Here is a 54,975-nt window from a genome sequence, read left to right as displayed (position 1 = left end):
GATGGTCTGGAAGCGCTGCCACAGCGTGTCACGGTGTTCGAGGCAGATGCGGACAAGGTGAAAGCCTATATCCGTCAGGCACTGGCCTGATCCTGTTTTCTCCCGGCAAACCCGCGCTCCGGAAACGAAAGCGCGGTTTTTTTGTCTCTGCCATTGCTACAGATGCGGGGTAAAATGGCCGGATGAAGCAGACAATCATTGCAGCTTTGTTGTTGCTGCCTTTGCCGTTGTGGGCGGCGGTACAGAACGGCCGGCAAATGGAGCAGGTTGCCAACCAGTTTCTGCAAGCACGGCAGGGTGAGGATGGCTATAACTACCAGCTGAAATTGCAGGCCCGCAAACCGGCGATGCCGGCATGCGGCCAACCGCTACAGGCTGCCTGGCCTGCCGGGAATGCCCGTCCTCAGCAAAGCGTGACCCTTAGTTGTGTCGACCAGGGCTGGAGCCTCAACCTTCCGGTCGTGGCCAGGGAGCTGCAGCTGGTGCTGGTGACCACCCGGCTGCTGCGTGCCGGCGACATCGTGCAAGCCGATGATGTCAGGTTGGCCGCAGTGAATAATCGTTCGCAGCTCAGCCAGGGTATCCGCGACCAGAAACTGGTGTTGGGGCAGATGGTCCGTACCTCGTTGCCGCCCGGTACCATGTTGACGGAATCGCAGGTGCGCTCACCGTATGTGGTCAAAATGAATCAGCCGGTCAAACTGCTGATACAGGGTGACGGCTTTGCGGTGAGCAGCGATGCCACCGCACTGGGCAATGCCGGCGCAGGAGAGCGGGTGAACGTGCGGGTCGGCAATGGCAAGGTGGTTTCTGCCACTGCCGAGCCTGATGGCAGTGTGACAGTGCAGATGCCATAAAAAAAGCATCAAGTTTCAGAAGTTTCGGGCGATAATAGGTATAACTGTAAAAAGATTTCAGGCGGGTGAATCATGAAAATCGACAACTCGGGCAAGGTTGCAAGCAGCTTTACCGCCCCAAGCCGTACGCAGAGCAAGGCGGAAAACGCTAGCGCACGTACCGACGGCGAAAGCGTTGCGATCAATCCGTTCGCCAGCCGCTTGCAGGGCATGGAGCAATCCGCAGCCAGCTCGCCGGCCTTCGATGCCGACAAAGTGGCTGCCATCAAGTCTGCTATCGCCTCCGGTGAGTTCACCATTCACCCGGAAGCCATTGCCGATAACCTGATCGCCTCTGCCAAGGAACTGCTGGCAGGCTAAGGCCGGGGTTGATCATGGATGTAGAAAGCCTGCTGGCTCTTTGCCAGACCGAAGTGGCCGCGCTGGACGCCCTGCAGCATACGCTGGAGGAGGAACAGCGGGCCATTTTACGTTTTGACGCCTTCAATCTTGAGGAAATGGCGCATGCCAAGCTGCGCCAGCTGGATGACCTGACCGCCGCGCGCGAGGCGCGCCTTGGCATGCAGGAGCGTGCCGGCTATACCGATGCGGCCCATTGGCAGGTATGGTTGCAGCAGGCGCCATCCGAGGTGCGTCAGTTGTGGCAGTCGCTGGAAAAAGGGCTGGTCAAACTGAAGGCGCTCAACGACGTAAATGCCGAGTTGGCCCAGGAGCGGATGAAGTTTGCTTCCGAGGTGCTCGATTCGCTAAAAGCATCAAACCAGGCTGTTGCCGGTTACGGCCGCCAGGGTAACCTGTCCTCGACTCTCAGCGGTTCGCGCCGCCTGGGGTCTGCCTAGCCACCGCCCCGCTGGCGGTTTTGTGGTATCTTCCTCCGCGGGTAACCAACAACCATCCGCGTATCCATGACCCTGATTTCGCTGATCGCCGCACTGGCTCTTGAGCAACTGCGTCCCCTCGGTAACCGCAACCGCGTCTGGCTGCTGTTCATCCGTTATGCCAATCACCTCGAGCGCACCCTGAATGCCGGTTACAACCGCCACGGGGTGCTTGCCTGGTTTGCCGCCATGGTGCCGGCTTTGCTGCTGGCGGTTGGTGGCTACTACCTGCTGAATGCCATCAGCCCGCTGCTGGCGTTTGTCTGGAACGTGCTGCTGCTGTATCTCACCATGGGCTTTCGCCATTTCTCCGGATATTTCTCCGAGATTTCGCTGGCGCTGAATGAGGGCCGCGAGTTCGAGGCGCGTCAGGCATTGTCGAGCTGGATCAACCAGCCGACCAGCGAGCTATCGGTCGGCGAGGTGTCGCGTCTGGCGATCGAGCAGGGCGTGGTGGATAGCTATCGCCATGTGTTCGGTACCATGTTCTGGTTTGTGCTGATGCCGGGGCCGAGTGGTGCGGTGTTGTACCGCTTTGCCCAACTGCTGGCGCAAAAGTGGGGTAATCGCGGTAGCGATGACCTGTTTGGCCGCTTTGCCGGTCGCGCCGGCGAGTGGCTGGACTGGATGCCGGTGCGTTTGACTGCCATCAGTTTTGCGGTGATGGGTGACTTCGAGGATGCCGTCTACTGCTGGCGTTCGCAGGCGCGGACGTGGGGCAATTACGCGACCGGTATTCTGCTGGCCTCTGCAGCCGGTGCGCTGGGCGTGAGACTGGGTGATCCGGTCCGCCAGAACTACACCCTCAACATCCGTCCGGAACTGGGCGTGGGCGACGAAGCCGATCCCAACTACCTGAAGAGCGCGGTAGGGCTGGTATGGCGCACGGTGCTGCTGTGGTTGTTTGTCGTACTGCTAGTGAGTGTCGCCAGCCTGTTCGGCTGAGCCGCCGCAAGTTTGCGCGCCGCCTTGTGCAAGGGCGGCGCTTCGCTTTTTAATGATTTACAGGTTTGCTGCTGCCACCGTGCGGCGGCGGACCGATTGGAGTTCCTGACATGTCGTTTGCCGAGCTAGGCCTGGCACCCGAGATCCTGCGTGCCATCGACGAGATGGGGTACTCGGAAGCTACCCCGATCCAGGCCAAGGCCATTCCGCTGGTACTGTCCGGCCGTGACCTGTTGGCCGCGGCGCAAACCGGTACCGGCAAGACTGCCGCCTTTTTGTTGCCGATTCTCGAGCGTCTGAAAAAATTCGCCAACCCCAGCGTATCGCCGGCCATGCACCCGGTGCGTGCGCTGATCCTGTCGCCCACCCGCGAGCTGGCCGACCAGATCGGCGTCAACGCCAAGGCCTACACCAAACACCTGCCGCTGCGCAGCACCACCATTTTTGGTGGCGTGAACATGGACCCGCAGGTGGCCGAACTACGTCGCGGTATCGAAATCGTGATCGCCACGCCGGGCCGTCTGCTGGACCACGTGCAGCAGAAAACCATCCAGCTGAACAAGGTGGACGTGCTGGTGCTGGACGAAGCCGACCGCATGCTGGACATGGGCTTTATCCAGGACATCCGCAAGATCATGTCCATGCTGCCCAAGGAGCGCCAGACGCTGCTGTTCTCGGCGACCTTCGCGCCGGAGATCAAGAAGTTGGCCGCCGATTTCATGCGCGACCCGCAGACGGTGGAGGTGGCGCGCCAGAACTCCACCAATGCCCAGGTGGAACAGCTGGTGTATGCGGTGGACGGTTACCGCAAGCGTGCCCTGCTGTCGCACCTGATCCGCGAGCGCGACATGAGCCAGGTGATCGTGTTCTGCCGCACCAAGATTTCTGCCGACCAGCTGTCGCGTGACCTGAAGCGTGACGGCCATGCCGCCGAGGCCATCCACGGCGACAAGGCACAGAGCGCCCGTCTGGAAACCCTGACCCGTTTCAAGGCCGGTGAAGTGAAAGTGCTGGTGGCCACCGATGTGGCGGCCCGCGGGCTGGATATTTCCGAGCTGCCGTTCGTGGTCAACTACGAGATGCCCAACTCGCCGGAAGACTACGTGCATCGTATCGGCCGTACCGGTCGTGCCGGCGCTTCCGGTGTCGCCATCTCGCTGATGTCGCCGGATGAGACCAAGCAGCACGAGGCGATCGAGAAGCTGACCAAGCAGACGCTGACCCCGCAGACGGTGCAGGGTTACAGCGGCCGCCGCGAGGAAGCTAATGGCGAGGCTGCGCCCCGTCGCGAGCGCGAAGACCGTGACCGTCGTGAATTGCGCGAGTCGCGTGACAGCCGCGAGCGTCGCGAGCCACGCGAAATGCGTGAACCACGCGAACGCGATCACAGCCGCAGCCTGCTGCAGACGGCGGACAAACCGCGCGAGCGAGATGACGGCGAAGGCCGCAAGGTAATGAAAAAGCTGGGCGGCCGCATGCTGCCGCAGCGGCAGCGCGAAGTACCGGCACTGTTGCTGCCGCCGCGCTACAAGGTGGAACGCAGCTGAGCGTTGCTCCGCCACCAATAAGCCACGATGCAGATCGTGGCTTTTTTCATGGCGGCGGCCAACGTTGGCCGCAAAAAAAAACGGTCCCGCAGGACCGTAGCAAGAAGCAACAACACAGTATTCAGACGAAGACCACCAGCGCCGCCATGGCGCCGTGGGCGCCCATCACCAGGCTTTGTTCGATGTCGGCAGTGCGCGAGCTGCCGGAAATGAAGCTGCCGAAGCCGTGTTCGCGGATCGCGATGCGGTCGTAGGCGTCGCGCATGGTATCGACGATGGCATCGCGCGGCACCACCAGTACCAGCTTCTGGGTGAGGAAGTACAGCGAGCGCCACTGGTTGTCGGCATGGCTTACCCATACCGCGGCGCTTTCCGCCACCGCTACCTCGCCGGGCACAATCGCCACGTCGACATCGTGCCAGTCGTGCGGCTGGGCGGTCTGTGGTTGTGTGGCGGCGGTCAGGTCTACCAGGCGGCCATGTTGCGGCCAACGTTGGCGTACTGCGTCCAGCACGCTTTCGCCCGGCTGCAGCTGTACCGCACTGCCACCGAGGTTGCCGATCAGGTTGCTGAAGGCGGCAAAGAGGTCATCAAAGCGGATGAACGGCACCGCGTGGATGTCCGGCAAGGCTGGGCCTTGCGGCCGCTTGTGGCGAATATTGGCCAGAATTTGCTCGCGGCTAGTCATGTTTTTTCTCCTGGCGGGCGCGCCACATTTCCTTGAAGCTCTGTGCCGGCATCTCCGGCAGTTCCCGCCCCGGGCGGCTCCACGCGCTGTGCTGCGTCAGCGTCTGCGGCAGGATCGGCACCACCTTGCGCATCACCTTGCCGCCGGCGTCCATCAGACTGGGGTGCCGGGTGAGGAAGCGCATCGCCAGCAGGCCCATTTTCTTGGCCGGCTTCAGCGTGCCGGCATCGAAGGCGCGTTTGCGCTGCAGGATCAGCTGCTCGTGCAGGTTGATTTTCACCGGACAGACATTGCTGCACGAGCCGCAGGTGGTGCAGGCAAACGCCATGCTGCCGTGCTTTTTGATGTCGCGGCTGGGGCCCAGGGTGGAACCGATGGGGCCGGGAATGATGTAGCTGTAGCTGTGGCCGGTACTGCGGCGGTACACCGGGCAGGTGTTCATGCAGGCGCCGCAGCGGATGCAGCGCAGGCTCTGGTAGAAGTCGTCGTTACCGAGGATGTCGCTGCGGCCGTTGTCGACGATCACGATGTGCATCTGGCCACCGGGCCGGGCGCGGTGGAAGTGCGAGGTGTAGGTAGTAATCGGCGAGCCGATGGCCGAACGTGCCAGCAGGCGGGTGAACACGCCCAGGTGTTCCAGCCGCGGAATGATTTTTTCCAGACCCATGCTGGCGATGTGTATCGGTGGCAGCGCGGTGCCGAGGTCGGCGTTGCCTTCGTTGGTACACACCACCACGCCACCGGTTTCGGCGATGGCGAAGTTGACGCCGGTGAGGCCGGCATCGGCGGTCAGGAAGTGCTCGCGCAGGTTGGCGCGCGCGGCATGGGTGAGGTAGGTCGGGTCGTTGTTGCCAGCCTCGGTGCCCAGCTCCTTATGGAATAACTCCGAAATCTGTTCCTTCTTGAGGTGGATCGCCGGCATCACGATGTGGCTCGGCGGCTCGTGGCGCAGCTGCACGATGCGCTCACCCAGATCGGTGTCGATCACCTCGATGCCACGCTGCTCCAGATACGGGTTCAGCCCGCATTCCTCGGTCAGCATTGACTTCGACTTCACCAGCTTCTTCACGTTGGCCGCAGCCAGGATGCCGTGCACGATGCGGTTGTGTTCGTCGGCATCGGCCGCCCAGTGCACGCTGACGCCGTTGTGCTCGGCGTTGCGCTGGAACTGCTCCAGGTATTCGTCCAGCCGCGACAGTGTGTGCGCCTTGATCTGTTGCGCCAGGCTGCGCAGCTGTTCCCATTCCGGTAACTGTTTGGCCTGCGCATCGCGCTTCTGCCGCACCCACCAGATGGCGGAATCGTGCCAGCGCGCCTGCTCGCGGTCTTGCAAAAAGGCGGCCGCGGCTTCGGCGTGGTTGATGTTGTCGTTCTTCATGCCGCACCTCCGCGACCGGTGAGGATCTCGACGATGTGCAGCGGGCGGATAGTCCGGCACTTGTGGCGGATGATGCCGCCCATGTGCATCAGGCAGGACGGGTCGGCGCCGACGATGAACTCGGCACCGGTGGCCTCGTGCTGCGCCACGCGGTCTTCGCCCATCGCCACCGACACCTCCGGCTCGTCGACGCTGAAGGTGCCGCCAAAGCCGCAGCATTCGTCGCGGCGTTCCGGCAGCCGTACTTCCACGCCATCCACCAGCTGCAGGATGCGTTCCAGCCGCGAGTGGTAGGGGATCATCAGCTCCGACGGCGCGGCATGGTGCAGCTCGCGCAGGCCGTGGCAGCTCTGGTGGATGGACACCGGGTGCGGGAAGTACACCGGCTTGGGCAGCTTGTCCACTTGCAGCACGTCCTGCAGGAACTCCACGATTTCGTACACCTTGGGCTGCAGGCGCTGGTAGTCGGCATCCTCGGCGATGTACCAGCCGTAGTGATGCTTGACGTGCGAGGTGCAGCTGCCGGACGGCGACACGATGTAGTCGTAGTCCTTGAACACGCCGGTGAAGCGGCGCGCGGCATCGCAGGCGCCCTGGCTGTCGCCGTTGTTGCTGGCAGGTTGGCCGCAACAGGACTGTTCCAGCGGATAGACGACTTCGATGCCGTAGCCTTCCAGCAGCTCGGCGGTGGCCATGGCTACGTGCGGGTACAGTTCGTTGACGAAACAGGGAATGAACAGGGCGACTTTCATGGCGGTGCGGGCTATCTCCAGAATGGCGTCCGGAACGGACGCGGGCCATGTTGTGGATTAAAGCTGCTGGATGGGTTACTGCCAATGCGGAATTACCCTCGCGTGCGCGGCGACGGGGCAGGGCAAGAAAAAACCGGGGCATGCCCCGGTTGTCTGCGGTGTGTTACGGCTTAGACCGGATCGACGTGGGTCATCACGTCCAGCACCGGAAATGCCGCCATCACCCGCTCGCGCGCCTGTACCGCGATATCGTGGCCCTCGCGCACACTCTGCTCGGCAGCCAGCTCCAGGTGGACGTCGACCAGGATCATGTCGCCCATGCGGCGGGTGCGCAGGTCGTGCAGGCCGAGCACGCCCGGAGTGTCGAGCAGGGTCTGGCGGATGGCGGCCACGCTTTGTTCGTCGGCAGCGCGGTCCATCAGGTCGCCCAGCGCGTCCCAGGCGAATTCCCAGCCGGTCTTGCCGACCATGAAGCCCACCAGCAGCGCGGCAACCGGGTCCAGCCAGGTGTAGCCCAGCAGGTTGCCGCCAATCCCCAGCGCCACCACCAGCGAGGAGGCCGCATCGGCGCGGGCATGCCAGGCGTTGGCCACCAGCATGCTGGAGCGAACTTTCTCGGCAATCGCCAGCATGTAGCGGAACAGGCCTTCCTTGCTGACCAGGGTGATGAGCGCGACAACCAGCGCCGCCGGATGCACGCTGCTCAAGGGGGTGCTGCCGGCAAACTTGCCCGCCGCGGTCCACAGCATGCCGGCGCCGGCGGCCAACAGTAGCAGGCCCAGCGCCAGCGAGGCCGCCGTTTCGTAACGATGGTGGCCGTAGTGGTGGTCGTCGTCGGCCTCCTTGCGGCTGTGATGGCCGGCCAGCATGGCGACAAAGTCGGCCAGCAGGTCGGACAGCGAGTGCATGGCATCGGCCACCAGGGCCTGTGAGCCAGCCAGCAGGCCGGTAACCGCCTGCAGCGCGGTCAGCACCAGGTTGAGGGCGACGCTGACCCACAGGCTGCGGCGGGCGGCCAGCTGCTCGCGGGCATCGACGTGTTCGTGATCTTGTATCGGTTGCAGGGTGGGCATGATGGTTTCCGGAAAAGGGAATGCGGCGGCAAGTCTAGCTGCCTAGCCTTAAGGCTGGATGAATGGCATATCAGTTGCCGGCCGGATCGTCATCGGCCGATTCGTCCAGTGGGGGCAGTGATGCCAGCAGATCTCCGAGCAGACTTTGTGTCAGCCAGGCCGGTACATCCTGCAGTTGCCAGCCGGCCTGGTTGCTGCACAGCGCGATGCCGCGCAGCAGGCGATGGAAGCCGGCACGGCTGAGTTTGAGGTTCAGCGTGGCATCGCCGATGACGAAACCGATGCTGGCATAGCTGCTGCCAGCCTTGGCATCCAGTCCGGTGCAAAGTGGCGTCTCGTCGGCACTGCGGCGCGGCGGTGCAGAGCTGCTGTACTGCATGGCCTTGCCGCCTTCTTCCTGCGGCAAATCCTCGCCATTCATCGCCATCTGGTGCTCCAGCGCGATGCGCTCCTCGGCGCTGCCGGCGCCGGGAATGCCGCCGCCCGGCACCTGGCTGGCAAAAATGCCTGCGATGTCATGCACGATGGCCTGTGCCAGCCGCCGTGTCAGCCATAACTTGTGCGTGCCCGGCTCGATCACCACCAGGATGCGGTCTTCGGCTTCGAAATAGGTAAATGATGTGCTCATGGCCAGATGGTAAGCCAGCCGGCGGCATGCGCAAAGGTTGGCCGCAGCGCATAATGGCGCGATGAGTACTTTACATCCTTATGCCGCACTGACACCGGACCTGATTCTGGATGCGGTGGAAAGCTTGGGCCTGCGTTGCGATGGCCATCTGTTGGCGCTGAACAGCTACGAAAATCGTGTCTACCAGATCGGCATCGACGACGGCCCGCCGCTGGTGGCCAAGTTTTACCGGCCGCAACGCTGGAGCGATGCGCAGATACTGGAAGAGCATGACTTTGCCGCCGAGTTGGCCGCCGCGGAAATTCCGGTGGTGGCGCCATTGGCGTTTGACGGCAATACCCTGGCGCACTGGCAGGGCTTCCGCTTCGCGCTGTTTCCGCGCCGTGGAGGTCGAGCGCCCGAGCTGGACGATCCGCAGGTGTTGCAGTGGCTGGGCCGCTTCCTCGGCCGTATCCATCTGGTTGGCGCCGCACAGCGCTATCGCGTGCGGCCAACGTTGGACAGCAATAGTTTCGGCCATCAGGCCCTGGCGCAGATTCTGGCCTGTCCGCAGCTGCCTGCCCACCTGGCGCCGCGGCTGGAGGCTGTCGCGCGCGAGGTGTTGCAGCGGGTGGATGCCGCCTTTGCCGCATTGCCGGATATCGGCTGGTTGCGCAGTCACGGCGATTGTCACGCCGGCAACGTCATGTGGACGCCGGACGGGCCGCACTTCGTCGATCTGGACGATAGCCGCATGGCGCCGGCGGTGCAGGATCTGTGGATGCTGTTGTCGGGTGACCGCCAGCAGCAGGCCGGGCAGTTGGCCGAGGTGCTGGCCGGCTACGAGGACTTTGCCGAATTCGATTACCGCGAGCTGCGCCTGATCGAACCGCTGCGCAGCCTGCGCTTGTTGCATTACTGTGCCTGGTTGGCCGCACGCTGGGATGATCCGGCTTTCCCGGCGGCCTTCCCGTGGTTCGGTAGCGAGCAGTACTGGCTGGAACGCATTGCCGAACTGCAAGCGCAGTGCGCGGCAATGGACGAGCCGCCGCTGTTTGCCATGCCTTAATGGTTACCGGATGCGTACAGTCGCTATCTGTTTTTAATATCGGACTGTACCTGCCGTGCTATGTGCCATTTACGGATGGTGCATAGCAAAAACCGCTATAAAAACCGGCGCCGGATACCTTGCCAGCCAGGGGCGTCTCGGGCCAGAATCGTTGTCCGACATCCAAACCCGATCTAAAGAAAACAAACATGGCACTTATCGTACAAAAGTACGGCGGTACCTCGATGGGCTCCCCTGAGCGCATCAAGAACGTGGCCCGCCGTGTCGCCAAATGGAAGGCCCAGGGACATCAAGTGGTGGTTGTCGTTTCCGCGATGAGCGGCGAGACCAACCGCCTGATTGCACTGGCCAAGGAAATCCAGGACTACCCGGATCCGCGCGAGCTGGACGTGATCATGTCCACCGGCGAGCAGGTCACCATCGGCCTGCTGTCGATGGCACTGAATGAAATCGGCGTACCGGCCAAGAGCTACTGCGGCTGGCAAGTACGTGTCACCACCGATAGCTCCCATACCAAGGCGCGTATCCAGTCCATCGACGATGCTGCCATGCGCGCCGATCTGGCTGATGGCCGGGTAGTGGTGGTCGCCGGTTTCCAGGGCATCGACGAGAACGGCAGCATCACCACGCTGGGCCGTGGCGGTTCCGATACCTCGGCCGTAGCGATGGCGGCCGCGCTGAATGCCGATGAGTGCCAGATCTATACCGACGTTGACGGTGTCTACACCACCGACCCGCGCGTAGTGCCGGAAGCCCGCCGCCTGAAGACCATCACTTTCGAAGAGATGATCGAAATGGCCAGCCTGGGTTCCAAGGTGCTGCAAATCCGCTCGGTGGAGTTTGCCGGCAAATACAAGGTACGCCTGCGCGTGCTCTCCAGTTTCGAGGACGAGGGCGAAGGCACACTGATTACGTTTGAGGAAGATGAGAATATGGAAAAGGCCGTTGTCGCCGGTATCGCGTTTGATCGTAACGAAGCCCGCATCAATGTGAAGGGCGTGCCAGACAAGCCGGGTATCGCCTACCAGATCCTGGGCCCGATCGCCGATGCCAACATCGAAGTAGACATGATCATCCAGAACGTGGGTGAGAACGGCACCACCGATTTTTCCTTCACCGTGCCACGTGGCGAGTTCCAGCGTGCGCTGGCTATCCTGCGCGACGTACAGACCCACATCGGCGCCGGCAAGATCGATGCCGACGACAAAGTCGCGAAGGTTTCCATCGTCGGCGTGGGCATGCGTTCGCACTGCGGTATCGCTTCCACCATGTTCCGTACCCTGGCGGAAGAGGGCATCAATATCCAGCTGATCTCCACTTCCGAGATCAAGGTATCGGTGCTGATCGACGAGAAATACCTGGAGCTGGCGGTGCGCGTGCTGCACAAGGTATTCGGTCTGGATCAGGTGCAGGCATAAATCCTGCAAGCAAAGCTTGACAGAGGGCGTCGCGTTGATTAATATGGCGCTCTCTTGACGGAGAAATGGCCGAGAGGTCGAAGGCACTTCCCTGCTAAGGAAGCATACGGGCTTAAACCTGTATCGAGGGTTCGAATCCCTCTTTCTCCGCCAGAACCGCGCACCCGTAGCTCAGTTGGATAGAGTATTTGGCTACGAACCAAAGGGTCGGGCGTTCGAATCGCTCCGGGTGCGCCACCCAGTCCCCATCGTCTAGAGGCCTAGGACACCGCCCTTTCACGGCGATAACCGGGGTTCGAATCCCCGTGGGGACGCCAGGATTCGACAAAAAAGCCACCGCAAGGTGGCTTTTTTGTTTTCTGCGTTGCGCTGCAAGTTGTTCCTCCCGCGTGCGACATGTTTTTCATGCCGCTTCGTCTATGGCCAGTGTCTGCCATTGGTCCGCTGCGTTTTGGCGCAGCTGGCTTTTCATTTGTCCTTGTCGTTTGATATTTGCGGTGCCACGGCCTGTTGTGGTTGCGGCTGGCGACTTGCCGGCATGAGTAGCTGGTTGACTGTCGGGTTTTGCTTGCGTGGGTGGCGCATTGGCCGCTGCTGATATTGCGGCTAATCACCTTGCGACCCAGTGCGGGGGGGCTGCTACGGCCAACCTTGCCGGACGACAGGCAAAAAAAAGCCGGCTCGAAAGCCGGCATAACAACGCTCGTAAAGGGATACAGCGGTAAAACCCCGTACACCATCCCCGGATGCACGAGGCACCAGTCAATCCTGTCCAGCATTCGCTGGTGCCTTGTCCGACTTGGCAGAACCTTGTCGGACGAACAACCTGTCGTAACGGGCAGTAACGGGAGGAGAGACCTATTACTGCAGCTGTTGTTACGGCGGGCTGCTGTTACGAGCCACAACACAACACAGAGAGTGATACGGAGTATATGCAGGTTCATTCCATTCTAAAAATGAATTAAAATTATAAATACAATTCGAAAATGGAATGATCCGCAATGGACGTCAAAGCACTACGTTATTTCACCGAACTGGTGCGTCGGCAGAACTTTACCCGCGCCGCAGAAGCGCTATTCGTTACCCAACCGACCATCAGCAAGATGGTGCGCCAGTTGGAAGACGAGCTGGGCATGCCGCTGCTTGTCAAGGAAGGCAAGTCGTTTCACCTGACGGATGCCGGCAAGGTGGTGTACTTGCGTGGCCAGGACGTGTTGGCCGCACACCAGCGGCTGAATAGTGCGCTGGCCGATCTGGTGTCGCTGTCGCGCGGCGAGCTAGTGGTGGGCTTGCCGCCGATGTCCGGTGGCGCCTTCTTTGCGCCGGTAGTGAGTACCTTCCGTGATCGCTATCCCGGGGTTGAGCTGAAAATGGTGGAGGACGGTGCGCGGGCGATCGAGAGCAGCGTGCGCTCCGGGCAGCTGGAAATCGGTGCCGCGGTGCTGCCGGTGGACGACAACGTGTTCGACAGTTTTAGCCTGGTACACGACCCGCTATGTCTAGTGGCGCCTGCCGGCAGCCCGTGGCATGGCCGCAGCTCCTTGCAGCTGGCGGATATTGCCGACCAGCCCATCGTGTTCTATCCGGAGGATTTCTCGCTGGCAACGCGCATCAGCGATGCCTACCGCCTGCTGGGCAAGAGCGTGAACATTGCCGGGCGCAGTGCGCACTGGGACTTTATCGTGGCGATGGTCAAGGCGCGGCTGGGGGTGGCGTTGCTGCCGCTGGCGGTGGCGGGGCGGCTGGAGGCTGACGAGTTCGATGTGGTGCCGATCGACAACAAGCACATCGAATGGCATATCGGCCTGATCTGGAAGAAAAACAGCTATCTGTCACACGCGGCGCGGGCGTGGATTACGCTGACACGCGAGACGCTGCTGGGAGATGAAAACAGCGGCTAGCCGGTGGCCAGCCGCTGTGCGGTGGCTATCAGGGGGCGCGTTGCAGGCACTGCTGATAGCGGCCGTCGACGCGCTCGGCAAACCAGGCGGTGGTCAGCTTGCGGGTGATCTTCGGGCTTTGCAGGCGGATCTGCGGCAGCGCCTCGCGCGGTACGCGACTACCGTGCTGGCTATCGGCCAACTGCATCACCTTGCGATACAGCGGGGTATCGACAAAGCCGAAGCTCTTCTCCTGCTTCAGATCGCGCAGGATGTCGGCCGCGCTCATCTGCAGTTTGCCGCGCAGCTTGTCCAGCGCCAGCTGGGTACTGCTGCTGCCGGTTGCCACGCCGTTCTGGTAGCGCAACAGGTCGCCATCTTCGGCCAGCTTGCTGCCGCTGAGTTTGCCGACTGCCAGCTGGAAGGCGGCATTGCGGCTGGCATAGCGGCCGGCGTTGAAATCGGCAAAGCGGTACAGCATGCGGCTATAGTTTTCCGGATACTGCAGCAGGATGGCACTGCCGAAGTACACGCCGCCGCGGCGGCTGAATACTTCGCTGCGCACGCTGCCACGGCGGGCGTAAGGGTAGGGCCAGGCACGGACATGTGCCTCGGCAAAGTCCACGCTTACCTGCATCGGCCCGCCGGTGCGGATCGGGTTCTTCATGCCTACCGGCAGGCCAAGGTTCTGCGCTTCGGCGGCCATGTCTTCGAACAGATCATTCATCTCGCCCTCGGTACGCAGGCTGTCGATGCGCGCCTTGTAACTGCGGCCATCCGGCGAGGTCTTCAGCAGCGCGGTTTTCACCACGCCCAGCGGAATATAGTAACCGCCGGCTTTTTCGCCGATCTTGCCCCACACGATCTTGGGCAGGCCCGGCACCACCGGGTCGGCCTGGAAGGTCGATTCCTGCTCGATAACCGCGATCACCGCGCACAGGTTTTCGGCGTTGGCATTCAGTTTCAGTGCGCTGAAGGCGTTCAGGATGTCATCGCGCCAGCCGTCACGCGGTTTCACGTACGCCGGCAGCAGCTTGTCCAGCAGCTGCCGCGGGTTGGCCGCAGCCGGTCGCGGCGCGACCGGTACTGGCGGCAGCGTGCTGATGGCGGGGGGCGGGGTAACTGGCGGCGAGACTGGCACCGGCTGGCTGGCTGCCGGTGGCGTGCTGACCACCGGGACTGGCTGGATAACGGGGGCAACAGGGGTGATCGGGGCGGGAGAGGCGCAGGCACCCAGCAGTACGCTGATGCCCAGCAGGCTGACAGTACGTTTCATGGCAGCGGCAAAAAAGGGAAGAGGCCGCCATTCTAGCGGAAGCCGCAGCCGGCCGGCGGGCTAGCTGTAACGGGCGAGAATCTGCTGGTAGAGGCCGTTGCGCTGCAGCTGTTGCAGGCCGTTATTGAAGCGGTCACGCAGCTCGGGGGAGCGGAACAGCACACGGTAGGGCACGCGGGGAAACAGGTCGTGATATTTCACCTCGCGAGGTACTTCGTGAAAATCGGTCAGCAGCCGGCGGTTCATGTATTTGAAGATGTGGATATCGGCTACCACCACATCCACGCTGCCGCGGTAGAGCAGGCGATTCTGGTCCAGCTGGTTGCCGGTTTCGCTGTAGGCCGGATGCTGGCTTGCCAGGCTGGAAAACTCGGCACCCAGATAACGGTTGGCCATCGGGAAGGCCAGGATGCTGTAGTTGGCCAGGTCGGCGATATGCTTGAACTGCAGCTCGCGTGATGCCAGCGTGATGGCCTTGTCCTCGTAAGAGATGTAGACATCGGAATAGGCGCCATTGACACCGTAGCCCGGCAACATGGTGGCGATGGCCTGCACCGCCGGGTTGGCAAAAGCGTACGGCAGGCGCTTTTGTGCCAGGAACACCGGCTTGAGCTGCATACCGCCGGCTTCCAGAGCCGCACGGATGATGTCCACTTCGATGCCGCTTTCCAGCTGCGGGATCACATACGGCTCCAGCGATTCGCCAAATGCCACCACCAGTCCGCCCGCCCGCAGGCCGCCAGGCAGCAGGCAGCACAAGGCCAGCAGAAGGGAAACAAACAGTTTGTTGTTCATGCGTCGCCACCCTGCAGAATTATCATCAAGCACATGGCATTACGGTCGCTTCCATCCAGTATTTGACATGCCGCCGCACGCTGCAATGCAAATTGCAGCCGTGGCGCCAGCCTGTCCTGCCTTGCGATCAAATCCAGCTTTCCGGCAGGGTTATTATCCGGCTATGTCGATGAAAAAAAAGCCTTTTTTTGCTGAAACGCCAGCCGCTTTCTGGCACAATGCGCGGTTCCTTCAGAAATGCCGCCTTGACAATGACGCTTCCCGCAGCTCCGCAAGCCATCAACAGTTACCGCAAATACTGGGCCAGCCGTTTCGGCACCGCCCCGTTCCTGCCCACCAGCCGTGCCGAAATGGACGAACTGGGCTGGGACAGCTGCGACATCATCATTATCAGCGGCGACTGTTACATCGATCATCCCAGCTTCGGTATGGCGCTGGTTGGCCGCTTGCTGGAAGCGCAGGGCTTCCGCGTCGGCATCATTGCGCAGCCGGACTGGAACAGCGCCGAGGCCTTCCGCGAGCTGGGCAAGCCCAACCTGTTCTTCGGCGTTACCGCCGGCAACATGGATTCGATGATCAACCGCTACACCGCCGACCGCAAACCGCGCTCCGACGATGCCTACACCCCGCACGCGGCGCCGAACAAGCGTCCGGACCGCGCGGTGACGGTGTACGCGCAGCGCTGCCGCGAAGCCTATCCGGGCATCGGCGTGATGATCGGCTCCATCGAAGCAAGCTTGCGCCGCATCGCCCACTTCGATTACTGGAGTGACAAGGTGCGCCAGTCGGTGCTGGTGACCTCCAAGGCCGACATCCTGCTGTACGGCAATGCCGAGCGCGCACTGGTGGAGATCGCCCATCGCGCCGCCCGTGGCGAGAAGCTGTCGGAGATGCGCGACATCCGCGGTACCGCCTTTATGGTGCCGCACGGCTGGAAGCCGGACGACGAGTGGCAGGAGATGGATTCCAGTGTGGTGGACGTGCCGGGCAAGATCGACCCGCACCTCAACCCGTACCAGGAAATCCCGGAACAGGCAGCCGAGGCGACAGCCGGCAACGACCCAAGCAAGCCACAGGTGATCCGCATCGAATCGCGCGAAGAGCGACTGGCCAAGCGCCGCGCCGAACGCGCCAAGACCGTGATCCGCATCCCGTCTTACGAAGCGGTGGCGCATGATCCTGTACTGTACGCGCACGCCAGCCGCACCCTGCATCTGGAATCCAACCCGGGCAATGCCCGTGCGCTGGTGCAACTGCACGGCACGCGCGATGTGTGGCTGAACGCGCCGCCGATTCCGCTGACCACCGAAGAAATGGACTTCGTGTTCGGCCTGCCGTACGCGCGCAATCCGCACCCCAGCTACGGAGATGCTCACATCCCGGCGTGGGAAATGATCAAGTACTCGGTCAACATCATGCGCGGCTGTTTTGGCGGCTGTACCTTCTGCTCGATTACCGAGCACGAAGGCCGCATCATCCAGAGTCGCTCGGAAGAGTCGATCCTGAAAGAGATCGAGGAAATCCGCGACAAGACGCCGGGCTTTACCGGCCATATTTCCGATCTGGGCGGGCCGACGGCCAATATGTACCGCCTGAGCTGCAAGGACCCGAACATCGAGCGTTCCTGTCGCAAGCTGTCCTGCGTCTATCCGGACATCTGCGAGAACCTGGGCACCGATCACAGCCACCTGATCCAGCTGTACCGCAAGGCGCGCGCGCTGCCGGGGGTGAAGAAGATCAACATCCAGTCCGGCCTGCGCTACGACCTGGCGGTGAAATCGCCGGAGTACATCAAGGAACTGGTGCAGCACCACGTCGGCGGCTATCTGAAGATTGCACCGGAACACACCGAGGATGGCCCGCTGTCGAAGATGATGAAGCCGGGCATGGGCGCCTACGACAAGTTCAAGGAGCTGTTCGAGCGTTTCAGCCGCCAGGCCGGCAAGGAGCAGTACCTGATTCCGTACTTCATCGCCGCCCACCCGGGTACCAGCGATGAGGACATGGTCAACCTGGCGCTGTGGCTGAAGAAAAACAACTTCCGCCTCGACCAGGTGCAGACCTTCACTCCGACGCCGATGGCGCTGGCTACCACCATGTGGCACACCCGCCGCAACCCGCTCAAGCGCCTGTCGCGCAGCTCGGAAAAGGTGGACGTGGTGCGCGACGGCTACCGCCGCAAACTGCACAAGGCGCTGCTGCGCTACCACCATGCCGACAACTGGCAGATCATCCATGACGCGCTGATCAGCATGGGCCGCAGCGATCTGATCGGTCACGCCAAGCATTGCCTGATTCCGCCGACGCCGCCGGGCGACAAAGCCGCCGCGGCGCGCAACCGCTTTGCCCACCATGCGCCGGGCGCCAGCCGCGGCAAACCGCAAGGCCAGCGGGCACCGGCCGGCAGCCCGCGTGGCCAGGCCGGCAAGAGCTTTGCTGCCAAGCCGGCGGTTGCCAAGGCCGCCAGCGGCAAACCGGCCGCCGCCAAACCCAATGCCGGTCGCGGCGGTGGCGGCGCCAAGCCGGGCGGCAAGGTTGGCCGCAGCCGTTAAGCAGCAGGCCGCCCGTTGGGTGGCTGGACACAAAGCCCTTGTGCATCGCGCAAGGGCTTTGTTGTGAAAAACAACAAGGCAGCCGATGCAATCACCCCGCCGGGACGGCCCGGCGTGGCCGGGTCCGGCAACACCTTCACGCCGGATTATGACTGCACCCTGGGCAGCTTTTTGCTGCGCCGCGTGCCGCACCTTGCCACGCCGGTGCGGTCGAACCTCCATTCAGTATTTACCGCCGGAAAGCCCGAACATGCCCGCCATCGCCTTTGACAACAGTTACGCCCGCGAGCTGCCGCAGCACGCTACCCCCTGGCAGCCGGCGGTGCCGCGCGCGCCCAGCCTGCTGTACTGGAACGCGCCGCTGGCGGCGAGCCTGGGGCTGGAGGCGAGTGCTGTCGCCACGGAAACGTTGGCCGCATGGTTTTCCGGCGCCGAGTTGCCGGAAGGGGCCGAGCCGGTGGCGCAGGCCTACGCCGGCCACCAGTTCGGCGGCTTTTCGCCCAGCCTCGGCGATGGCCGTGCGTTGTTGCTGGGCGAGGTGATCGATCGCGCCGGCCAACGTCGCGACCTCGCTTTCAAAGGCAGCGGCCGCACGCCGTTCTCGCGCCGCGGCGATGGCAAGGCGGCAGTGGGGCCGATGCTGCGCGAGCTGATCATCGGCGAGGCATTGCACGCGCTGGGCATTCCCACCACCCGCGCGCTGGCGGTAGTAGCTACCGGCGAAGAGGTGTACCGCGACACCACGCTGCCGGGCGCGGTGCTGACCCGGGTCGCCGCCAGCCACATCCGCGTCGGCACCTTCCAGTACTTTGCCGCCCGCGGCGAGCTGGAACAGCTCAAGGCGCTGGCCGACTACACCATCGCCCGCCATTACCCGGCCGCGGCGGCGGCGGCCAACCCGTACCTGGCGCTGCTGCAAGGCGTCTGCACCGCGCAGGCGCGGCTGATCGCGCAATGGATGCACGCCGGCTTCATCCACGGCGTGATGAACACCGACAACATGACGCTGTCCGGCGAGAGCATCGACTTCGGCCCCTGCGCCTTCATGGATGGCTACAACCCGGACACCGTGTTCAGCTCCATCGACAGCCAGGGCCGCTACGCCTACGGCAACCAGCCGTGGATCGCGCAGTGGAACCTGGCACGGCTGGCCGAGGCGCTGCTGCCGCTGATCGCGCCGGACGACCCGGCCAGCGCGGTGCCGGCGGCGACCGAAGTGCTGGAGGGCTTCGCCGGGCAGTACCTGCAGCAGTGGCGTGAGCTGGGTTACCGCAAGCTGGGCCTGCCGGCGCATGACGGGCCGGGGCTACTGGAAGACTGGCTGGCGTTGCTGGCGGCGCAGGCGGCCGACCACACCCTGGCGTGGCGCTATCTGGCCGCCGCCGCCGCAGGCGATGGCAGCCGGCTGGCGGCGCAGTTTGCCGATCCGCAACCGTTGGCCGACTGGCTGGGGCAGTGGCGGGCGCAGTTGGCCGCCAGCGGCGCCACGCCGCAGCAGACGGCCGCCGCGCTGTGTGCGGCCAACCCGCTGTACATCCCGCGCAACCATCTGGTGGAAGAGGCGCTGGCGGCGGCCAGCGAACGCGGCGACATGGCGCCGGCCTTGCAGCTGCTGGCGGTACTGGCCGAGCCGTTCACCGAGCGCGACGGGCTGGCGCGCTACACCCAGCCGGCTCCGGCGGCACTGATGGCCGATTACCGTACTTTCTGCGGCACCTGACGCGGCCGCGCAGCCCGTTCCGGCAACGGATGTACCAAGCGTCGCGCCTTGTTTCGCGGCGGCCAGGCGGGCGATCCGCCGACGGTTGGGACAAAAACGTGCCGATCTGCGTCTGCCCGCTCGTGATGGCGGCGGCTTTATCGCTAGACTGCCCGCTTCACCACACGGGAGGCAGGCATGGCAACGCAGGATTTCCAGTTCAGCATGGGCAGTGACCCGCAGGCGCGGGCGGTGATTCAGCAGGGGCTGCGCGACTACAACATCGAGCACATCGGCGACTACGGCTACCGCGATGTCGAACTGTATGCCCGCGACGAGGCCGGCACGGTGGTCGGCGGGCTGTTCGGTCATTCCGGCATGGGCTGGCTGTACGTCGACTACCTGTGGCTGGCGGACGAGCAGCGCGGCGCCGGGCTGGGCGGGCAGCTGATGGCGCAGGCGGAAGAAGAAGCCCGGCGCCGCGGCTGTGGCGGGGTGTTCCTGTATACCTACAGCTTTCAGGCACCGGATTTCTACCGCAAGCTGGGCTTCCAGTTCATGGGCGTGCTGGACGATTGCCCGCCGGGCCACCAGCGCATCTACCTGAAAAAACCGTTGCGCTAACCGTGGCAAGGTTGGCCGCATGGCTGACCGCCTGCCGCCATCTGCCGTAACATGGCGGCAACGTATTGAGCGATGGCCATCATGATCCTGATCCATACCCCCAGCCCGAAAGAAGTGGCTGCCTATCTCGAGCTGTTCCGCGCCGCATTGCCGCGGCAGGTGTTTATCGCGCTGGACGAGATGCACGATCCCGCCGCGGTGGAGTACGTGATTACCTGGGGACCGCCGCCGGCCCTGTTTGCCGGCCTGCCGGCACTGAAGGCGGTGTTCGCGCTGGGCGCCGGGGTGGACAAGCTGCTGGCGCGCAGCGATCTGGCGCCGGCGACACCGATCTACCGGCTGCTGGATGGCGGCATGGCGCAGCAGATGGCGGAATATGTGCGCTTTGGTGTGCTGTCCTACCAGCGGCACATGGATGTCTACCGCCGGCAGCAGGCCGCCGGGGTGTGGAAGATGCTGGCGCCGAAGCTGGCGGCCGAGGTGCGCGTCGGCGTGCTGGGGCTGGGCGAGATCGGCCGCGCGGTGGCGCTGGCACTGGCGGCGGATGGCTATAGCGTCAGCGGCTGGAGCCGGACCCCGCGCCAGCTGGCGGGGGTGGATTGCCTGTTCGGCGACGAGGGGCTGGACGAACTGCTGGCCGGCAGCGATGTGCTGGCCTGCGTGCTGCCCTCGACGCCGGAAACGCAGGGGCTGCTGGATGCCGGCAAGCTGGCCGCCTTGCCGGCCGGGGCGATGCTGATCAACGCCGGTCGTGGCGATCTGCTGGATGAGGACGCCTTGCTGGCACTGCTGGACAGCGGTCATCTGCGCTGCGCGCAACTGGATGTATTTGCCAGCGAGCCGCTGCCGGCCGGCCACCGGCTGTGGTCCCATCCGGCAGTGACGGTGACGCCGCACATCGCCGCCATCACCCTGCGCCAGCAGGCGGTAGCGCAGATTGTGGCCAACCTGGCGCGGCTGGCGGCCGGCGGGGACGGTCTGGGGCGGGTGGTACGCGAGCGTGGCTACTGACCCCTGCGCCGCTGCTGGTTACCAACAACAAGGCCGGACTGTTGCCAGTCCGGCCTTGTCTTTAATGCGCGCGGGTTTACGGTTTGATCACGTGCCACACGCCGCCGATATTGTCGCCCATCATGTCGCCAGCCTGTTTGTCGCCCTGCCAGAAATACAGCGGCCAACCCTTGTAGCTCCACTGCTTGCTGCCATCGGCACGGTTGATGATGGCAAAGTCGTCATGCGGCTGGGCGCCCGGCGCCGCCAGATACGGCGGCCATTTGACGGCACAGTCGCCATTGCAGACACTGCTGCCGCTGCCGGCGCTGTCCTTGTCGAAGCGGTACAGGGTGCGGCCACCCATCGCGGCCAGTACGCCCTGATGGAACATCGCCGGTCCCATCATCTGGTTGCCCATCATGGCACCCTGGTTACCCATCATGCCGCTCTGGTTGCCCATCATCGGGCCTTTGCCCATATCGTCATCGTCATGCATGTAACCGTGGTGGCCATAGGCGGAACAGCCGCCCAGCGCGCCCAGTACCAGCAGGAAAAGCAGTGTGTTACGGCTCATGATCGTTCCTTTGCACGGTGATATTGCTAGGCCAACCATAGTCCACCCGCGGGCAATTACCAAATTGCGCCGCTTACTGGCGCATGCCCACCGCCAGCCGGTTGAAGGCATTCATCAGCGCCACGGCAAAAGTCAGGTCGGAGACTTCCTGCGCGCTGAAATGCGTCGCCAGCGGCTGGTAGTCGGCGTCGGCGGCATGGTTGTCCGGTAGTGCGGTCAATGCTTCCGCCCACTGCAGTGCCGCGCGTTCGCGCAGGCTGAACAGTGCGCTGGCATGCCAGCCGGCCAGCGCATCCAGCCGCTGCTGGGTTTCGCCACGGCTGCGCAGCGCGTCGGCGTGCATGGTCAGGCAGTAACTGCAGCCATTGATCTGCGAGATGCGCAGGTAGACCAGTTCGATCAGCGGCAGGCCCAGCGGGCTGGCTTCCAGTGCCTGCTTGCACTGGCGCAGGCCGGCCAGCGCGGTGGCGGAAAGCTGGTAGTAGGGCAGGCGTAAGGTGGACATGGCGATTCTCCTTCGGGTTTATACGCGGGCGGCGGGCAGGCCGCCCACCAGTTTCAGACTCAGCCTTTGCACCGCCGGCGCCAGCAGCAGCACCGCGGTGAAGGCCGCCGGCCAGGCCGCCACAAAGGCGCGGCCCCAGTGGGCGAAGTAGGCCGGGCCGGCGCCGAGGTTGAGCCAGGTCACCCAGGCGGTCATCAACAGCGACATCAGGCAGGACATCAACAGCGCAAACAGCAGGCGCAGACGCAGGGGGGCGGGCATGGTGGTAGCTCCTCAAGTAACGATGGCCACAGCTTAAACAACCGCGCTTTGTGCAAATAGCGCTAATATTTCAATATCAAATTGCAGGAATGGAATCATGCTGGACGATCTGGCGCTGTTCGTGAGCATCGTGGAAAGCGGCAGCCTGAATGCGGCCGCCGGTCGCGCCGGCATGCCGCCGGCCACGCTGACGCGGCGGCTGCAGCGGCTGGAGCAGCAGCTGGGCTGCCGCCTGCTGCACCGCAGTGCGCGCCGGCTGGTGCCCAGTAGCGAGGGCTGGCAATACTACGAACGCTGCCGGCCGCTGCTGGAATCATTGCGCCAAGCCACCGAGGCGCTGGACAGCAGCATCAACCACGTGGCCGGTACGGTGCGGGTGCTGGCGCCGGTAACGCTGGCCACCGGCGTGTTGCAGCCGGCTTGGGCCGGCTTCATGACCCGCTATCCGGACATCAACCTGGAGTTGCAGCTGAGCAACCAGCGCGAAGACCTGATCGGCAGCGGTGCCGATCTGGCGATCCGCGTCGGGCCGCTGCCGGACTCGCAGCTCAACCAGCGCCTGCTGGGGCGCGCGCCCACCGTACTGGTGGCGGCGCCCGCCTATTTGCAGCAGCGCGGTTGGCCGCAGCATCCGCACGATCTGGCCCGCCACGCCTTGCTGCTGGCCGAACCGCTGATGGAGTGGCGGCTGCAGCACCGCGCCAGCGGCGAATGGCTCAAGCTGCCGCCGCCGGCCAGCACCCGGCTGCGGGTCAACGAGATCCAGCTGGCGGTGGACATGGCCTGTGCCGGGTTGGGTATCCTGTATTGCCCGCTCAGCCAGGCCTACCGCGCGCTGGACGATGGCCGGCTGCTGCGGGCGCTGCCGGCGTGGCGCGGCGATGCGCGCGACATCTACGCGGTGTGGCCGCAGCAGCGCCACCTGCCGGCGCGGGTGCGCGCGCTGCTGGATTACCTGATCGATTTCACTGCCGGCCATCCGCTGTTTGCCGGCGAAGAGGTCTGAACCTGCCATTGGGGAGAAGCTCGATGAGCGATGTTGCACACACCCTGCACCAGTTGTACCGCCGCGCCCGTGCGCTGCAGCCGGCGGGCGCTATTACCGTGCTGCAGCTGACGGACGGCCACTGCGGTTTTGCCAGCGGCCACGCTATCGAGCCGGACAGCAGCTCGCTGCTGCCGCTGGGTTGCCGGCAGGTGGCGGCGCTGTTCCGCCATGCGCCGCCGACCGGGATGGAGATCGAACGCGCCATCATGCTGGTGGAAGACACGCTGGCGCCGGTGCGGCCAACGTTGGCCGCAGGCAGCCAGCTGTACTGCGCCGATGCCGGTGTGCGGACGCTGGCGGCCCATGCCGGCGTTAGCGGCGATGGCGAGTTGTGGTTGTCGACCGAACAGCTGGAGTACACCTTCGGCCGCTTTGCCGAGGTGGTGCAGGGGCGGCCGGCGGCGATGGAAGGGCTGCCAGTGGATGCCGACTTTGCGGCCGAGCTGCTGATCGTGCGCGAGCTGACCCACCACCTGGGTTTTGCCGGCATCCGGCTGCTGCCGTAATCACGCCTGGCGGCAGGCGACCCGCCGTGCCATCAGCCGGGCGCGGGTGTGGTCGTAGCTCCAGTTGAACACATAGGTGTAGGGCAGGAAGAACAGCAGCACGCCGACATCCAGCAGCAGCGCCTGCCACAGGCTGCACTCCAGCCACCACGCCACCAGCGGGATGGTCAGCAGCAGCATGCCGCCTTCGAAACCGATGGCGTGCAGACTGCGCACCGTCGGGTTGCGCTGCCAGTGATAGCGGCGCTCCAGCCGCTCGAACAGCGCATTGAACAGCATGTTCCACAGCATGGCGATGGTCGACATCATCAGCCCCAGCGCGCCAATGTGCGCCAGGTCGGCATCGCCCAGCCAGCTACCCAGCGGCACCAGTAGCGCCATGGCGCAAACTTCGTACAGCACGGCGTGAAAGATGCGTTCGCGCAGGGTTTTGTCGTCGTGTTGCATGTTGCGGCCAACCTGTTGCTATCGGAATGACAGTCAGTGTGATAGGTTTTCTGCGTAGATAACAATTAGGTTCTATCGGAGTAACCGATATGTCGATCGCCAGTGAAGCCTTGATCGCCTTCGTGCTGGCGGCGGAGCAGGGCTCGTTTTCCGCCGCCGCGCGCAGCCTGGGCAAGCGCCAGTCCACCATCAGCGAAACCATCGCCAATCTGGAGATCGATCTGGGGGTGGCGCTGTTTGATCGCAGCGGGCGCCAGCCGCAACTGACCGCCGCCGGTCAGTGCTTGTTGCCGTATGCACGACAGACGCTGACCACGCAGGACAGCCTGCGACAGCAGGCCCAACTGCTGGCCGAAGGGCAGGAGCCGCGGCTGACCATCGTGCTGTCCGATACCTTTCATACCGGCGATTTCGAGGCGGTGCTGGGCAGCTTTGCGCAGCGTTTTCCTCGGGTGGAGCTGGAATGTCTGGTGGGCGAACAGGACGATGTGCTGGCGCTGGTGCAAAGCGGGCGCGCGCATCTGGGCATGCTCACCGCGCAGCCGGCGTACAGCGCCGATCTGGCGCACCAGGCGCTGGCGCGGCCGGCAGAGACCTCGCTGTATGTGGCTACCGGCCATCCGCTAACACAGGTGGCCGCTCTGGACGAAACGGCGCTGCGCGACTGGCGCGAGCTGCGCTTGCGCACCTACCAGGACTTGCCGCAGCCGGACAGTGGCGGCCAGTGCTGGTCGGCGCCCAGCTATCTGTTGCTGATGGAAATGGCACTGCTGGGTTTTGGCTGGGCAGAGCTGCCGCACTGGCTGGTGGCGCGTTACGGCAGCGGCTTGCAGCCGCTGGCATTGCCGGGTTGGCCGCGGCAGCAGCGCATCGACGCGGTGTGGTCGCGGCGCCAGCCGCTGGGGCCGGCCGCCGCCTGGGTGCTGCAGGTGTTCGTTACGCCACCTGCGGCTTGAAGTTGTGCGGCCAACTTTGCGGGATGGCCTCCAGCAGCTGGCGGGTATACGGGTGCTGCGGCTTGGCATACAGCGTGTCGGCATCGCCCTGTTCCACGCAGCGGCCGTGCTGCATCACCAGTACTTGATCCGACAGATGCTTCACCACCGCCAGATCGTGCGAGATGAACAGATAGGACAGCCCCAGTTCATCCTGCAATTCCTGCAGCAGGTTGAGCACTTGCGCCTGTACCGATACGTCCAGCGCCGACACCGACTCGTCGCAGATCAGGATGTCCGGGTGCATGGTCAGGCAGCGGGCGATGGCGATGCGCTGGCGCTGGCCGCCGGAAAACTCGTGCGGATACTTGCCCAGCGCCTGGTGGCTGAGACCGACGCGTTCCAGCCAGTTGCCGGCCAGTTGTAGCCGCTCGGCGCGGTCGCGGCCGATGCCGTGCAGCAGCATCGGCTCGGTGAGAATCTGCGCCACGCTGAAGCGCGGGTTGAGCGAGGCATACGGATTCTGGAACACGATCTGGATGCGGCGCTTGTAGTCGCCCAGCTGGCGCGGCGACATCGCCAGCATGTCGTGGCCGGCAAACAATACCCGCCCGGCACTGGCAGCCTGCAGCCGCATCAGCGTCATCCCAAGCGTGGTCTTGCCGGAGCCGGACTCGCCGACGATGCCCAGCGTGCGGCCGCGCATCAGTTTGAACGACACATCCTGTACTGCCTGGCAGCAGTGCTTTTTGCCGAACCAGCCGTGGCGGCTGTGGTATTCGACGCTCAGGTTCTGCACTTCCAGAATCACCTCATCGTCCGGCAGGTAGCCGCGCTGGCGCTGCGGCGGCTCGCAGTAGCTGGCCTCGCCGAGAAAATCCTTGATCACCGGCAGCCGCGCCGGGCGGCGTGACAGGTGCGGGCGGCAGCACAGCAGCGCTTTGGTATACACGTCCTGCGGCGCTTCGAAGATCTGCCGCACCGGCGCGTGTTCGCGGATGGTGCCGTGGTGCATCACCACCACCTCGTCGGCGAACTGGCCGACCAGTTCCAGATCATGGCTGATGAACAGCACCGCCATGCCGTGCTTTTTCTGCAGGCTGGCCAAGAGCTGCAGGATCTGCTGCTGGATGGTGACATCCAGCGCGGTGGTCGGTTCGTCGGCGATCAGCAGTTTCGGCTCGCAGGCGATGGCCATGGCGATCATTACCCGCTGCTGCTGGCCGCCGGACAGCTGGTGCGGGTAGCTGCTCATCTTCAGGTCCGGCGTCGGCAGGCCGACTTCCTTCAGTAGCGCCACGGCGCGCTGGTACGCCGCCTTGCGGCCAACCCTGGTATGCAGCATCAGCGTTTCGATGATCTGTTCGCCCACGGTGTACACCGGGTTGAGCGAGGTCATCGGGTCCTGGAACACCATGGCGATATCGGCGCCGCGCAACTGGCGCAGTTCGCGGCGGCTGGCCGTCAGCAGGTTGCGGCCGGCAAACAGGATTTCGCTGCCGGCATCGATCTGGCAGCCGTGGGCCGGCAACAGCCGGGTAATCGCCATGGCGGTGACCGACTTGCCGGAACCGGACTCGCCGACCAGCGCCACGGTGCGCCCGGCCGGGATGTCGAAGCTGATGCCCTTGAGCGCCGGCACGCAATGGCCGTGCTCGTCGTGGAAGCTGACGCGCAGGTTGCGCACGCTGAGCAGCGGCGGGGGGGGCTGGGGTGTCACGATGTCGCTTTCAAGGCCGGTATCTGTTTTCACCTTGGCTTATTTCACTTTCGGGTCAAGCGCGTCGCGCAGGCTGTCGGTCAGCAGCGAGAAGGCGGTCACCAGCACCGACATCACTACGGTGACGGTCAGCATCTGCCACCAGTAGCCCTGTAGCAGTTCGGCCGGTGCCTCGGCCAGCATGGCACCCAGGCTTACCTGGGTGATGCCGACACCAAAACCGAGGAAGGACAGGATCGCCTCGTACTTGATCAGCGCTACGGTGAGCATGGAAAACTGCACCAGCAGCAGGTGGCTGACGTTGGGCAGGATGTGGTGGAACATGCGGCGACCGTGACTGGCGCCGATGGCATCGGCGGCGCGTACGTACTCGCGGCTCTTGTGCTTGAGAAACTCGGCGCGCATCAGCCGGTAGCTGCCGGTCCAGCTGGTCAGTGCCATCACCACCACCACGGTACCGATGCCGCGACCGCTGACGGCGGCAAAAGCCAGCAACAGCAGCATGTCCGGTACCGAGGTGAACACGCTGTAGCCCCACATCAGCAGGTCATCGAGCAGACCGCCGAAATAGCCGGACAGCGCCCCCAGCACGGTGCCGATAGTCAGCGCCAGCAATGCGCCGCTCAGGCCCACCAGCAGCGAGGTGGCGGTGCCTTGCAGTACTTTCTGCCGGATGTCGCGGCCGCGCTGGTCGGCCCCCAGTGGCAGGGTGTCGGCCTTGGGGGCCTCTTCGCTGTGGTATTGCGCCGCCTGCTGCTGCGCGGCGGCCATGTCGGCGGCCAGTGGGTCTTCGCTGGCGTCCAGACCGGTGGCGGCGCTGCTGTCGCTGCCGGCTGCCGCGCGGCGGCGCTGGTTGGCCGCATCGATATCGGCGGCGTTCAGCTCCACATGTTGTGGCCCGAGATTGGCGAACAGCGTCGGCGGCGCAAACGGTTTGGCGACTTCGTCCTGCCAGTGGCGGGCCAGCAGGCCGCTCCAGGCCGCCATTGCCAGCAACAGATACAGCGCGACGATACATAGTGAGCCAAAGCCGATACGGTCGCGACGCAAGCGGCGCCAGCCCTGGCGTGCCAAGCTGTTATGGGACGGCGGTGCCACGGTCAGTGGCAAGGGGTTGGATGAGGGCATGGCATCAGGACAGCTCGACCCGTGGGTCGATCAGTTTGTAGACGATATCGGCCAACAGGTTAAACAGCATAGTGGCCAGCGCAATGTAGATGGTAATGGCCTTGATGACCGGAAAATCGCTGCGGTCCACCGCCATGACCACTTCTTTGCCCATGCCCGGAATGGAAAAGAACGTTTCCAGCAGCATGGCCCCCATCATCAGGTAGGGCAGCGACATCATCAGCGAGGTAACCACCGGAATCATGGCATTGCGCAGCACATGCTTGAGCATGATCACCGGCTCGGACAGGCCTTTGGCGCGGGCAGTGCGCACGTAGTCGTGGTTCATCTCCTCGACGAAGCAGCTGCGGTAGAAACGGATGTCCGGCGCCAGCCCGACCACCACCCCCAGCAACAAGGGTAGCGGCAGGTAGTAGAGCAGGTTCTCGGCGATGCGGTCGCTCCAGCCCATGATCGGAAACAGCCCGGCCTTGTGCGCCAGCCAGTACTGGCCGGCAATGATATAGACCAGACCGCTGACCGACATGGCGCAGGTGGAAATCAGCGTCACCAGCCGGTCGGTCAGGCTGCCGCGTAGATAGGCCACCAGCGCGGCAATCACCACCGCCAGCACGGTACCCAGCAGCAGGATGCTGCCGGTCAGCAGCAGGGACGGGCCGATGCGGCTGTGCAGGATGCTGGTGACCGGTTGCTGGGTGGACCACGAGGTACCGAAATCCAGCGTCAGCACCTGTTTGACGAAAATGACAAACTGCTGCGGTAGCGACAGATCGAGTCCCAGCTGGTGGCGGATGTTGGCCAGTGCCTCGGGACTGAGGTTCTTGCCGGCGAGGATGTAGGACGGATCGCCGCCTACCCAGTTGAACAGCACGAACAGCAGCAGCATCACGCCGAACAGCGTCGGTACCATTTGCGCTACGCGGCGGATGATGAATGCCAGCATGATGGGTTCTCCAGCCTGCCGCCGCTTACTTCTGCAGGTCCAGATAACGCCAGCTGGTGTTCAGCAGCGGGTGCAGCTTAAGCCCTTTCACATACGGCTGCGCCAGCGTGCTGCGTACACGGATGTCGCCGAAGATCCATGGTTGTTGCGCCACCACGATCTTGTTCATCGCGTCGTACAGCTTGTTGCGCTCCGGTCCGTCCGGCAGCTTGAGCGAGGCTTCGAACAGGCGGTCATAGTCGGCATTCTTGAAGTCGGCGGCGTTGGAATCGCCGGCGTTCTTGCTGTACAGCAGCTGCATGAAATTCTCGCCATCCGGGTAATCGGCTCCCCACGCCATGCCCCACATCTGCAGTTTGCCCTGCTGGTTGGCCTTGGCCAGTTCGTTCCATTTGCCCAGCTTGAAATTGAGATGGATTTTCAGCTTGTCGAAGGCTTGCTGCCAGTATTCGTTCCACTGCTTGTTCAAGGCCGTGGTGCCGCTGGCCAGCTCGACTGCCAGCGGTTTGCCATCCGGGCGAATGCGGTAACCATCCTCACCGATGCGGTAACCGAAACGGTCGAGCAGGGCGTTGGCTGCGGCCGGGTCGTACTTGGGCGCGCCACGGAATGCCGGGTTGTGGCCGGCTACCCCGGCCGGCACAATGTAGTTCATCGGCACGGCCTGGCCACGGCGGATGGCGGCAATGGTTTCATTTACCGGGAAGGCCATGGCGATGGCGCGGCGCAGGGCGATCTTGTCCTTGCTGTCGCCGCCGACCACCGGGTCCTGCATATTGAAGAAGTGGAAGTTGACCTCCGGCATCTGCTGGCGTTGCAGTTGCATGCCCTGGCGCGCGTACTTGTCGGCCAGTTTCACGTCGAGCGGATTTTTCGGGTTGATTACCAGCGCGTCCTGCAGTGCCGCCTGCGGAATGCCGCTGACGTCCAGCTGGCGGTTGAGGAAGGACAGCCACAGCGGCTGTTCTTCCTCGATGATGGCTACTTCCACGCGGCCAACTCTTGGCAGGGTTTTGCCCTGCAGCGCCTTGACGACGGCCCTGTCTACAGGGTCGTTGCCGGGCACGCTGTCAAACACCACTTTGCGATAGCCCGGGTTGGCTTCCAGCACGATCTTGCTGCCGGGTTTCCATTCCTTCAGCAGGTAGGGACCGGTGCCGACCGGATGGGCATTGGTATTGTCGCGGTTGGCTTCGATGACCTCCCGTGCCACCGCGCCAAATGCCGGCATTGCCAGAATGGACAGGAAGTTGAAGTTGGTCTCGGTCAGGGTGAGCTGCAGGGTGTATTTGTCGACTACCTTGATACCCTCTACCGGGGTGTCGTAATTCAGCGCGCCCTTGCCGGCGGCTTTTACCAGCTCGTCGGCGCCGACAAAGCGGCCATCGACCAGAAAACTCCACGGCGAGCGCACGGTGGGATCGAGATGACGTTTGATGCTGTAGGCGTAATCGGCTGCGGTCAGCTCGCGTTTCTTGCCCTTGAAGGCGGCGTCGTCGGCAAAGTAGATGCCGGGCTTGATGTGGAAGGTGTAGACCTTGCCGTCAACCGAGACGCTGGGCAATGTGCTGGTGTTGGCCACCAGCTTGGCTGGCCGCGCCAGATAGTCGTAGCTGACCAGCGGATCGTAGATGTTTTCATTAATTGCGCTGGAATAAAGGTCCGAAACCTTGGCCGGGTCAAAGCCGGTTTCCGGGGCATTCATTGCCACGTGCAGTACCTTGTTCATATCGGCTGCAGTTGCCGGCAGCAGGGTGCATGCGGCCAACATGGCGAGCAGGGCGTGTTTGTTCATGATGGCTCCTCGTCTTTTGTCTTTATTTATAGTCTGCTAATAATCGCGGCTTTTGGGCGCCAGCATGCGCCGGTGATAACAGCTGGACCAGCTTAATGCAAGCGGCGCGCCAGCACTGCTTCTCAGCCACTGGCCGATGGGGCAGGCGGGCCGAGCCGGGCCAGCATATCCTGCAGCAACTCGATCAGCACGCGCACCTTCATTGGCAGGTAGCGCCGTGCCGGATATACCACGTAGACATCGGCGCTGCGGGTGCGATAGTCGGTCAATAGCGGCTGCAACTGGCCCTGGCGCAGCGCATCCTCCAGCAGAAAGCGTGGCTGGTGCAGGATGCCCATGCCGGCCACGGCCGCGCTGACCAGCACATCGCCGTTATTGCTCTGCAACGGGCCATCTACCGCAACCGCAATTTCCTCTTCACCATGCCAGAAGCGCCACGCCTGTGCCTGGCTGCCCTGCTGGTAACGCAGGCAGCTGTGCTTGAGCAGATCCTGCGGTGTTTCGGGTGTGCCGTTGGCCGCCAGGTAGGAGGGCGCGGCGCACAGCAGCATGTCGATGCGCCCTAGCGGGCGGGCGATCAAGCCGCCACCCAGGGGCTGGGTGCTGATACGCAGCGCCAGATCAAAGCCATCCTCCACCAGATCCACCTGCCGGTCGGACAGTTCCAGCTCCACCTGCAGCAGCGGGTGGCGGCAGCGCAGTTCTGCCAGCCAGTCCCCCAGATAGCGCATGCCGAATGACAACGGCGCCGCCATGCGCAGGGTGCCGCGCGCCTCCATGCTCTGCTGCATGGCCGCAGCATCGGCTTCCTCCAGCTGTGCCAGTACCAGCGCAGTGCGGCGGGCGTAATCCAGCCCGGCTTCGGTGAAGGCCAGACGGCGGGTGGTGCGCTGGATCAAGCGGGTGCCCAGCTCCTGCTCCAGCGCGCTGACGTATTTGCTGACCATGGCGGTGGACATTTCCAGCCGCCCGGCGGCGGCGACAAAACTGCCACTCTCGTGAATGGTGTGGAACACGCGCAATGCCACCAGTTTGTCCATGATTGTTTCTTTTTGGTAATGAATTCATTGCTTCAATAGCGGTTTATTTGCTTTAAGGCAAGGTGTTTAATGAACTCATCGCTGTGACACGCAGCACCCCCAACCGAAAGGAAAGCATCATGATCGATACCCGCACCGCGCCTTATGCCGCCCTGCTGCTGCGTCTGGCTCTTGGCATCATGTTTATCTCCCATGGCCTACTGAAGGTCCTGGTATTCACCCCGGCGGGAACGGCCGGCTATTTCCAGAGTATCGGTCTGCCGGGCTGGCTGGGCTATGTCACCATCGTGGCCGAACTGGGTGGTGGCGCGCTGATCCTGCTCGGCGTGGCCGCACGTCAGGTGTCGTTGCTGCTGGTACCCCTGTTGCTGGGCGCGGCCATTTTCGGCCACGGCGGCAATGGCTGGGTGTTCAGCAACCCGGGCGGTGGCTGGGAATACCCGGTGTTCCTGGCGATAGCCGCACTGGTGCAGGCGCTGCTGGGTGATGGTGCGCTGGCACTGAAGCCACTGGGCCGCAAGGAACGCTGAAAACTGCAGATAATTTGAACCGATTTTGTTGAATCGCGGCGCGGCCAACTGGCCGCGTTGTTTTGCCGGAGCATTACCATGTCCATCGCCCCACTGTTTATCTCGCACGGCGGCCCGGATGTGCTGATCAACGCCTCGCCGGCCCGCCATATCTGGCAGGCCCATGCGGCCGGGCTGCCGCGTCCGCGCGGTATCGTCATCATGTCCGCGCACTACCTGGCGCTGCAGCCACTGGTGGGCAGTGCCGCCCAGTGGCGTACGGTGCATGACTTTGGCGGCTTTCCCCGCGAGCTGTATCGTCTGAGCTATCCGGCGCACGGCGATGCGGCGCTGGCGCAGACGGTCAGTAATGCGCTGTCCGCTGCCGGTATCGCCCACCAGCAGGATCCGGCCGATGGCATGGATCACGGTGCCTGGGTACCGCTGCTGATGATGTATCCGGAGGCGGATATTCCGGTAGTAACGCTGTCTACGCTGCCGCGCCAGGACGCTGCAACACACTACCGATTGGGGCAGGCGCTGGCCGCGCTGGCCGAGCAGGATATTCTGATCATCGGTTCCGGCAGTGTTACCCACAATCTGTATGCGCTGGGTGCACCGGATACGCCGCCGCAGCCATGGGCTCAAGCCTTTGCCGACTGGATCGCGCAGCGTGTGCAACAAGGCGACGTTGACTCGTTGCTGGACTGGCAGGCGCAGGCGCCGTTTGCCCGCCAGAACCACCCGACCGACGAGCACCTGCTGCCGCTGTTCTTCGCACTGGGGGCTGCCAATGGCAAGCTTGGCCGCAGCCTGCATCGTGGCATCGAGTATGCGTCAGTCACCATGGATGCCTGGGTGTTTGATGCTGTAAACTCTTAGGTAGTCGTGCCCGGTTTTACGGGTAAAAAGCTCCCGTGGGGGAGCTTTTTCTATTTGGCGGCAGTCCAACCAAGTGTAGTTAGGGCAGACGGATTGGTGGCGACAAGTTTTCAAGTTACTGTTGGCGTGCAACTGGTTGGTTAATAAGTTTTAACCTGTAGTTGAAAAAAACTGCATTCTGACTTCGAATAATTGTACTGTTCCGCACCTTTGGCCTTCCTATAGTTACCCCATCAGAACAACTCGCAAATAGCCGCGGTAGCCTGCAGAGTGGGCGTGTGTTTTAGAAAACCAAATTTCTGCGGTGGTCAACGACGAGGTAAGGGGGAGGGTCTGACAAGTGCAGCTAGACCTGGAAAGGAAGCATCATGAAAAAGCTGATACTGCTCGCTTCTCTTTTTACCTTATATGCTGGTGCAGCCTTGGGCGCAGTTGTTCCGACAACGGATGACTCGCAAGATTCGGCAACAATGCTGACCAAACGTGAGAGCAGCGATTCGTTATACATCGCCAAACGTGAAAGTAGTGACCCGTTCTACATCGCCAAACGTGAAAGTAGCGACCCGTTCTACATCGCCAAACGTGAAAGTAGCGACCCGTTCTACATCGCCAAACGTGAAAGTAGCGACCCGTTCTACATCGCCAAACGTGAAAGTAGCGACCCGTTCTACATCGCCAAACGCGAAAGTAGCGACCCGTTCTACATCGCCAAACGCGAAAGTAGCGACCCGTTCTACATCGCCAAACGCGAAAGTAGTGACCCGTTCTACATCGCCAAACGTGAGAACAGTGATTCTTGGTACATCGCCAAGCGTGAAAACAGTGATAGCTGGTACATCGCCTGACTTCTTCTGTCGTGGTGGTTGGCAATCTGGTCACCAAGACGTCTAACTTCAAAAAGCCCGCGAGTCGGGCTTTTTGAATTTTTCTGACACGCTGCTGTCACAATCAATCGCCATGTGCATTGCACAATGCAATTTTCATAATTATACTCGCCATCCTCACTGAAGACCTGTTCGAATATTCGGAACAACTGTTTCGAATATTTGCACTTTATCCTAGTTTAGATAGTAACTATAGTTACTACATAGCAAGACATAACAAGCATATAAAGGTGATCCGCTCGTGAGCTAGCGGGCTACCATCTACATGAACAAGGCGGAAAAACTGAATAAGACGGCGAGCAACTGTCACGCCACATATTGATAAAGGATTTGATCATGAAAAAACTGCTTCTCATTGCCTCCATTTTTGCTGCCTTTGCTGGTGCTGCCCAAGCTGAAACTGTTGCCCAGCGCGAATCCGGTGATGCCCGCTACATCGCCCAGCGCGAATCCGGTGATGCCCGCTACATCGCCCAGCGCGAATCCGGTGATGCCCGCTACATCGCCCAGCGCGAATCCGGTGATGCCCGCTACATCGCCCAGCGCGAATCCGGCGATGCCCGCTACATCGCCCAGCGCGAATCCGGTGATGCCCGCTACATCGCCCAGCGCGAATCCGGTGATGCCCGCTACATCGCCCAGCGCGAATCCGGCGATGCCCGCTACATCGCCCAGCGTGAAACCGGTGATGCCCGTTACATTGCCTAATCACTGTCAGGTTTAAAACATGAAGCCCGCAACTGCGGGCTTTTTATTTGGAACCACCGGCCGGTGCTAGCGACTTGATGCCTACACCGCCCGTTGCAGCCAGTTGACCAGCGGCTGTCCCCGCCGCAGGTGTCGATCATGCGGTGGCAGCACCAGGTAGTAGCCTTTGCCGGATGGCACGGTACGGCGGCAGGGAGTGATCAGACTGCCGTCACGCAGGGCATCCTGCACGATGAACGGGTCCACCAGCGCGACGCCCAGGCCGTGGCGGGCGGCTTCGATGCCCATTACGTCGGCGTCGAACAGCAGTTCCTTCTGTCCCTTCGGCCATGCCGTGCCCAGCCACAGCTCCCAGTCGTGGCGGTCGCGGCTGGTGTGGATCAGGGTGTAATCGGCCAGTTGTTCGATGCTCAGCTGGCTGTTGCCCTTCAGCAGGGCGGGGGAGGCGACCGGGGTCAGGACTTCGCGGTGCAGCAGCTCGATGTTGACGCCGGGCCAGTCGCCCTCGCCGTACTGGATGGCCAGATCGAACAGGCCCCAGTCGAAAGCCGGCTTTTCTTCCCATACCGTGCTGACGTTGATGTCCAGATCGGGAAACTGCGCCTTGAAGTCCTGCAGCTGCGGTACCAGCCAGCGCACGGCAATGGAGGGGGGCGACTTGATGCGGATGCTGTGCTGGCGCTGGCTGAGCTGCTCGCAGGTATCGCTGATCTGCTGCAGCGCATCGTGCAGGCAGTGCTGCAAGGTGGCGCCTTCCGGCGTCAGCGCGATGCCGCGCTGGCTGCGGATCAGCAAGGGAAAGCCGAAGTGCTCTTCCAGATTGCGCACCTGGTGGCTGGCCGCGCTCTGGGTCAGGTACAGCGTTTCGGCGGCCTTGGTAAAGCTTTGCAGGCGGGCAACTGCTTCAAAGATACGCAGGGCATTGAGCGGCGGCAGTTTGGTCATCGGGCAGCGGGGACAAAGTGTTGTCCGCCACAATCTGCCGTATCGGCAGCCGGCTCGTCAATGCGCACTGCAACTCTTCGCTGATGGTGCCGCAGCGCCAGGCGATCTCGTCGCAGCTGAGACGCGCATCGCCCCACAGCGTGACTTCGTCGCCGATGCCGACTTGCGGCAGTGTCGTCAGGTCGATGGCCAGCACATTCATTGCCACGCGGCCAACCAGCGGTACCCGTTGGCCGCAGACCAGTACCGGCGTACCGCTGGGTGCCGCGCGCGGGTAGCCGTCGCCGTAGCCGGCGCCGACGATGCCGATGCGCATCGGTTTCTCGGCGGTAAAAGCGGCGCCGTAGCCGATGCTGTCACCCGGCTGCAGCTCGCTGGTGTGCACGATGCGGGCGGCAAAGCGCATTACCGGTCGCAGGCCGTCGAGCCACAGACTGGTATCCGGGTAGAACGGATTGTTGTTGTACAGCAGGCCGCCGAGGCGCACCGCGGTGCCATGGGTCAGCGGCGCGCGCAGGGTGGCGGCACTGTTGGCGGCGGTATACGGCAGCCCGGTGGCATCCACCACCTGCATGAAACGCTGCCACGGCGTGTCCAGCTTGATGGCCAGATCGTCGGCGCAGGCGAAGTGGGTCATCAGCCCGGCGACATCGCAGCCCAGCGCGCGCAGTTCCGCCACCACGGAGATGGCGCGTTCCGGCACGAAGCCGAAGCGGGTCATGCCGGTATTCACCTTGACCCACACCCGCAAAGGTTGGCCGCAACTACGCAGCCATTGCAGCTGGTGTTCGGAGCGCACCACCACGTCCAGTTGCCAGGCATGCGCCTCTTCCAGCTCGCGCGGTTCGATGGCGCCTTCCAGCAGCAGGATCGGTGCGCGCACGCCGGCATGGCGCAGTGCCAGGGCATCGTCCAGATTGATCAGCGCGAAACCGTCGGCTTGCGGCAAGGCCTGTGCCACCCGCAGCAGGCCGTGACCATAGCCATTGGATTTCACCACCGCCCACACTTTGGTGTGCGGCAGCTGGCGCTTGGCCTGGGCGTAATTGTGGCGCAGGGCGGGCAGATTGATTTCGGCGTAGGCGGTGCGGGTCATGGCGGGGCTTTCATGCCGGGCAGGGCACCCGGCAACAAGGAGGCTGGAGAGTGGCCGGCAGTACACCGGCCACGATCAGGCGCTTACTTGAACGGATAGATGTCGTAGCTGAAGTACTTGTTCTGGATCTTCTTGTAGCTGCCGTCGGCCAGAATCTTCTTCAACGCGGCATTCCCCTTGGCGAGCAATTCCTTATTGCCTTTCTGAACCGCCATGCCGCTGCCCATGTAGTACTTGGGATCGTTGTAGACCGGGCCGACAAAGGCGTAACCCTTGCCCATCGGCTTTTGCAGGAAGTCCTCGTCACCGACGTTGGCATCCAGGTACACCGCATCCAGGCGCTGGTTGGTCAGGTCGAGGAAGCTGTCGGTCACCTTGCTGTACAGCTTCAGCTTCACGCCTTTCGGTACCCACTTGGCGGTAGCTTCCTCGCGCTGGATCGAGGTGCGCAGCACGCCGATGGTCTTGCCCTTGAACCAGGCATCGTCGACCTTGGTACCCTGTTTGGCGACCAGGCGGCCCGGAATGTTGAAGTACATATCGCTGAAGTCCACCGCCTTGGCACGTTCTGGGGTGATGTTCATCGAGGCGATGGCCATGTCGAACTTTTTGGCCTGGACTGCGGGGATGATGCCGTCGAAGTCCATGGTGCTGACTTCGCACTGCAGCTTGGCTTCGGCGCAGATGGCGCGGGCGATGTCCGGATCGAAGCCGACGATGCTGCCATCCGGGTTGACCTTGGAGAACGGCGGGTAGCTGACATCGGTAACGATGCGCACGGTCTGGGCAGTGGCCAGCAGCGGCAGGGAGCACAACAGGGACAGCGCGAGGACATGCTTGCAGTTCATGACGATCTCCATTTCTCTTTTGTAGTCGCGGCGATCTGGGCCGTTGAAGCTAGGCTAATCGCACGCTTGTGGTGTCACAAATGATTAATCACCATTGGGGCATGAGATAAATTCATGTTGTGCCGGCGGTGGCGGAATGTAAAAAACCCCGCGCAGGGCACGGGGTTTTTGTAGCGATATGCGGCCAACGTTGGCCGCAGACATCAGTTCTTGAACGGGTAGATATCGTTCTTGAAGTACTTGCCCTGGATCTTCTTGTAGGTACCGTCGGCCAGAATCTTCTTCAGTGCCACGTTGATCTTGGTCAGCAGCTCCTTGTTACCCTTCTGCACGGCGATGCCGCAACCCTGGTAGTACTTCGGGTCGTTGAATACCGGGCCGACAAAGGCATAGCCCTTGCCCTTCGGGGTTTTCAGGAAGTCTTCCTCACCCACGGTGGATTCCAGGAATACCGCATCCAGACGCTGGCTGGACAGGTCCAGGAACGCATCGGTGATCTTGCCGTAAATCTTGATGCTGGCGCCCTTCGGCTTCAGTTTGGCATTGCCTTCCTGTTCCTGCACCGCGCTACGCAGCACGCCGATGTTCTTGCCCTTGTACCAGGCGTCGTCGATCTTGGTGCCTTCCTTGGCCAGCAGGCGGCCCGGCACGTTGAAGTACATGTCGCTGAAGTCCACCACCTTGGCGCGGTCCGGAGTGATGCTCATCGAGGCGATGGCCACGTCGTATTTCTTGGCCTGCAGCGCCGGGATGATGCCGTCAAAATCCATGGCCTTCAGGTCGCACTGCAGCTTGGCCTCGGCGCAGACGGCGCGGGCGATGTCCGGATCGAAACCGGTGATGCTGCCGTCGGCAGACTGCTTGGAGAACGGCGGGTAGCTGACATCGGTCACGATGCGGACTACTTCGGCCTGGGCCAGGGCGGGCAGGGGCACACAGGGCACCAAGGGCGAGTGCTTGCTTGAAGTTCATGAAGTCTCCTTTGGGGGTAACGGCGTCTTTGCGCCAATTGCCTGACTGTTCTACCGCATCCATCCGGCAACGGCTAATGACGGAGGCAAATGTATATATATTTGTCGCTTATCGGAAAGGCGGACAGAAAAAAGCCCGCGCACTGTGGCGCGGGCTGCACGGCCGGACAAAAACGGCCGCCGTGCTTCAGCGGGTGATCGGCTTGTAGCGGATGCGCTTGGGCTTGGCACCTTCCTCGCCCAGGCGTTTCTTCTTGTCGGCTTCGTATTCCTGATAGTTGCCGTCAAAGAAGGTCCACTGCGATTCGCCTTCCGCCGCCAGGATGTGGGTGGCGATACGGTCGAGGAACCAGCGGTCGTGGGAAATCACGAACACGGTGCCGGCAAACTCCAGCAGCGCGTCTTCCAGCGCGCGCAGGGTTTCCACGTCCAGGTCGTTGGACGGTTCATCCAGCAGCAGCACGTTGCCGCCCTTGAGCAGGGTCTTGGCCAGGTGCAGACGGCCGCGCTCGCCACCGGACAGCATGCCCACCTTCTTCTGCTGGTCGCCGCCCTTGAAGTTGAAGCGGCCGAGATAAGCACGGCTGGACATCTCGAACTTGCCCACGGTGAGGATGTCGGCGCCGCCGGACACGTCCTCGAACACGGTCTTGTCGCCTTCCAGGCCTTCGCGGCTCTGCTCGACAAAAGCCATCTGCACGGTCTGGCCGATTTTCACCGTACCGGCGTCCGGCTGTTCCTTACCGGCAATCATCTTGAACAGCGTGGATTTACCGGCGCCGTTGGGGCCGATGATGCCGACGATGGCGCCCGGCGGCGCCTTGAACGACAGGTTGTCGATCAGCAGGCGATCGCCAAAGCCTTTCGATACGCCGTCGAACTCGATGACTTCGTTACCCAGACGCTCGGCTACCGGGATGAAGATTTCCTGGGTTTCGTTGCGCTTCTGGTGTTCGAAGCTGGACAGTTCCTCGAAGCGGGCGATACGCGCCTTGGACTTGGCCTGGCGGCCTTTCGGGTTCTGGCGCACCCATTCCAGTTCCTGCTTCATCGCCTTCATGCGCGCGGCTTCACCCTTGGCTTCCTGCTCCAGGCGGGTCTCCTTCTGTTCCAGCCAGCTGGAGTAGTTGCCCTTCCACGGAATGCCTTCGCCGCGGTCCAGTTCCAGAATCCACTCGGCGGCATTGTCTAGGAAGTAACGATCGTGGGTGACCGCCACCACGGTGCCGGGGAAGCGCACCAGGAACTGTTCCAGCCACTCCACCGATTCGGCGTCCAGGTGGTTGGTCGGTTCGTCCAGCAGCAGCATGTCCGGCTTGGACAGCAATAGCTTGCACAGTGCCACGCGGCGTTTTTCACCACCGGACAGCGGGCCGATCTTGGCATCCCACGGCGGTAGGCGCAGCGCGTCGGCAGCCAGTTCCAGCTGCAGTTCGATATTGTCGCCGGCACCGGCGGAGATGATGGCTTCCAGCTTGGCCTGTTCCTCGGCCAGCGCGTCGAAGTCGGCATCCGGCTCGGCGTAGGCAGCGTAGACTTCTTCCAGGCGTTTTTGCGCGCCCATCACGTCTCCCATGCCGCTTTCCACTTCCTCGCGCACGGTTTTTTCCGGGTCCAGTTGCGGTTCCTGCGGCAGGTAGCCGATGTTCAGGTTCGGCTGCCACTGCACTTCGCCGTCGTATTCCTTTTCCACGCCGGCCATGATCTTCAGCACGGTGGACTTACCGGCGCCGTTCAGACCCAAGAGGCCGATCTTGGCGCCCGGGAAGAAGGACAGCGAAATGTCCTTGATGATCTGGCGCTTGGGCGGGACGATTTTGCTCACGCGGAGCATGGACATCACGTATTGGGCCATGGTGTTTGGTTTACCCGTAAACAGTTGGCAATAAAAAAGTCAGCCGCCGATTTTAACAGCGGCACAGGGGTTGCGGCCAACCTTGGCCGCGGCGTTACTGGCGGGCAGTACGCACATTGGCCGGCGCGCTGGCGGCCTGATCGTTGCTGCGCCACGGGTTGATGTCCAGCCCGCCGCGGCGGGTGTAGCGCGCGTACACCGTCAGCTTGCTCGGTGCGCAGGCACGCAGCACGTCGACAAAGATGCGCTCCACGCACTGCTCGTGGAATTCGTTGTGCTGGCGGAAGCCGATCAGGTAGCGCAGCAGGGTTTCGCGGTCGATCTGCGGGCCGGTATAGCTGATCTGTACGCTGCCCCAGTCCGGCTGGCCGGTGACCAGACAGTTGGATTTCAGCAGCTGCGAACTCAGCGTCTCGCTGACGATGTTGGCCGCATCGGCCTTCAGCGCATCCGGACACGGCGCGTAGTTGTCCACCGCGATGTCCAGCTCGTCGATGCACTCGCCGCGCAGTTCCACGATCTGCTCGCGGGCAAACTCGGCGGGGGACAGCAGGCTCACCGTCACCTTGCCGCCGGCGGCGTTGGACAGGTCCAGCTCCAGCTGGCCGGCGACCTGCTGCCAGCTGTCGATGCGGGTCTGGTTATAGCTGTTCAGATACAGCTTGAACGACTTGGATTCGATCAGCCGCGGGCTGTCGGCCGGAATGCGGAAGGTGGCGATGGCCACCTGCGGCTTGCCCTTGCCGTTGAGCCAAGACAGCTCGTAGCCGGTCCACAGGTCGACGCCGGCAAACGGCAGCGCGCCTTCGGCCACGCCGATCTCATCGCGCTTTTGCTGGCGGGCGATGGGGAACAGCAGGCTGGGGTCGTAGTGGTCCTGGTAGTCTACTTTCTTGCCCAGCGGGGAGAATTCCGGGGTGTAAGTCGGGTTCATGTCGATTCCTCGTGCTGCGGCCAACCCGCAGGTTGGCCGCATGTTTTGTTCTAGTCTGCCGCCGTCAGCGGCACAAGCGGGGCTAGATCACCCTGCGCATGAACTGCTGCGGGCGCAGCCCCTGGGCGAACAGGGCGCCAAAGTAGGCGATCGCCCCGACCACGACCAGCAGCAATAGCCATAGCGCGCGCTGCCAGCTATGACCATGCCAGTCGATGGCAAAGCCGGCCTGGATGGCAAGCAGCACGCCGGCCATTACCGCGCAGGCAACCAGCAGCTGGCGGATGAAGCGCCCCCAGCCGGTGTCCGCGCGGTAGATGCCGTGCTTTTTCAGCTGGTAGTACAGCAGGCCGGCATTCAGGCAGGAAGCGAGGCCGATGGACAGCGACAGCCCGGCGTGGGCCAGCGGGCCGATAAAGGCCAGGTTCATCAGCTGGGTGGCGATCAGCGTGGTGATGCCGATCTTCACCGGCGTCTTGATGTTCTGGCGGGCGTAGAAGCCGGGTGCCAGCACCTTCACCACGATCAGGCCGGTGAGGCCCACCGCGTAGGCGATCAGCGCGCGCTGGGTCATGTCGGCATCCAGTGCACTGAATTTGCCATACATGAACAGGGTGGCGATCAGCGGCTTGGACAGTACTGCCAGCCCGACTGAAGACGGTACCGCCAGCAGCAGCGACAGGCGGATACCCCAGTCCAGCAGGTGGCTGAACTCCTCGCGCGCCTCGTCGCCACGCGCGGCGTACTTGGACAGCGACGGCAGCAGGATGGTCCCCAGCGCCACGCCCAGCACGCCGGTGGGAAACTCCATCAGCCGGTCGGCGTAGTACATCCACGACACGCTGCCGGAGGCGAGGAAGGAGGCGAAGATGGTGTTGATCACCAGCGACACCTGGGCGATGGACACCCCGAGGATGGCCGGGCCCATTTTCCGGATCACGCGCCACACCGCCGCATCACGCAGGTTCAGTCGTGGTAGCGGCAGCATGTCGAGTTTGCGCAGGTGCGGCAGCTGGTAGGCCAGCTGCGCGATGCCGCCGAAGAACACCGCCCAGCCCAGCACCAGTACCGGCGGGTGGAAATACGGTGTCAGCAGCAGCGAACAGACAATAAAGGAGATGTTCAGCAGCGTGGGCGTGAACGCCGGCACCGAGAAGCGGTTCCAGGTATTGAGCACGCTGCTGGCCAGCGACGACAGCGAAATGAACAGAATATAAGGAAAGGTGATGCGCAGCAGCTCGCTGGTCAGGTCCATCTTGCCCTGGTTGTCGGCAAAGCCCGGGGCGGTGATCCAGATGATCCACGGTGCGGCCAACATGCCCAGTGCGGTGACCACGGCCAGGACCAGGGTCAGCGTGCCGGTAATGTGCGACAGGAATACGCGGGTGGCTTCTTCGCCGCGCTGCTCCTTGTATTCCGCCAGCACCGGCACGAACGCCTGCGAGAAGGCGCCTTCGGCAAAAATACGGCGCAACAGGTTGGGCAGTTTGAAGGCGACAAAAAAGGCATCGGTCGCCAGGCCAGCGCCAAATATGCGCGCGGTAATCGTGTCACGCACGAAGCCGAGAATGCGCGACACCAGGGTCATGCTGCTGACTCTGGCCAGGGCTTTTAGCAAGTTCATGTTTTGATTGGGTGTGGGCTGGTTTGAACGGCAAAATGGCCGCCAGTTTACGCGGCTGGGTTTGTTGTTGCAAAACCTCATGTTAGGGCTTAGAATCGCCGGTTTCAGATTCCGCTCATCAGGAGAAACACATGGCTAACAGCGCACAAGCTCGCAAGCGTGCACGCCAGGCTCTCAAGCAGCGCGCGCACAACGCCAGCCTGCGTACTGCATTCCGCACTGCAGTTAAAAAAGTAATCAAGGCTGTTGAAGCTGGCGACAAGGCTGCTGCTCAAGTCGTTTTCCACGCTTCCACCAAAGTCATCGATCGTATCGCTGACAAGGGCGTGTTCCACAAGAACAAGGCCGCTCGCCATAAGAGCCGTCTGTCCGCCCAGATTAAGGCAATGGCTGCCTAATCTGCCAAAACGGCAAAAGAATACGCAAAGGCTCCGCAATCGCGGGGCCTTTTGTGTTTCTGGCGCCGGTAAGGGCAACAAAAAACCCGCAGCGCTGCGGGTTTTTTGTTTGTCGGTTTGTGCCGGTTTACAACTCTACGTCGCCAGCCAGTAATGCCGCCGCCTGGCGCGCCATTTCGCCTTCTTCGTCGGTGGCCAGTACGTAGGCGTGGCGCGGGCTGCCGGTGGCAGTGAGGCGGGTGGCGTGTGACAGGTTGGCCGCAAGGGCGGCTTCGAAGCCCAGCCACGCCCGCTGTTTCAGGATGCGACCGCGCACTTCCGGCGAGCGCTCGCCGATGCCGGCGGTGAACACGAGGGCGTCCAGCCCGCGCATGGCGGTGGCCAACGATGCCACCTCGCGCGCGGCGCGATAGCAGAACAGCTCCACCGCCTCGCGGGCGGATTCCTGTTTGCTGGCTAGTAGTTCGCGCATGTCGGCGGACAGGCCGGACACGCCGAGCAGGCCGCTCTTCTTGTACAGCTCCTGCCGTACAGCCGCCACGTCCATGCCGGCGTGCTCCATCCAGTACAGCACCACTTCCGGGTCCAGATTGCCGGGGCGGCTGCCCATCATCAGCCCGTCCACGGCGGAAAAGCCCATGCTGGAGGCAATGCTCTGGCCTGCATGCAGCGCGCAGGCGCTGGCACCGCTGCCAAGGTGCAGTACTACCACGCGGGCATCGGCCAGGCCCAGCTCAGGCAAGTGGCGGGCGATGGAGGCATATGACAAACCATGAAAGCCGTAGCGGCGGATGCCGGCGTCGTGCCAGTGGCGGGCAATGCCGAAGCGGGTGGCGATGGCCGGTTGCCGCGCATGGAAGGCGGTGTCGAAACAGGCGATCTGCGTCAGTTGCGGGTCGAGGCGGGCGAAGGCGGACATCACCGCCAGGCTGACCGGCTGGTGCAGCGGCGCCAGCGGAATCAGCGCCGCCAGATCATCCAGCACGCTGGCGGTGAGAACCACCGGCGCGTGGTAGTGCTCGCCGCCATGCACCACGCGGTGTGCCACCGCCAGCGGCTGCAGCGCGTGGTCGGCCAGCAGGTTGAGCATGGCCCCGATTGCCTCGTCGCGGCTGCCACTCGTCAAGGTCAGCTGCTCGCGCTTGCCGGCGGCATCCAGCGTCAGCGTGCTGCCTTCCGCACCGAAGTGATCCACCATGCCGCGCGCCAGCAGCGTGCGGCCATCGGCTTCGTAGGCGCGGAATTTCAGGGTGGCGGAACCGGCGTTGACGGCGATCAGGGCCTTACTCATGGGTCAGGCTTTCTTGTGGCTGGCGGCTAGCACGTTGGCCACCGCTGCCGACGCGATGCGGCCGGCGGCATCATCGGCGCGGCTGGTGAGGATAATGGGCACGCGTGCGCCCATCACGATGCCGGCGCTGGCGGCCGCCGCCAGGTAGGTCAGCTGCTTGGCCAGCATATTGCCGGATTCCAGATCCGGTACCAGCAGGATATCCGGTTCGCCGGCTACCGGGGAGGTAATGCCCTTGGTGTCGGCCGCCTCGTGCGAGATGGCGTTGTCGAAGGCCAGCGGACCGTCCAGTATCCCGCCCTTGATCTGGCCGCGATCGGCCATCTTGCACAGCGCGGCGGCATCCAGCGTGGAACGGATCTTGGGATTGATGGTTTCCACCGCCGACAGGATCGCCACCTTGGGCTGGGCAATGCCCAGTGCATGGCACAGGTCGATGGCGTTCTGGCAGATGTCGCGCTTGGCTTCCAGCTCCGGTTCGATATTGATGGCGGCATCGGTAATGAACAGGTAGCGCGGGTAGCTTTCTACCTTCATCACGAACACATGGCTGACGCGGCGGTCGGTGCGGATGCCCTTGCTGCGGTCCAGCACTGCGGCCATGAATTCGTCGGTGTGCAGGCTGCCTTTCATCAGCATGTCGGCAAAGCCGCCACGGACCAGTGCCACCGCGCGTTCGGCGGCAGCGTGGCTGTGTTCGACGTCGATGACTTCGAAGCGGCCGAGGTCGATGTCCAGTGTGGCGGCCAACTTCTGCAGTTTGGCTTGCGGTGCCACCAGAATGGGGGTGGCAATACCCTGTTCGGCGGCCTCGACGGCGCCCAGCAGGGCCTCGGTGCTGCACGGATGGGCTACCGCCATCGGGCGTGGTCCGTTGGCGCGGGCCTGCTCGATGATGTCGGCAAAAGCGTGTTCGTCGCGGGTCATGATTGCTTCCTGGTTAGGACGGGACGTTGGCCGCATCAGGCCATGATGTTGAAGCCGCCATCGACGTAGATAACCTCGCCGGTCAGCGCGCGTGCCGCGTCGGATACCAGGAAGGCGCAGACGTTGCCGACATCTTCAATATCGACCAGCCGGTTCTGCGGTGCATGCTCGATTGCACTGTCGATCAGCCGGTCGAAGTGGGCGATACCGCTGGCAGCGCGGGTTTTCAGCGGCCCCGGTGATACCGCATGCACGCGGATGCCCCTGGCGCCCAGCTCGTGTGCCATGTAGCGGGCGCTGGATTCCAGTGCCGCTTTCACCGGCCCCATGATGTTGTAGTTTTCCACCACCTTGTCGGCACCGTAGTAGCTCATGGTGATCAGCGCGCCGCCATGCGGCATCAGTGGCTCGGCCAGCCGCGCCATCTCGATGAAGGAGTAGCAGGATACGTGCATCGCCTGCTGGAAGCCGGCCAGCGAGCAGTCGGTGACGCGGCCGTGCAGGTCGTCCATCGGGCAGTAGGCAATCGAATGGATGACGAAATCCAGCTCGCCCCAGGTTTCGCCAATGGCGGCGAAGACTTTTTCCAGCTCGCCGGGGATTTCCACATTCAGTGGCAGCACCAGATTGGCATCTACTGTTTCGGCCAGCGGGCGCACGTATTTCTCGGCTTTGTCGTTGAGGTAGGTGATCGCCACTTCGGCGCCCTGCTCATGCAGGATCTTGGCGCAGCCATAGGCAATGCTGTTCTGGTTGGCGATGCCGACGATCAGGCCGCGTTTGCCGGCCAGCGGACGGTGTGCTTGGGTCATGGAGTGCTCCTGGGAACTGGCTTGCCAGTAGGATGAAAGATGGATCGAGAGTCGATGCTGCCGCGTGCCTGTTGCAGTGCCATGAATCCGTTTTTGTATTGGCGTATCAGTCGGATATAATCGCCGGTTTGGCAGCCGAGACTTGTCCTTACGACAAGCTGGCCCCATTATTCTGAACTGTTTGTTGCAGTGCGATTTGATGCACTGCAATATAGTTCGATAATCCCCGTGGTTGTAGTTGGAGTGGTAAAACATGCCGATTTACGAATACCGTTGTGATGCCTGTGGTGCTCAAAAGGAACATCTGCAGAAGATGAGCGATGAACCGATCGCACAGTGTCCGTCCTGCGGCAGCAGTGATTATGCCAAACAATTGTCCGCCGCCGGTTTCCAGCTCAAGGGCAATGGCTGGTATGTGACTGACTTCAAGAACAGTGGCAGCGGCCCGGCCTGTGGCAGCGGCGGCTGTGGTGGCGGTGGCTGTGCCTGAAGCCAACATGAAACACATCAAGATGACCCTGCGCGGCTATCTGGTGACCGGGATCCTGATCTGGTTGCCGATCGCCATTACGCTGTGGGTGCTGAACCTGATCATCGGCACGCTGGATCAGACCATCAACCTGTTGCCGCGCTCCTGGCGTCCGGAAAGCCTGTTCGGTTTCGATATTCCGGGGTTGGGGGTAGTGCTGGCGTTTGCCGTGCTGGTGGGGACCGGTTTCATGGCGGCCAACGTGCTGGGGCAGCGGCTGCTGGACCTGTGGCAGCTGATCCTGACCCGCACTCCGGTAGTCAGCACCATCTACAACAGCGTGAAGCAGGTCAGCGATACCTTGCTGTCCGACTCCGGCCAGGCGTTCCGCAAGGCGCTGCTGGTGCGTTTCCCGCATCAGGGCGCGTGGACGGTGGCTTTCCAGACTGGCGCACCGAGCGGCCAGTTGAAGGAAGAGCTGGGTGAGGAGGATCATGTCAGCGTATATGTGCCGACCACGCCCAACCCGACTTCCGGCTACTTCATCATCGTGCCAAAAAGCGAGACCCGCGAGCTGGACATGAGTGTGGACGAAGCACTGAAATACGTGATTTCGATGGGGGTGGTGGCGCCGCCTGCTCCCGCCGCCGCCCGCTCGCAACAGAGCGACGAGCGAAATTGACAGGGTTGGCCGCAGGCTTGCGGCCAACCCTGCTTCCGCGCCGGCTCCCGTTATCCGAACTACCCGAATTCAACACATAAGGCATTGCAATGCGTACCGATTATTGCGGACTCATCGACAAGAAATACCTCGGCCAGACCGTTACGGTAAAAGGCTGGGCCCATCGTCGTCGCGACCATGGCGGCGTGATCTTCATCGACCTGCGTGACCGTGAAGGTCTGGTGCAGGTGGTGATCGACCCGGACACCCCGGAAGCGTTCCAGACTGCCGACAGCGCGCGTAACGAGTTCGTGCTGTCCATCACCGGTATCGTGCGCGAGCGTCCGGCCGGCACCGCCAACAGCAAGATGATCTCCGGCGAGATCGAAATCCTGGCCAAGGAAATCGAAATCCTGACCGCTGCGGCCACCCCGCCGTTCCAGATCGACGACGAGAACCTGTCCGAGAACGTACGCCTGACCAACCGCGTCATCGACCTGCGCCGTCCGGCGATGCAGAAGAACCTGCGTCTGCGCTACAAGGTAGCCATGGGCGTGCGTAACCACCTGGACAAGCAGGGCTTCATCGACATCGAAACCCCGATGCTGACCCGCTCCACCCCGGAAGGCGCCCGCGACTACCTGGTACCGTCCCGCGTGCATCCGGGCGAGTTCTTCGCGCTGCCGCAATCGCCGCAGCTGTTCAAGCAGCTGCTGATGGTGGCCGGCTTCGACCGCTACTACCAGATCACCAAGTGCTTCCGTGACGAAGACCTGCGTGCCGACCGCCAGCCGGAATTCACCCAGATCGATATCGAGACCTCGTTCCTGAACGAGGACGAGATCATGGACATCACCGAAAACATGGCGCAGGAAATCTTCCGCGACGTGATGGGCGTGGAACTGGGCAAGTTCCCGCGCATGACCTACGCCGATGCCATGTACTACTACGGTTCCGACAAGCCGGACCTGCGCGTATCCCTGCAGTTCACCGAACTGACCGACGTGATGAAGTCGGAAGAGTTCAAGGTGTTCCGCGGCGCCGCCGACATGGCCAACGGCCGTGTGGTTGCCCTGCGCGTACCGGGTGGTGCCACCATCAGCCGCAAGGAAATCGACGACTACACCCAGTTCGTCGGCATCTACGGCGCCAAGGGTCTGGCCTACATCAAGGTTAACGATGTCACCAAGCTGAACGAAGAGGGCCTGCAGTCCCCGATCGTCAAGTTCCTGTCCGCCGACGGCATCAAGGCCATCATCGAGCGTACCGGTGCCCAGAACGGCGACATCATCTTCTTCGGTGCCGACAAGGCCAAGGTGGTGAACGAGGCGATCGGCGCGCTGCGCATCAAGATCGGTCACGAGCGCGGTCTGGAAGGCGGCTACTTCGTGAAAGAATGGCGCCCGCTGTGGGTGGTGGACTTCCCGATGTTCGAGCATGACGAGGAAGACGACCGCTGGACCGCCTGCCACCATCCGTTCACCAGCCCGAAGCCGGGCCATGAAGACCTGATGGACACCGATCCGGGCGCTTGCCTGGCCCGTGCCTACGACATGGTGCTGAATGGCTGGGAAATCGGTGGCGGTTCGGTGCGTATCCACCGTGCCGAAGTGCAGGAGAAGGTGTTCGCCGCGCTGAAGATCACGCCGGAAGAGCAGCAGAACAAGTTCGGCTTCCTGCTGGACAACCTGAAGTTCGGTGCGCCGCCGCACGGTGGCCTGGCCTTCGGTCTGGACCGTCTGGTGACCCTGATGGCTGGTGCCGAGTCGATCCGCGACGTGATCGCCTTCCCGAAAACCCAGCGTGCCCAGTGTCTGCTGACCAACGCCCCGGGCGCGGTGGACGAGAAGCAGCTGCGCGAACTGAACCTGCGCCTGCGCCAGAAGGCCGAGCCGACCGCCTAAGGTTGGCCGCATGCCAGTGCACAACGGACTCCCGCGGGAGTCCGTTTTTACTTGTCTGGCATCTTGAAATCGTGGCGGCAGCTACTATCTTGAGACGCACACCACAGGCAATTGCCTGTCGCTATGGTTGGAATTGGCAATTTCAATTTGAGTGTGCCGGCAGGCTGCGTTTATAACCCGTCAGCAGCCGGCATGCACCGGACATCGACCCATTACAGCAAGTCATTTACCCAAGGAGATTCTCATGGCCGTACTCGTAGGCAAGCAAGCCCCGTTCTTTGATGGTTCCAAAGCCTTCTCCGCCGTGCTGGGCAACGGCGAGATCGTGGACAACTACTCCTTCAAGGATGCTACCGCCGGCAAATACACCGTAGTGTTCTTCTACCCGCTGGACTTCACCTTCGTGTGCCCGTCCGAACTGATCGCCTTCGACCACCGCCTGGCCGAGTTCAAGGCCCGTAATGTGGAAGTGATCGGCGTGTCCATCGACAGCCAGTTCAGCCACGCAGCATGGCGCAACACCCCGGTAGAAAAAGGCGGTATCGGCCAGGTTGGTTACACCCTGGTGGCCGACATCCAGCACGACCTGTGCAAGGCCTTCGATGTTGAAGCCGACGGTGGCGTGGCCTTCCGCGGTTCCTTCCTGATCGACAAGTCCGGCGTGGTACAGCACCAGGTTGTCAACAACCTGCCGCTGGGCCGCAACGTTGACGAAATGCTGCGCATGGTTGACGCCCTGCAGTTCACCGAAGAGCACGGCGAAGTGTGCCCGGCTGGCTGGAACAAGGGCAAGAAAGGCATGAAGCCGTCCGCCGAAGGCGTGGCTTCCTACCTAGCTGAAAACGCCGCCGCCCTGTAATCGACGCCTGGCTGCGGCCAACGTTGTGAGCAGTAAAAAGCCCTGCCATCCGGCAGGGCTTTTGTCGTTTGGCCGCCGATTACTGCGCGGCCAACATGCGCCGCAACGGTCCGGCCTGCAGCAGCGCGGTGAGCACGCCGATGGCGGCGCACAACCACCACAGCATGGCGCCGCCGAACTGGCCGTAAGCCCAGGTGCCCAGCGCCGGCGCATACAGTGCCCGACCGCTCCAGGCCGCGTTGTAGATGCCGAGATAGCGGCCACGCTGGCGTCCTTCCGAGCGCAACATCACCAGTGTCGACCAGGTGGGCGACATCAGCAGCTCGCCGATGGTCAGTACTACCATCGCCAGTAGCGCCCACAGCGGCTGCTGGCCGGCATTGAGCAGCAGGAAGCTGCACCCCATGCACAGCACCGACAGCTGCGAGCAGCGCGCCAGCCCCCAGCGGCCAACCCGGCGGGCGATCCACACCTGCAGGCACACCACCATCAGGCCATTGAGGGTGAACAGGTAGCCGATCCATTCCGGCCCCAGACCGTAATGCTGGCGCAGGAACAACCCCAGCGTGCCGTACATCTGGTCGAATACCGCCACGATCAGCAGCAGGCCAAGCAGAAACTGCAGGAAGGCCAGGTCGCGCCATGGCGAGCCGCTAGTGTCTGCCGCGGCAGTCGCGTTGTGGCTATGTTTTGCCGGCAGGGCAATGCCATAGTGACGATAGGCCCAGACCATCCAGCCGCAAGCCAGCATGCTGCACAGGCCCTGCGCAATGAATACCCAGTGGTAGCCGTAATGCGCCAGCAGGCCGCCGGTGATGCCGGCCAGCGAGGTGCCGAGGTTGAACGCCACCCGGTACATTCCTTGCGCGGTTGGCCGCTTGTCCGGGCTGCACGGCTCCAGTGCCAGCCGCATATTGCCGGGACGGAAGCCGCCATCGGCCAGACCGGCCAGTAGCAGCAGCGGCACAAATGCCCATACCGGCAGCGGTAGCGCCAGACATAAAGTGAAGATGCCGCCGGCCAGCAACAGCGCGGCAGTCAATTTGCGGGCGTCCAGCCGGTCAGACAGCGCGCCGCCGGCATAGGCACCGGCCAGGCAGCCCAGTCCGTAACAGCTCATCAGCAAGCCGATGCTGCTGTAGGACAACTGGTAGCGTTCCAGAAAGAACAGCGGCAGGAACAGTTTGGCGATGCCGCCCATGGTGTTCAGCAGGGTGGCGACCACCTGGATGTAGACCGAGGGCGGCAGGCCGCGAAACGGAGAGGCAATGCGGCGCCCGAGGGTAAGGGCTAGGGTGGCTGGCATGGGGTTTCCTTGTGGGAGACGAGGTGCCCGCACTGGCGGGTGGGCAGGCTGCCCGCCACAAGATTAACCCGTTATGCATGAAAAGCGGGGGCACCGCGCAAAACGCTGCGTTCCGAAGCCGGAACAGCACGGCGCCTGAAATCAGGGATGATTACTGCCGGCGCAGCAGCGGCTGCAGTGCCGGCAGTACATTGGCCACCATGCGTGGCTGTGCCGCCGCCAGCGGGTGGATACCGTCATTCTGGAACTGGCTCAGATCACGCTCGAAACCGGCGACCAGCAACGGTACCAGTGTGGCATGCTGCTGTTTCGCCACCTCGCGGTACACCTGCTGGAACTTGCTGCCGTATTCGGGGCCATAATTTGGCGGCAGCGCCATGCCGACCAGCATCACCCGTGCCCTGGCAGCCTTGGCCAGCCGCACCATGGCGTTGAGGTTGGCCTGCATTTCGCTTAACGGCAAGCCGCGCAGACCATCATTGCCGCCCAGTTCCAGCACCAGCACATCCGGCTGGTGCTGTTGCAGCACCGCCGGCAGACGGTTGAGGCCGCCGGCAGTCGTTTCACCGGACAGACTGGCGTTGATCACCGTATGCTGTTTGCCTAGCTTGTCCTGCAGCAGCTTGACCCAGCCTTGTGCCGGATTGATGCCGTAGCCGGCAGAAATGCTGTCGCCGAACACCACCACGCGGGCAGCCTGTGCGACCGGTGCGGCGATGGCCAGTGGCAGTAACAGGCAGCACAGTGCCAGACGGCGGCAGGCGCTGGACCATAACTTGAATCGACCAGACAACATGAACACTCCTTCGCAACAAGACGTCATTCTCGGCGCGCGCCACGTAGCGCGGCAAGTGGATTACCACGGCCAGACGCTGGATATCCTGCATGATGTGTCGCTGGCGGTGCGCGGCGGCGAGAGCGTCGCCATCGTCGGTGCCTCCGGCAGCGGCAAATCCACGCTGCTGGCCATTCTGGCAGGGCTGGACAGCGCAAGTTCCGGCGACGTGGCGCTGGCCGGCCAATCGCTGACGGCGCTGGACGAAGACGGCCGCGCCTTGCTGCGGCGCCGGCATGTCGGCTTCGTGTTCCAGAACTTCCAGCTGCTGCCGCAGCTGACCGCGCTGGAAAACGTGATGCTGCCGCTGGAGCTGGCCGGCCGCCGCGATGCCCGCGAGGCCGCTACCGCGATGTTGCAGCGGGTCGGGTTGGCCGCACGGCTGGCGCACTACCCGCGCCTCCTGTCCGGCGGCGAGCAGCAGCGGGTGGCGCTGGCGCGCGCCTTCGTGATGCGGCCAACCGTGCTGTTTGCCGACGAGCCGACCGGCAATCTCGATCCGGCCACCGGCAGCCAGATCGTGGCGCTGATGTTCGAACTGAATGCCGAAGCCGGCACCGCGCTGGTACTGGTGACCCACGATGCCGAGTTGGCCGCACGCTGCAGCGCCATCTACCGGCTGGAGGACGGCAAGCTGCAGCGGAGTGCGGCATGAGCGCCGGCAGCCTGCGACTGTCGCTGCGCATGGGCGCGCGGCTGCTGTGGCGCGAGATGCGTGCCGGCGAGCTGACAGTGTTGCTGTTCTCGCTGCTGGTGGCGGTAGCGGCGATGAGCAGCGTGGCGTTTTTCTCCGATCGCATCGACAACGCGCTGACGCGCCAGGCCAGCCAGCTGCTGGCGGCCGATCTGGTGGTCAATAGCCGCAATCCGGCACCGCCGGCCTGGCAACAACAGGCCGCGGCGCGGCAGCTGAAAACCGCGCACAGCGCCAGCTTCCCGTCGATGGTGTTTGCCCGCGACCAGGCCACGCTGGTCACCCTCAAGGCGGTGGATGGCGGCTATCCGCTGCGCGGCAATGTACAGCTGCGCACCGCCGCCGGCAGCCGACAAGGTGCGCTGCATCCGGCATCAGGCGAGGTGTGGGCGGATGGCCGCCTGCTGCAGAAGCTGGGTTTGCAACTGGGCGACGAGCTGCGGCTGGGGCAGCGCAGTTTCCGGCTGACGGCAGAAATCCTGCGCGAACCGGACGGCGCGGTGGACCTGTACAACTTTGTGCCGCGGGTGATGCTGAATCTGGCCGACCTGCCGGCTACCGGCCTGGTGCAGGAAGGCAGTCGCGTGCGTTACCGGCTGTTTATCGCCGGCGAGGCGCCGGCGGTGGCGGCGATGCGGCTGTGGCTGGCACCGCAGCTGCCGGCCGGTGCGCGGCTGGAAGACATCGAGGAAGCGCGGCCGGAAATCCGCGCGGCACTGGAGCGGGCGCGTCGCTTCCTCGGCCTGTCGGCGGTACTGTCGGTCACGTTGGCCGCGGCGGCGGTGGCACTGGCGGTACGGCGTTATCTGAACCGGCACTGGCAAAGCGTGGCGATGTTGCGCGCCTTCGGCCAGACCAGCCGCGAGGTGGCCACGGTGTGGGGCAGTCTGCTGCTGTGGCTGGCGCTGCTGGGTGGGGTATTGGGCACGCTGGCCGGTTACGGCGTGCAGGCGCTGCTGATCTATCTGGCGCGGCAATGGCTGGGGGAGGGCTTGCCACCGCCGGGTTGGCTGGCCTGGCTGTCCGGGCCGCTGTCGGCGCTGATCCTGCTGGCCGGCTTCGCCTTGCCGCCGCTGCTGGCGCTGCGCAAGGTGCCGGCGTTGGCGGTATTGCGTGCCGATCTGCCGCGTAGCGGCCGCTCGCTGCTGGCGCCGTTGCTGGCGTTGGCCGCATTGCTCGGCCTGGCGGCATGGCAGGTGGGTGATGCCACGCTAGCGGTCTGGCTGCTGGGCGGGCTGTTCGGCTTTCTGGCGGTGGTGGCGCTGCTGGCCTGGGCGCTGGTATGGGCATTGGGGCGCTATGCCAGTGGCAGCCAGAGCGGCTGGCGCCACGGGCTGACCAATCTGGCGCGGCGGCCGGCACTGGCGGTACTGCAGGTGGCGGCGCTGGCGGTGAGCCTGATGGCGCTGCTGACGCTGCCCGTGGTGCGCGACGATCTGATCGGCGCCTGGCAGCGCTCGCTGCCGGCGGATGCGCCGGATACGTTCCTGATCAATCTGCAGCCGCCGCAACGCGATACGCTGGCCGGGCTGTTCCGCATGGTTGGCCGCACGCCGCCGGCCATGTTGCCGATGACCCGGGCGCGCTTGCTCAGCATCAACGCCCGCGCGGTAAAGGCAGAGGATTATGC

The 54,975-nt window shown here is 63.1% G+C and carries 56 protein-coding genes and 3 tRNA genes (1 of these 59 only partly in view); 31 read left to right on the top strand and 28 right to left on the bottom strand.

Going from position 1 to position 54,975, the window contains the following annotated elements:
• The 6 genes from thrC to HU218_RS02025 form a co-directional block, all read left to right on the top strand.
• A protein-coding gene (gene thrC / locus HU218_RS02050) for a threonine synthase (RefSeq protein WP_174873281.1) crosses the window boundary here: on the top strand, positions 1-90 show its 3' end. The gene continues 1,317 nt to the left of window position 1, outside the view; the window shows 90 of its 1,407 coding nt (coding positions 1,318-1,407); the start codon falls outside the window, past its left edge; the stop codon is at positions 88-90.
• Positions 91-182: 92 nt separating this feature from the next.
• A complete protein-coding gene (gene flgA / locus HU218_RS02045; protein ID WP_174873280.1) occupies positions 183-857 on the top strand; it encodes a flagellar basal body P-ring formation chaperone FlgA in 675 nt (224 codons plus the stop codon).
• A 72-nt stretch (positions 858-929) separates the two neighbouring features.
• Positions 930-1,217: a flagellar biosynthesis anti-sigma factor FlgM gene (gene flgM, locus HU218_RS02040; RefSeq protein WP_174873279.1), complete on the top strand. Its 288-nt coding sequence runs from the start codon at positions 930-932 to the stop codon at positions 1,215-1,217.
• Between the two features lie 14 nt (positions 1,218-1,231).
• Complete coding sequence (locus tag HU218_RS02035; RefSeq protein ID WP_174873278.1) at positions 1,232-1,696, top strand: flagella synthesis protein FlgN; 465 nt, start codon at positions 1,232-1,234, stop codon at positions 1,694-1,696.
• 66 nt (positions 1,697-1,762) lie between these two features.
• Positions 1,763-2,680: a CobD/CbiB family protein gene (locus HU218_RS02030; protein WP_174873277.1), complete on the top strand. Its 918-nt coding sequence runs from the start codon at positions 1,763-1,765 to the stop codon at positions 2,678-2,680.
• Between the two features lie 110 nt (positions 2,681-2,790).
• Complete coding sequence (locus HU218_RS02025; protein WP_174873276.1) at positions 2,791-4,227, top strand: DEAD/DEAH box helicase; 1,437 nt, start codon at positions 2,791-2,793, stop codon at positions 4,225-4,227.
• A 121-nt stretch (positions 4,228-4,348) separates the two neighbouring features.
• On the opposite strand, the gene HU218_RS02020 is transcribed toward HU218_RS02025, so the two are convergent.
• The 5 genes from HU218_RS02020 to HU218_RS02000 all read right to left on the bottom strand — a co-directional run bounded on the left by HU218_RS02020 (position 4,349) and on the right by HU218_RS02000 (position 8,746).
• Positions 4,349-4,915, bottom strand: coding sequence for a LutC/YkgG family protein (locus tag HU218_RS02020; protein WP_174873275.1), 567 nt, complete (start codon positions 4,913-4,915; stop codon positions 4,349-4,351).
• Positions 4,908-6,293: a lactate utilization protein B gene (locus HU218_RS02015; RefSeq protein WP_174873274.1), complete on the bottom strand. Its 1,386-nt coding sequence runs from the start codon at positions 6,291-6,293 to the stop codon at positions 4,908-4,910. Before HU218_RS02015 ends, HU218_RS02020 begins: the two co-directional genes overlap by 8 nt.
• A complete protein-coding gene (locus HU218_RS02010; protein ID WP_174873273.1) occupies positions 6,290-7,045 on the bottom strand; it encodes a (Fe-S)-binding protein in 756 nt (251 codons plus the stop codon). Before HU218_RS02010 ends, HU218_RS02015 begins: the two co-directional genes overlap by 4 nt.
• Before the next feature lie 170 nt (positions 7,046-7,215).
• Positions 7,216-8,118, bottom strand: coding sequence for a cation diffusion facilitator family transporter (locus tag HU218_RS02005; RefSeq protein ID WP_174873272.1), 903 nt, complete (start codon positions 8,116-8,118; stop codon positions 7,216-7,218).
• A 70-nt stretch (positions 8,119-8,188) separates the two neighbouring features.
• Positions 8,189-8,746, bottom strand: a complete 558-nt coding sequence (locus HU218_RS02000) for a hypothetical protein (RefSeq protein ID WP_174873271.1) — start codon at positions 8,744-8,746, stop codon at positions 8,189-8,191.
• A 61-nt stretch (positions 8,747-8,807) separates the two neighbouring features.
• Between HU218_RS02000 and HU218_RS01995 the strand changes: the two genes are divergently transcribed.
• The 6 genes from HU218_RS01995 to HU218_RS01970 all read left to right on the top strand — a co-directional run bounded on the left by HU218_RS01995 (position 8,808) and on the right by HU218_RS01970 (position 13,113).
• Positions 8,808-9,794, top strand: coding sequence for a serine/threonine protein kinase (locus HU218_RS01995; RefSeq protein WP_174873270.1), 987 nt, complete (start codon positions 8,808-8,810; stop codon positions 9,792-9,794).
• Positions 9,795-9,982: 188 nt separating this feature from the next.
• Entirely contained in the window at positions 9,983-11,212 is a 1,230-nt protein-coding gene (locus HU218_RS01990) for an aspartate kinase (protein ID WP_174873269.1), read from the top strand.
• Positions 11,213-11,271: 59 nt separating this feature from the next.
• A tRNA-Ser gene (locus HU218_RS01985) sits at positions 11,272-11,365 on the top strand.
• A gap of 7 nt (positions 11,366-11,372) precedes the next feature.
• Positions 11,373-11,449: transfer RNA gene (locus tag HU218_RS01980), tRNA-Arg, on the top strand.
• A 4-nt stretch (positions 11,450-11,453) separates the two neighbouring features.
• Positions 11,454-11,529: transfer RNA gene (locus HU218_RS01975), tRNA-Glu, on the top strand.
• Between the two features lie 684 nt (positions 11,530-12,213).
• Complete coding sequence (locus HU218_RS01970; RefSeq protein WP_174873268.1) at positions 12,214-13,113, top strand: LysR family transcriptional regulator; 900 nt, start codon at positions 12,214-12,216, stop codon at positions 13,111-13,113.
• Positions 13,114-13,141: 28 nt separating this feature from the next.
• Here the strand turns inward: HU218_RS01970 and HU218_RS01965 are convergent, their stop codons facing one another.
• Together HU218_RS01965 and HU218_RS01960 are read right to left on the bottom strand one after the other, a co-directional pair.
• Positions 13,142-14,368 carry a DUF1615 domain-containing protein gene (locus tag HU218_RS01965; protein ID WP_174873267.1) on the bottom strand — a complete coding sequence of 409 codons (1,227 nt, stop codon included), beginning with the start codon at positions 14,366-14,368 and terminating at the stop codon, positions 13,142-13,144.
• A 60-nt stretch (positions 14,369-14,428) separates the two neighbouring features.
• A complete protein-coding gene (locus tag HU218_RS01960; RefSeq protein WP_174873266.1) occupies positions 14,429-15,163 on the bottom strand; it encodes a substrate-binding periplasmic protein in 735 nt (244 codons plus the stop codon).
• 251 nt (positions 15,164-15,414) lie between these two features.
• Here HU218_RS01960 and HU218_RS01955 point away from each other — a divergent pair, with 251 nt between their 5' ends.
• From HU218_RS01955 to HU218_RS01935, 5 genes are all read left to right on the top strand, one after another.
• Positions 15,415-17,715, top strand: coding sequence for a YgiQ family radical SAM protein (locus HU218_RS01955; RefSeq protein ID WP_174873265.1), 2,301 nt, complete (start codon positions 15,415-15,417; stop codon positions 17,713-17,715).
• Between the two features lie 63 nt (positions 17,716-17,778).
• The gene (locus HU218_RS01950) at positions 17,779-17,985 is read left to right on the top strand and encodes a hypothetical protein (RefSeq protein ID WP_174873264.1); all 207 of its coding nucleotides are present in this window, start codon (positions 17,779-17,781) and stop codon (positions 17,983-17,985) included.
• Positions 17,966-19,435 (top strand): protein adenylyltransferase SelO, encoded by a 1,470-nt coding sequence (locus HU218_RS01945; protein ID WP_174873263.1) that lies wholly within the window; start codon positions 17,966-17,968, stop codon positions 19,433-19,435. The genes HU218_RS01950 and HU218_RS01945 overlap by 20 nt, the downstream gene beginning before the upstream one ends.
• 177 nt (positions 19,436-19,612) lie before the next feature.
• Entirely contained in the window at positions 19,613-20,038 is a 426-nt protein-coding gene (locus tag HU218_RS01940; RefSeq protein ID WP_174873262.1) for a GNAT family N-acetyltransferase, read from the top strand.
• Between the two features lie 72 nt (positions 20,039-20,110).
• Positions 20,111-21,049: a 2-hydroxyacid dehydrogenase gene (locus HU218_RS01935; RefSeq protein WP_246210699.1), complete on the top strand. Its 939-nt coding sequence runs from the start codon at positions 20,111-20,113 to the stop codon at positions 21,047-21,049.
• Positions 21,050-21,125: 76 nt separating this feature from the next.
• Here HU218_RS01935 and HU218_RS01930 read toward each other — a convergent pair whose 3' ends face one another.
• The 3 genes from HU218_RS01930 to HU218_RS01920 all read right to left on the bottom strand — a co-directional run bounded on the left by HU218_RS01930 (position 21,126) and on the right by HU218_RS01920 (position 22,371).
• Positions 21,126-21,605 (bottom strand): COG4315 family predicted lipoprotein, encoded by a 480-nt coding sequence (locus HU218_RS01930; protein WP_246210698.1) that lies wholly within the window; start codon positions 21,603-21,605, stop codon positions 21,126-21,128.
• A gap of 73 nt (positions 21,606-21,678) precedes the next feature.
• Positions 21,679-22,110, bottom strand: coding sequence for a carboxymuconolactone decarboxylase family protein (locus HU218_RS01925; protein ID WP_174873261.1), 432 nt, complete (start codon positions 22,108-22,110; stop codon positions 21,679-21,681).
• Positions 22,111-22,128: 18 nt separating this feature from the next.
• A complete protein-coding gene (locus HU218_RS01920; protein WP_174873260.1) occupies positions 22,129-22,371 on the bottom strand; it encodes a DUF2798 domain-containing protein in 243 nt (80 codons plus the stop codon).
• Positions 22,372-22,468: 97 nt separating this feature from the next.
• Here HU218_RS01920 and HU218_RS01915 point away from each other — a divergent pair, with 97 nt between their 5' ends.
• The gene (locus HU218_RS01915) at positions 22,469-23,377 is read left to right on the top strand and encodes a LysR family transcriptional regulator (RefSeq protein ID WP_174873259.1); all 909 of its coding nucleotides are present in this window, start codon (positions 22,469-22,471) and stop codon (positions 23,375-23,377) included.
• 23 nt (positions 23,378-23,400) lie between these two features.
• Positions 23,401-23,925 (top strand): hypothetical protein, encoded by a 525-nt coding sequence (locus HU218_RS01910; RefSeq protein WP_174873258.1) that lies wholly within the window; start codon positions 23,401-23,403, stop codon positions 23,923-23,925.
• Here HU218_RS01910 and HU218_RS01905 read toward each other — a convergent pair whose 3' ends face one another.
• On the bottom strand, positions 23,926-24,372 hold the full coding sequence (locus HU218_RS01905) for a multidrug/biocide efflux PACE transporter (RefSeq protein WP_174873257.1): 447 nt from the start codon (positions 24,370-24,372) through the stop codon (positions 23,926-23,928).
• A gap of 89 nt (positions 24,373-24,461) precedes the next feature.
• Here HU218_RS01905 and HU218_RS01900 point away from each other — a divergent pair, with 89 nt between their 5' ends.
• Positions 24,462-25,328 carry a LysR family transcriptional regulator gene (locus HU218_RS01900; protein ID WP_174873256.1) on the top strand — a complete coding sequence of 289 codons (867 nt, stop codon included), beginning with the start codon at positions 24,462-24,464 and terminating at the stop codon, positions 25,326-25,328.
• On the opposite strand, the gene HU218_RS01895 is transcribed toward HU218_RS01900, so the two are convergent.
• The 5 genes from HU218_RS01895 to HU218_RS01875 all read right to left on the bottom strand — a co-directional run bounded on the left by HU218_RS01895 (position 25,309) and on the right by HU218_RS01875 (position 31,933).
• On the bottom strand, positions 25,309-27,060 hold the full coding sequence (locus HU218_RS01895) for an ABC transporter ATP-binding protein (RefSeq protein ID WP_246210697.1): 1,752 nt from the start codon (positions 27,058-27,060) through the stop codon (positions 25,309-25,311). The two genes, HU218_RS01900 and HU218_RS01895, sit on opposite strands and share 20 nt — an antisense overlap.
• A 6-nt stretch (positions 27,061-27,066) precedes the next feature.
• Entirely contained in the window at positions 27,067-28,155 is a 1,089-nt protein-coding gene (locus HU218_RS01890; RefSeq protein ID WP_174873255.1) for an ABC transporter permease, read from the bottom strand.
• 4 nt (positions 28,156-28,159) lie between these two features.
• Positions 28,160-29,098 (bottom strand): ABC transporter permease, encoded by a 939-nt coding sequence (locus HU218_RS01885; RefSeq protein WP_174873254.1) that lies wholly within the window; start codon positions 29,096-29,098, stop codon positions 28,160-28,162.
• A gap of 25 nt (positions 29,099-29,123) precedes the next feature.
• Positions 29,124-30,893 carry an ABC transporter substrate-binding protein gene (locus HU218_RS01880; protein ID WP_217450687.1) on the bottom strand — a complete coding sequence of 590 codons (1,770 nt, stop codon included), beginning with the start codon at positions 30,891-30,893 and terminating at the stop codon, positions 29,124-29,126.
• A gap of 122 nt (positions 30,894-31,015) precedes the next feature.
• On the bottom strand, positions 31,016-31,933 hold the full coding sequence (locus HU218_RS01875) for a LysR family transcriptional regulator (RefSeq protein ID WP_174873253.1): 918 nt from the start codon (positions 31,931-31,933) through the stop codon (positions 31,016-31,018).
• 119 nt (positions 31,934-32,052) lie between these two features.
• On the opposite strand from HU218_RS01875, the gene HU218_RS01870 reads away from it, so the two are divergent.
• The 4 genes from HU218_RS01870 (at position 32,053) to HU218_RS01855 (ending at position 34,916) form a co-directional block, all read left to right on the top strand.
• Entirely contained in the window at positions 32,053-32,463 is a 411-nt protein-coding gene (locus HU218_RS01870; protein ID WP_174873252.1) for a DoxX family protein, read from the top strand.
• Between the two features lie 78 nt (positions 32,464-32,541).
• Positions 32,542-33,324 (top strand): DODA-type extradiol aromatic ring-opening family dioxygenase, encoded by a 783-nt coding sequence (locus HU218_RS01865; RefSeq protein ID WP_174873251.1) that lies wholly within the window; start codon positions 32,542-32,544, stop codon positions 33,322-33,324.
• A gap of 470 nt (positions 33,325-33,794) precedes the next feature.
• Positions 33,795-34,169, top strand: coding sequence for a hypothetical protein (locus HU218_RS01860; protein WP_174873250.1), 375 nt, complete (start codon positions 33,795-33,797; stop codon positions 34,167-34,169).
• Positions 34,170-34,544: 375 nt separating this feature from the next.
• Positions 34,545-34,916 (top strand): hypothetical protein, encoded by a 372-nt coding sequence (locus HU218_RS01855; RefSeq protein ID WP_174873249.1) that lies wholly within the window; start codon positions 34,545-34,547, stop codon positions 34,914-34,916.
• A gap of 81 nt (positions 34,917-34,997) precedes the next feature.
• Here the strand turns inward: HU218_RS01855 and HU218_RS01850 are convergent, their stop codons facing one another.
• The 7 genes from HU218_RS01850 to murJ form a co-directional block, all read right to left on the bottom strand.
• A complete protein-coding gene (locus HU218_RS01850) occupies positions 34,998-35,861 on the bottom strand; it encodes a LysR substrate-binding domain-containing protein (RefSeq protein WP_174873248.1) in 864 nt (287 codons plus the stop codon).
• Complete coding sequence (alr, locus tag HU218_RS01845; RefSeq protein ID WP_174873247.1) at positions 35,821-36,957, bottom strand: alanine racemase; 1,137 nt, start codon at positions 36,955-36,957, stop codon at positions 35,821-35,823. Before alr ends, HU218_RS01850 begins: the two co-directional genes overlap by 41 nt.
• A gap of 83 nt (positions 36,958-37,040) precedes the next feature.
• Entirely contained in the window at positions 37,041-37,805 is a 765-nt protein-coding gene (locus HU218_RS01840) for a transporter substrate-binding domain-containing protein (protein ID WP_174873246.1), read from the bottom strand.
• Positions 37,806-38,008: 203 nt separating this feature from the next.
• Positions 38,009-38,740, bottom strand: a complete 732-nt coding sequence (locus HU218_RS01835; RefSeq protein ID WP_246210696.1) for a transporter substrate-binding domain-containing protein — start codon at positions 38,738-38,740, stop codon at positions 38,009-38,011.
• A gap of 223 nt (positions 38,741-38,963) precedes the next feature.
• Complete coding sequence (gene ettA / locus HU218_RS01830) at positions 38,964-40,631, bottom strand: energy-dependent translational throttle protein EttA (RefSeq protein WP_174873244.1); 1,668 nt, start codon at positions 40,629-40,631, stop codon at positions 38,964-38,966.
• 94 nt (positions 40,632-40,725) lie between these two features.
• On the bottom strand, positions 40,726-41,565 hold the full coding sequence (gene queF / locus HU218_RS01825) for an NADPH-dependent 7-cyano-7-deazaguanine reductase QueF (RefSeq protein WP_174873243.1): 840 nt from the start codon (positions 41,563-41,565) through the stop codon (positions 40,726-40,728).
• Between the two features lie 82 nt (positions 41,566-41,647).
• Positions 41,648-43,189 carry a murein biosynthesis integral membrane protein MurJ gene (gene murJ, locus HU218_RS01820; RefSeq protein ID WP_174873242.1) on the bottom strand — a complete coding sequence of 514 codons (1,542 nt, stop codon included), beginning with the start codon at positions 43,187-43,189 and terminating at the stop codon, positions 41,648-41,650.
• A gap of 131 nt (positions 43,190-43,320) precedes the next feature.
• Between murJ and rpsT the strand changes: the two genes are divergently transcribed.
• The gene (gene rpsT / locus HU218_RS01815) at positions 43,321-43,587 is read left to right on the top strand and encodes a 30S ribosomal protein S20 (protein WP_174873241.1); all 267 of its coding nucleotides are present in this window, start codon (positions 43,321-43,323) and stop codon (positions 43,585-43,587) included.
• 127 nt (positions 43,588-43,714) lie between these two features.
• On the opposite strand, the gene HU218_RS01810 is transcribed toward rpsT, so the two are convergent.
• From HU218_RS01810 to fabI, 3 genes are read right to left on the bottom strand one after another with little or no spacing between them, the layout of a single operon-like run.
• Positions 43,715-44,878 carry an acetate/propionate family kinase gene (locus HU218_RS01810; RefSeq protein WP_174873240.1) on the bottom strand — a complete coding sequence of 388 codons (1,164 nt, stop codon included), beginning with the start codon at positions 44,876-44,878 and terminating at the stop codon, positions 43,715-43,717.
• Positions 44,879-44,881: 3 nt separating this feature from the next.
• The gene (locus HU218_RS01805) at positions 44,882-45,805 is read right to left on the bottom strand and encodes a phosphate acetyltransferase (protein WP_174873239.1); all 924 of its coding nucleotides are present in this window, start codon (positions 45,803-45,805) and stop codon (positions 44,882-44,884) included.
• A gap of 35 nt (positions 45,806-45,840) precedes the next feature.
• A complete protein-coding gene (gene fabI, locus HU218_RS01800; RefSeq protein ID WP_174873238.1) occupies positions 45,841-46,617 on the bottom strand; it encodes an enoyl-ACP reductase FabI in 777 nt (258 codons plus the stop codon).
• Positions 46,618-46,870: 253 nt separating this feature from the next.
• Here fabI and HU218_RS01795 point away from each other — a divergent pair, with 253 nt between their 5' ends.
• The 4 genes from HU218_RS01795 to HU218_RS01780 all read left to right on the top strand — a co-directional run bounded on the left by HU218_RS01795 (position 46,871) and on the right by HU218_RS01780 (position 50,510).
• A complete protein-coding gene (locus HU218_RS01795; RefSeq protein WP_174873237.1) occupies positions 46,871-47,107 on the top strand; it encodes an FmdB family zinc ribbon protein in 237 nt (78 codons plus the stop codon).
• A gap of 7 nt (positions 47,108-47,114) precedes the next feature.
• Complete coding sequence (locus HU218_RS01790; RefSeq protein ID WP_174873236.1) at positions 47,115-47,768, top strand: DUF502 domain-containing protein; 654 nt, start codon at positions 47,115-47,117, stop codon at positions 47,766-47,768.
• 89 nt (positions 47,769-47,857) lie between these two features.
• Positions 47,858-49,651 (top strand): aspartate--tRNA ligase, encoded by a 1,794-nt coding sequence (gene aspS, locus HU218_RS01785; RefSeq protein ID WP_174873235.1) that lies wholly within the window; start codon positions 47,858-47,860, stop codon positions 49,649-49,651.
• A 244-nt stretch (positions 49,652-49,895) separates the two neighbouring features.
• Positions 49,896-50,510 (top strand): peroxiredoxin, encoded by a 615-nt coding sequence (locus HU218_RS01780; protein ID WP_174873234.1) that lies wholly within the window; start codon positions 49,896-49,898, stop codon positions 50,508-50,510.
• Positions 50,511-50,589: 79 nt separating this feature from the next.
• Here the strand turns inward: HU218_RS01780 and HU218_RS01775 are convergent, their stop codons facing one another.
• On the bottom strand, positions 50,590-51,816 hold the full coding sequence (locus tag HU218_RS01775; protein ID WP_174873233.1) for an MFS transporter: 1,227 nt from the start codon (positions 51,814-51,816) through the stop codon (positions 50,590-50,592).
• Between the two features lie 151 nt (positions 51,817-51,967).
• Positions 51,968-52,612, bottom strand: a complete 645-nt coding sequence (locus tag HU218_RS01770) for an arylesterase (RefSeq protein ID WP_174873232.1) — start codon at positions 52,610-52,612, stop codon at positions 51,968-51,970.
• Between HU218_RS01770 and HU218_RS01765 the strand changes: the two genes are divergently transcribed.
• Together HU218_RS01765 and HU218_RS01760 are read left to right on the top strand one after the other, a co-directional pair.
• Positions 52,611-53,306, top strand: coding sequence for an ABC transporter ATP-binding protein (locus HU218_RS01765; RefSeq protein WP_174873231.1), 696 nt, complete (start codon positions 52,611-52,613; stop codon positions 53,304-53,306). The two genes, HU218_RS01770 and HU218_RS01765, sit on opposite strands and share 2 nt — an antisense overlap.
• Positions 53,303-54,975 (top strand): ABC transporter permease (locus HU218_RS01760; RefSeq protein WP_174873230.1); only part of this gene is annotated, 1,673 nt, incomplete at its 3' end. The genes HU218_RS01765 and HU218_RS01760, both read left to right, overlap by 4 nt.

This window comes from Vogesella oryzae (assembly GCF_902829295.1).
Classification (GTDB): Bacteria; Pseudomonadota; Gammaproteobacteria; order Burkholderiales; family Chromobacteriaceae; genus Vogesella; species Vogesella oryzae.
This window is presented reverse-complemented; position numbering and strand designations above follow the sequence as displayed.

Excerpts from the sequence above, each read along its gene's own strand:
- flgA (WP_174873280.1), top strand. The coding sequence starts at position 183 with ATGAAGCAGACAATCATTGCAGCTTTGTTGTTGCTGCCTTTGCCGTTG.
- flgM (WP_174873279.1), top strand. The coding sequence starts at position 930 with ATGAAAATCGACAACTCGGGCAAGGTTGCAAGCAGCTTTACCGCCCCA.
- HU218_RS02035 (WP_174873278.1), top strand. The coding sequence starts at position 1,232 with ATGGATGTAGAAAGCCTGCTGGCTCTTTGCCAGACCGAAGTGGCCGCG.
- HU218_RS02030 (WP_174873277.1), top strand. The coding sequence starts at position 1,763 with ATGACCCTGATTTCGCTGATCGCCGCACTGGCTCTTGAGCAACTGCGT.
- HU218_RS02025 (WP_174873276.1), top strand. The coding sequence starts at position 2,791 with ATGTCGTTTGCCGAGCTAGGCCTGGCACCCGAGATCCTGCGTGCCATC.
- HU218_RS02020 (WP_174873275.1), bottom strand. The coding sequence starts at position 4,915 with ATGACTAGCCGCGAGCAAATTCTGGCCAATATTCGCCACAAGCGGCCG.
- HU218_RS02015 (WP_174873274.1), bottom strand. The coding sequence starts at position 6,293 with ATGAAGAACGACAACATCAACCACGCCGAAGCCGCGGCCGCCTTTTTG.
- HU218_RS02010 (WP_174873273.1), bottom strand. The coding sequence starts at position 7,045 with ATGAAAGTCGCCCTGTTCATTCCCTGTTTCGTCAACGAACTGTACCCG.
- HU218_RS02005 (WP_174873272.1), bottom strand. The coding sequence starts at position 8,118 with ATGCCCACCCTGCAACCGATACAAGATCACGAACACGTCGATGCCCGC.
- HU218_RS02000 (WP_174873271.1), bottom strand. The coding sequence starts at position 8,746 with ATGAGCACATCATTTACCTATTTCGAAGCCGAAGACCGCATCCTGGTG.
- HU218_RS01995 (WP_174873270.1), top strand. The coding sequence starts at position 8,808 with ATGAGTACTTTACATCCTTATGCCGCACTGACACCGGACCTGATTCTG.
- HU218_RS01990 (WP_174873269.1), top strand. The coding sequence starts at position 9,983 with ATGGCACTTATCGTACAAAAGTACGGCGGTACCTCGATGGGCTCCCCT.
- HU218_RS01970 (WP_174873268.1), top strand. The coding sequence starts at position 12,214 with ATGGACGTCAAAGCACTACGTTATTTCACCGAACTGGTGCGTCGGCAG.
- HU218_RS01965 (WP_174873267.1), bottom strand. The coding sequence starts at position 14,368 with ATGAAACGTACTGTCAGCCTGCTGGGCATCAGCGTACTGCTGGGTGCC.
- HU218_RS01960 (WP_174873266.1), bottom strand. The coding sequence starts at position 15,163 with ATGAACAACAAACTGTTTGTTTCCCTTCTGCTGGCCTTGTGCTGCCTG.
- HU218_RS01955 (WP_174873265.1), top strand. The coding sequence starts at position 15,415 with ATGACGCTTCCCGCAGCTCCGCAAGCCATCAACAGTTACCGCAAATAC.
- HU218_RS01945 (WP_174873263.1), top strand. The coding sequence starts at position 17,966 with ATGCCCGCCATCGCCTTTGACAACAGTTACGCCCGCGAGCTGCCGCAG.
- HU218_RS01940 (WP_174873262.1), top strand. The coding sequence starts at position 19,613 with ATGGCAACGCAGGATTTCCAGTTCAGCATGGGCAGTGACCCGCAGGCG.
- HU218_RS01935 (WP_246210699.1), top strand. The coding sequence starts at position 20,111 with ATGGCCATCATGATCCTGATCCATACCCCCAGCCCGAAAGAAGTGGCT.
- HU218_RS01930 (WP_246210698.1), bottom strand. The coding sequence starts at position 21,605 with ATGAGCCGTAACACACTGCTTTTCCTGCTGGTACTGGGCGCGCTGGGC.
- HU218_RS01925 (WP_174873261.1), bottom strand. The coding sequence starts at position 22,110 with ATGTCCACCTTACGCCTGCCCTACTACCAGCTTTCCGCCACCGCGCTG.
- HU218_RS01920 (WP_174873260.1), bottom strand. The coding sequence starts at position 22,371 with ATGCCCGCCCCCCTGCGTCTGCGCCTGCTGTTTGCGCTGTTGATGTCC.
- HU218_RS01915 (WP_174873259.1), top strand. The coding sequence starts at position 22,469 with ATGCTGGACGATCTGGCGCTGTTCGTGAGCATCGTGGAAAGCGGCAGC.
- HU218_RS01910 (WP_174873258.1), top strand. The coding sequence starts at position 23,401 with ATGAGCGATGTTGCACACACCCTGCACCAGTTGTACCGCCGCGCCCGT.
- HU218_RS01905 (WP_174873257.1), bottom strand. The coding sequence starts at position 24,372 with ATGCAACACGACGACAAAACCCTGCGCGAACGCATCTTTCACGCCGTG.
- HU218_RS01900 (WP_174873256.1), top strand. The coding sequence starts at position 24,462 with ATGTCGATCGCCAGTGAAGCCTTGATCGCCTTCGTGCTGGCGGCGGAG.
- HU218_RS01890 (WP_174873255.1), bottom strand. The coding sequence starts at position 28,155 with ATGCCCTCATCCAACCCCTTGCCACTGACCGTGGCACCGCCGTCCCAT.
- HU218_RS01885 (WP_174873254.1), bottom strand. The coding sequence starts at position 29,098 with ATGCTGGCATTCATCATCCGCCGCGTAGCGCAAATGGTACCGACGCTG.
- HU218_RS01880 (WP_217450687.1), bottom strand. The coding sequence starts at position 30,893 with ATGAACAAACACGCCCTGCTCGCCATGTTGGCCGCATGCACCCTGCTG.
- HU218_RS01875 (WP_174873253.1), bottom strand. The coding sequence starts at position 31,933 with ATGGACAAACTGGTGGCATTGCGCGTGTTCCACACCATTCACGAGAGT.
- HU218_RS01870 (WP_174873252.1), top strand. The coding sequence starts at position 32,053 with ATGATCGATACCCGCACCGCGCCTTATGCCGCCCTGCTGCTGCGTCTG.
- HU218_RS01865 (WP_174873251.1), top strand. The coding sequence starts at position 32,542 with ATGTCCATCGCCCCACTGTTTATCTCGCACGGCGGCCCGGATGTGCTG.
- HU218_RS01860 (WP_174873250.1), top strand. The coding sequence starts at position 33,795 with ATGCTGACCAAACGTGAGAGCAGCGATTCGTTATACATCGCCAAACGT.
- HU218_RS01855 (WP_174873249.1), top strand. The coding sequence starts at position 34,545 with ATGAAAAAACTGCTTCTCATTGCCTCCATTTTTGCTGCCTTTGCTGGT.
- HU218_RS01850 (WP_174873248.1), bottom strand. The coding sequence starts at position 35,861 with ATGACCAAACTGCCGCCGCTCAATGCCCTGCGTATCTTTGAAGCAGTT.
- alr (WP_174873247.1), bottom strand. The coding sequence starts at position 36,957 with ATGACCCGCACCGCCTACGCCGAAATCAATCTGCCCGCCCTGCGCCAC.
- HU218_RS01840 (WP_174873246.1), bottom strand. The coding sequence starts at position 37,805 with ATGAACTGCAAGCATGTCCTCGCGCTGTCCCTGTTGTGCTCCCTGCCG.
- ettA (WP_174873244.1), bottom strand. The coding sequence starts at position 40,631 with ATGGCCCAATACGTGATGTCCATGCTCCGCGTGAGCAAAATCGTCCCG.
- queF (WP_174873243.1), bottom strand. The coding sequence starts at position 41,565 with ATGAACCCGACTTACACCCCGGAATTCTCCCCGCTGGGCAAGAAAGTA.
- murJ (WP_174873242.1), bottom strand. The coding sequence starts at position 43,189 with ATGAACTTGCTAAAAGCCCTGGCCAGAGTCAGCAGCATGACCCTGGTG.
- rpsT (WP_174873241.1), top strand. The coding sequence starts at position 43,321 with ATGGCTAACAGCGCACAAGCTCGCAAGCGTGCACGCCAGGCTCTCAAG.
- HU218_RS01810 (WP_174873240.1), bottom strand. The coding sequence starts at position 44,878 with ATGAGTAAGGCCCTGATCGCCGTCAACGCCGGTTCCGCCACCCTGAAA.
- HU218_RS01805 (WP_174873239.1), bottom strand. The coding sequence starts at position 45,805 with ATGACCCGCGACGAACACGCTTTTGCCGACATCATCGAGCAGGCCCGC.
- fabI (WP_174873238.1), bottom strand. The coding sequence starts at position 46,617 with ATGACCCAAGCACACCGTCCGCTGGCCGGCAAACGCGGCCTGATCGTC.
- HU218_RS01795 (WP_174873237.1), top strand. The coding sequence starts at position 46,871 with ATGCCGATTTACGAATACCGTTGTGATGCCTGTGGTGCTCAAAAGGAA.
- HU218_RS01790 (WP_174873236.1), top strand. The coding sequence starts at position 47,115 with ATGAAACACATCAAGATGACCCTGCGCGGCTATCTGGTGACCGGGATC.
- aspS (WP_174873235.1), top strand. The coding sequence starts at position 47,858 with ATGCGTACCGATTATTGCGGACTCATCGACAAGAAATACCTCGGCCAG.
- HU218_RS01780 (WP_174873234.1), top strand. The coding sequence starts at position 49,896 with ATGGCCGTACTCGTAGGCAAGCAAGCCCCGTTCTTTGATGGTTCCAAA.
- HU218_RS01775 (WP_174873233.1), bottom strand. The coding sequence starts at position 51,816 with ATGCCAGCCACCCTAGCCCTTACCCTCGGGCGCCGCATTGCCTCTCCG.
- HU218_RS01765 (WP_174873231.1), top strand. The coding sequence starts at position 52,611 with ATGAACACTCCTTCGCAACAAGACGTCATTCTCGGCGCGCGCCACGTA.
- HU218_RS01770 (WP_174873232.1), bottom strand. The coding sequence starts at position 52,612 with ATGTTGTCTGGTCGATTCAAGTTATGGTCCAGCGCCTGCCGCCGTCTG.